Source organism: Lactiplantibacillus paraxiangfangensis, assembly GCF_036246185.1.
Classification (GTDB): domain Bacteria; phylum Bacillota; class Bacilli; order Lactobacillales; family Lactobacillaceae; genus Lactiplantibacillus; species Lactiplantibacillus paraxiangfangensis.
The window spans coordinates 57,672-107,882 of record NZ_BTPW01000011.1 but is presented as its reverse complement, the minus strand read 5'-3'; the positions used below and the strand labels follow the sequence as shown (position 1 = coordinate 107,882).

The 50,211-nt window shown below is 44.2% G+C and carries 66 protein-coding genes, 2 tRNA genes, 1 other RNA gene and 1 pseudogene (1 of these 70 cut by a window edge); 11 read left to right on the top strand and 59 right to left on the bottom strand.

All coding sequences use genetic code 11. The features are described 5' to 3' along the window. Nucleotides 1-425: transposase (locus AAA939_RS07795; protein ID WP_338225911.1), on the top strand; the 425-nt coding region annotated here is incomplete at its 5' end. Between the two features lie 199 nt (nucleotides 426-624). Here AAA939_RS07795 and AAA939_RS07790 read toward each other — a convergent pair. The 7 genes from AAA939_RS07790 to AAA939_RS07760 form a co-directional block, all read right to left on the bottom strand. After that, complete coding sequence (locus AAA939_RS07790) at nucleotides 625-876, bottom strand: YaaL family protein (RefSeq protein WP_057706884.1); 252 nt, start codon at nucleotides 874-876, stop codon at nucleotides 625-627. Nucleotides 877-891: 15 nt separating this feature from the next. After that, entirely contained in the window at nucleotides 892-1,491 is a 600-nt protein-coding gene (recR, locus tag AAA939_RS07785; RefSeq protein ID WP_125070581.1) for a recombination mediator RecR, read from the bottom strand. Nucleotides 1,492-1,513: 22 nt separating this feature from the next. Next, entirely contained in the window at nucleotides 1,514-1,822 is a 309-nt protein-coding gene (locus AAA939_RS07780) for a YbaB/EbfC family nucleoid-associated protein (RefSeq protein ID WP_338210315.1), read from the bottom strand. A gap of 52 nt (nucleotides 1,823-1,874) precedes the next feature. Next, nucleotides 1,875-3,563 (bottom strand): DNA polymerase III subunit gamma/tau, encoded by a 1,689-nt coding sequence (gene dnaX, locus AAA939_RS07775; RefSeq protein WP_338210313.1) that lies wholly within the window; start codon nucleotides 3,561-3,563, stop codon nucleotides 1,875-1,877. Between the two features lie 103 nt (nucleotides 3,564-3,666). After that, an RNA gene (gene ffs / locus AAA939_RS07770) (signal recognition particle sRNA small type) lies at nucleotides 3,667-3,753 on the bottom strand. A 48-nt stretch (nucleotides 3,754-3,801) separates the two neighbouring features. Then, on the bottom strand, nucleotides 3,802-4,314 hold the full coding sequence (gene tadA, locus AAA939_RS07765; RefSeq protein ID WP_338210310.1) for a tRNA adenosine(34) deaminase TadA: 513 nt from the start codon (nucleotides 4,312-4,314) through the stop codon (nucleotides 3,802-3,804). A 1-nt stretch (nucleotide 4,315) separates the two neighbouring features. Then, nucleotides 4,316-4,924, bottom strand: a complete 609-nt coding sequence (locus AAA939_RS07760) for a class I SAM-dependent methyltransferase (protein ID WP_338210308.1) — start codon at nucleotides 4,922-4,924, stop codon at nucleotides 4,316-4,318. A gap of 223 nt (nucleotides 4,925-5,147) precedes the next feature. Between AAA939_RS07760 and AAA939_RS07755 the strand changes: the two genes are divergently transcribed. The 4 genes from AAA939_RS07755 (at nucleotide 5,148) to AAA939_RS07740 (ending at nucleotide 9,402) form a co-directional block, all read left to right on the top strand. Beyond that, a complete protein-coding gene (locus AAA939_RS07755; RefSeq protein ID WP_057706889.1) occupies nucleotides 5,148-5,378 on the top strand; it encodes a redoxin NrdH in 231 nt (76 codons plus the stop codon). 145 nt (nucleotides 5,379-5,523) lie between these two features. After that, nucleotides 5,524-7,689, top strand: a complete 2,166-nt coding sequence (nrdE, locus tag AAA939_RS07750) for a class 1b ribonucleoside-diphosphate reductase subunit alpha (protein WP_338210305.1) — start codon at nucleotides 5,524-5,526, stop codon at nucleotides 7,687-7,689. 36 nt (nucleotides 7,690-7,725) lie between these two features. Continuing rightward, the gene (gene nrdF / locus AAA939_RS07745) at nucleotides 7,726-8,751 is read left to right on the top strand and encodes a class 1b ribonucleoside-diphosphate reductase subunit beta (protein WP_338210303.1); all 1,026 of its coding nucleotides are present in this window, start codon (nucleotides 7,726-7,728) and stop codon (nucleotides 8,749-8,751) included. Between the two features lie 75 nt (nucleotides 8,752-8,826). Beyond that, on the top strand, nucleotides 8,827-9,402 hold the full coding sequence (locus AAA939_RS07740) for an LOG family protein (RefSeq protein WP_338210301.1): 576 nt from the start codon (nucleotides 8,827-8,829) through the stop codon (nucleotides 9,400-9,402). A 62-nt stretch (nucleotides 9,403-9,464) separates the two neighbouring features. On the opposite strand, the gene mprF is transcribed toward AAA939_RS07740, so the two are convergent. Next, nucleotides 9,465-12,086, bottom strand: a complete 2,622-nt coding sequence (gene mprF / locus AAA939_RS07735; protein WP_338210299.1) for a bifunctional lysylphosphatidylglycerol flippase/synthetase MprF — start codon at nucleotides 12,084-12,086, stop codon at nucleotides 9,465-9,467. 224 nt (nucleotides 12,087-12,310) lie between these two features. On the opposite strand from mprF, the gene AAA939_RS07730 reads away from it, so the two are divergent. The 4 genes from AAA939_RS07730 to AAA939_RS07715 all read left to right on the top strand — a co-directional run bounded on the left by AAA939_RS07730 (nucleotide 12,311) and on the right by AAA939_RS07715 (nucleotide 16,064). Continuing rightward, on the top strand, nucleotides 12,311-12,931 hold the full coding sequence (locus AAA939_RS07730; RefSeq protein WP_338225968.1) for a sunset domain-containing protein: 621 nt from the start codon (nucleotides 12,311-12,313) through the stop codon (nucleotides 12,929-12,931). A gap of 14 nt (nucleotides 12,932-12,945) precedes the next feature. Continuing rightward, complete coding sequence (locus AAA939_RS07725) at nucleotides 12,946-13,923, top strand: DNA/RNA non-specific endonuclease (protein WP_338210297.1); 978 nt, start codon at nucleotides 12,946-12,948, stop codon at nucleotides 13,921-13,923. A 152-nt stretch (nucleotides 13,924-14,075) separates the two neighbouring features. Beyond that, nucleotides 14,076-14,858, top strand: a complete 783-nt coding sequence (locus AAA939_RS07720; protein ID WP_338210295.1) for an aminoglycoside adenylyltransferase domain-containing protein — start codon at nucleotides 14,076-14,078, stop codon at nucleotides 14,856-14,858. A 300-nt stretch (nucleotides 14,859-15,158) separates the two neighbouring features. Next, nucleotides 15,159-16,064, top strand: a complete 906-nt coding sequence (locus tag AAA939_RS07715) for a phosphatase PAP2 family protein (protein ID WP_338210293.1) — start codon at nucleotides 15,159-15,161, stop codon at nucleotides 16,062-16,064. 521 nt (nucleotides 16,065-16,585) lie between these two features. On the opposite strand, the gene AAA939_RS07710 is transcribed toward AAA939_RS07715, so the two are convergent. The 51 genes and pseudogenes from AAA939_RS07710 to AAA939_RS07460 form a co-directional block, all read right to left on the bottom strand. Further along, nucleotides 16,586-17,629 carry a GH25 family lysozyme gene (locus tag AAA939_RS07710; protein WP_338230757.1) on the bottom strand — a complete coding sequence of 348 codons (1,044 nt, stop codon included), beginning with the start codon at nucleotides 17,627-17,629 and terminating at the stop codon, nucleotides 16,586-16,588. Next, nucleotides 17,629-17,913, bottom strand: a complete 285-nt coding sequence (locus AAA939_RS07705; protein WP_338230756.1) for a holin — start codon at nucleotides 17,911-17,913, stop codon at nucleotides 17,629-17,631. The genes AAA939_RS07710 and AAA939_RS07705 overlap by 1 nt, the downstream gene beginning before the upstream one ends. Next, nucleotides 17,910-18,122, bottom strand: a complete 213-nt coding sequence (locus AAA939_RS07700; RefSeq protein ID WP_338230755.1) for a hypothetical protein — start codon at nucleotides 18,120-18,122, stop codon at nucleotides 17,910-17,912. Before AAA939_RS07700 ends, AAA939_RS07705 begins: the two co-directional genes overlap by 4 nt. A gap of 5 nt (nucleotides 18,123-18,127) precedes the next feature. Next, nucleotides 18,128-18,508 carry a hypothetical protein gene (locus AAA939_RS07695; protein ID WP_338230754.1) on the bottom strand — a complete coding sequence of 127 codons (381 nt, stop codon included), beginning with the start codon at nucleotides 18,506-18,508 and terminating at the stop codon, nucleotides 18,128-18,130. 11 nt (nucleotides 18,509-18,519) lie between these two features. Then, nucleotides 18,520-19,209, bottom strand: a complete 690-nt coding sequence (locus AAA939_RS07690; RefSeq protein ID WP_338230753.1) for a hypothetical protein — start codon at nucleotides 19,207-19,209, stop codon at nucleotides 18,520-18,522. A 113-nt stretch (nucleotides 19,210-19,322) separates the two neighbouring features. Continuing rightward, the gene (locus AAA939_RS07685) at nucleotides 19,323-19,691 is read right to left on the bottom strand and encodes a BppU family phage baseplate upper protein (protein WP_338230752.1); all 369 of its coding nucleotides are present in this window, start codon (nucleotides 19,689-19,691) and stop codon (nucleotides 19,323-19,325) included. A 14-nt stretch (nucleotides 19,692-19,705) separates the two neighbouring features. Beyond that, nucleotides 19,706-21,334 carry a BppU family phage baseplate upper protein gene (locus tag AAA939_RS07680; protein ID WP_338230751.1) on the bottom strand — a complete coding sequence of 543 codons (1,629 nt, stop codon included), beginning with the start codon at nucleotides 21,332-21,334 and terminating at the stop codon, nucleotides 19,706-19,708. After that, a complete protein-coding gene (locus tag AAA939_RS07675) occupies nucleotides 21,327-23,519 on the bottom strand; it encodes a phage tail protein (protein ID WP_338230750.1) in 2,193 nt (730 codons plus the stop codon). The genes AAA939_RS07680 and AAA939_RS07675 overlap by 8 nt, the downstream gene beginning before the upstream one ends. 12 nt (nucleotides 23,520-23,531) lie before the next feature. Then, nucleotides 23,532-24,353, bottom strand: a complete 822-nt coding sequence (locus AAA939_RS07670; protein WP_338230749.1) for a phage tail domain-containing protein — start codon at nucleotides 24,351-24,353, stop codon at nucleotides 23,532-23,534. Nucleotides 24,354-24,356: 3 nt separating this feature from the next. Next, nucleotides 24,357-28,466 (bottom strand): phage tail tape measure protein, encoded by a 4,110-nt coding sequence (locus AAA939_RS07665; protein WP_338230748.1) that lies wholly within the window; start codon nucleotides 28,464-28,466, stop codon nucleotides 24,357-24,359. Continuing rightward, nucleotides 28,466-28,738, bottom strand: coding sequence for a hypothetical protein (locus tag AAA939_RS07660; RefSeq protein WP_338230747.1), 273 nt, complete (start codon nucleotides 28,736-28,738; stop codon nucleotides 28,466-28,468). Before AAA939_RS07660 ends, AAA939_RS07665 begins: the two co-directional genes overlap by 1 nt. A gap of 38 nt (nucleotides 28,739-28,776) precedes the next feature. Then, nucleotides 28,777-29,211, bottom strand: a complete 435-nt coding sequence (locus AAA939_RS07655; RefSeq protein WP_338230746.1) for a tail assembly chaperone — start codon at nucleotides 29,209-29,211, stop codon at nucleotides 28,777-28,779. Between the two features lie 75 nt (nucleotides 29,212-29,286). Beyond that, a complete protein-coding gene (locus AAA939_RS07650; RefSeq protein ID WP_338230745.1) occupies nucleotides 29,287-29,925 on the bottom strand; it encodes a phage major tail protein, TP901-1 family in 639 nt (212 codons plus the stop codon). 17 nt (nucleotides 29,926-29,942) lie between these two features. Further along, on the bottom strand, nucleotides 29,943-30,296 hold the full coding sequence (locus AAA939_RS07645; RefSeq protein ID WP_338230744.1) for a hypothetical protein: 354 nt from the start codon (nucleotides 30,294-30,296) through the stop codon (nucleotides 29,943-29,945). Continuing rightward, nucleotides 30,293-30,670: an HK97-gp10 family putative phage morphogenesis protein gene (locus AAA939_RS07640; protein ID WP_338230743.1), complete on the bottom strand. Its 378-nt coding sequence runs from the start codon at nucleotides 30,668-30,670 to the stop codon at nucleotides 30,293-30,295. Before AAA939_RS07640 ends, AAA939_RS07645 begins: the two co-directional genes overlap by 4 nt. Next, complete coding sequence (locus tag AAA939_RS07635; RefSeq protein ID WP_338230742.1) at nucleotides 30,670-30,966, bottom strand: hypothetical protein; 297 nt, start codon at nucleotides 30,964-30,966, stop codon at nucleotides 30,670-30,672. The genes AAA939_RS07640 and AAA939_RS07635 overlap by 1 nt, the downstream gene beginning before the upstream one ends. After that, on the bottom strand, nucleotides 30,963-31,325 hold the full coding sequence (locus tag AAA939_RS07630; RefSeq protein WP_338230741.1) for a phage head-tail connector protein: 363 nt from the start codon (nucleotides 31,323-31,325) through the stop codon (nucleotides 30,963-30,965). The genes AAA939_RS07635 and AAA939_RS07630 overlap by 4 nt, the downstream gene beginning before the upstream one ends. 4 nt (nucleotides 31,326-31,329) lie before the next feature. After that, nucleotides 31,330-31,446 (bottom strand): annotated as a pseudogene (locus AAA939_RS07625) (HeH/LEM domain-containing protein); the annotation flags it as partial. 20 nt (nucleotides 31,447-31,466) lie between these two features. Continuing rightward, nucleotides 31,467-32,339 (bottom strand): phage capsid protein, encoded by an 873-nt coding sequence (locus tag AAA939_RS07620; protein ID WP_338230740.1) that lies wholly within the window; start codon nucleotides 32,337-32,339, stop codon nucleotides 31,467-31,469. Between the two features lie 14 nt (nucleotides 32,340-32,353). Then, a complete protein-coding gene (locus AAA939_RS07615) occupies nucleotides 32,354-32,929 on the bottom strand; it encodes a DUF4355 domain-containing protein (RefSeq protein ID WP_338230739.1) in 576 nt (191 codons plus the stop codon). A 142-nt stretch (nucleotides 32,930-33,071) separates the two neighbouring features. Beyond that, entirely contained in the window at nucleotides 33,072-33,296 is a 225-nt protein-coding gene (locus tag AAA939_RS07610) for a hypothetical protein (protein WP_338230738.1), read from the bottom strand. A gap of 10 nt (nucleotides 33,297-33,306) precedes the next feature. Then, complete coding sequence (locus tag AAA939_RS07605; protein WP_338230737.1) at nucleotides 33,307-34,122, bottom strand: minor capsid protein; 816 nt, start codon at nucleotides 34,120-34,122, stop codon at nucleotides 33,307-33,309. Further along, nucleotides 34,037-35,581, bottom strand: coding sequence for a phage portal protein (locus tag AAA939_RS07600; protein WP_338230736.1), 1,545 nt, complete (start codon nucleotides 35,579-35,581; stop codon nucleotides 34,037-34,039). The genes AAA939_RS07605 and AAA939_RS07600 overlap by 86 nt, the downstream gene beginning before the upstream one ends. Nucleotides 35,582-35,596: 15 nt before the next feature. After that, the gene (locus AAA939_RS07595; protein WP_420915233.1) at nucleotides 35,597-36,886 is read right to left on the bottom strand and encodes a PBSX family phage terminase large subunit; all 1,290 of its coding nucleotides are present in this window, start codon (nucleotides 36,884-36,886) and stop codon (nucleotides 35,597-35,599) included. Next, nucleotides 36,873-37,340 (bottom strand): helix-turn-helix domain-containing protein, encoded by a 468-nt coding sequence (locus tag AAA939_RS07590; RefSeq protein WP_338230733.1) that lies wholly within the window; start codon nucleotides 37,338-37,340, stop codon nucleotides 36,873-36,875. The genes AAA939_RS07595 and AAA939_RS07590 overlap by 14 nt, the downstream gene beginning before the upstream one ends. Before the next feature lie 66 nt (nucleotides 37,341-37,406). Then, nucleotides 37,407-37,607, bottom strand: a complete 201-nt coding sequence (locus tag AAA939_RS07585; protein ID WP_338230731.1) for a hypothetical protein — start codon at nucleotides 37,605-37,607, stop codon at nucleotides 37,407-37,409. Between the two features lie 107 nt (nucleotides 37,608-37,714). Beyond that, nucleotides 37,715-38,431 carry a Mom family adenine methylcarbamoylation protein gene (locus AAA939_RS07580; protein ID WP_338230729.1) on the bottom strand — a complete coding sequence of 239 codons (717 nt, stop codon included), beginning with the start codon at nucleotides 38,429-38,431 and terminating at the stop codon, nucleotides 37,715-37,717. After that, nucleotides 38,410-38,991, bottom strand: a complete 582-nt coding sequence (locus tag AAA939_RS07575; RefSeq protein ID WP_338230727.1) for a ParB N-terminal domain-containing protein — start codon at nucleotides 38,989-38,991, stop codon at nucleotides 38,410-38,412. Before AAA939_RS07575 ends, AAA939_RS07580 begins: the two co-directional genes overlap by 22 nt. 14 nt (nucleotides 38,992-39,005) lie before the next feature. Next, complete coding sequence (locus tag AAA939_RS07570; RefSeq protein WP_338230725.1) at nucleotides 39,006-39,269, bottom strand: DUF6275 family protein; 264 nt, start codon at nucleotides 39,267-39,269, stop codon at nucleotides 39,006-39,008. 14 nt (nucleotides 39,270-39,283) lie between these two features. Beyond that, complete coding sequence (locus tag AAA939_RS07565) at nucleotides 39,284-39,475, bottom strand: crAss001_48 related protein (RefSeq protein WP_338230723.1); 192 nt, start codon at nucleotides 39,473-39,475, stop codon at nucleotides 39,284-39,286. A gap of 417 nt (nucleotides 39,476-39,892) precedes the next feature. Next, nucleotides 39,893-39,977 (bottom strand) — tRNA-Ser (locus AAA939_RS07560). A gap of 70 nt (nucleotides 39,978-40,047) precedes the next feature. Beyond that, a tRNA-Tyr gene (locus AAA939_RS07555) sits at nucleotides 40,048-40,130 on the bottom strand. Between the two features lie 132 nt (nucleotides 40,131-40,262). Continuing rightward, a complete protein-coding gene (locus tag AAA939_RS07550; protein WP_338230721.1) occupies nucleotides 40,263-40,748 on the bottom strand; it encodes a hypothetical protein in 486 nt (161 codons plus the stop codon). Nucleotides 40,749-40,828: 80 nt separating this feature from the next. Next, complete coding sequence (locus tag AAA939_RS07545) at nucleotides 40,829-41,098, bottom strand: hypothetical protein (protein ID WP_338230718.1); 270 nt, start codon at nucleotides 41,096-41,098, stop codon at nucleotides 40,829-40,831. After that, entirely contained in the window at nucleotides 41,095-41,604 is a 510-nt protein-coding gene (locus tag AAA939_RS07540) for a hypothetical protein (protein WP_338230716.1), read from the bottom strand. Before AAA939_RS07540 ends, AAA939_RS07545 begins: the two co-directional genes overlap by 4 nt. Nucleotides 41,605-41,606: 2 nt before the next feature. After that, a complete protein-coding gene (locus AAA939_RS07535; protein WP_338230714.1) occupies nucleotides 41,607-41,873 on the bottom strand; it encodes a hypothetical protein in 267 nt (88 codons plus the stop codon). 63 nt (nucleotides 41,874-41,936) lie between these two features. After that, a complete protein-coding gene (locus AAA939_RS07530; RefSeq protein WP_338230712.1) occupies nucleotides 41,937-43,001 on the bottom strand; it encodes a DNA cytosine methyltransferase in 1,065 nt (354 codons plus the stop codon). Between the two features lie 126 nt (nucleotides 43,002-43,127). Further along, nucleotides 43,128-43,274 carry a hypothetical protein gene (locus AAA939_RS07525; protein ID WP_338230710.1) on the bottom strand — a complete coding sequence of 49 codons (147 nt, stop codon included), beginning with the start codon at nucleotides 43,272-43,274 and terminating at the stop codon, nucleotides 43,128-43,130. A 3-nt stretch (nucleotides 43,275-43,277) separates the two neighbouring features. Next, nucleotides 43,278-43,508: a hypothetical protein gene (locus tag AAA939_RS07520; RefSeq protein WP_338230708.1), complete on the bottom strand. Its 231-nt coding sequence runs from the start codon at nucleotides 43,506-43,508 to the stop codon at nucleotides 43,278-43,280. Then, entirely contained in the window at nucleotides 43,501-43,935 is a 435-nt protein-coding gene (locus tag AAA939_RS07515; RefSeq protein WP_338230706.1) for a RusA family crossover junction endodeoxyribonuclease, read from the bottom strand. The genes AAA939_RS07520 and AAA939_RS07515 overlap by 8 nt, the downstream gene beginning before the upstream one ends. After that, the gene (locus AAA939_RS07510) at nucleotides 43,925-44,167 is read right to left on the bottom strand and encodes a LexA family protein (RefSeq protein ID WP_338230705.1); all 243 of its coding nucleotides are present in this window, start codon (nucleotides 44,165-44,167) and stop codon (nucleotides 43,925-43,927) included. The genes AAA939_RS07515 and AAA939_RS07510 overlap by 11 nt, the downstream gene beginning before the upstream one ends. A gap of 2 nt (nucleotides 44,168-44,169) precedes the next feature. Then, nucleotides 44,170-44,688 (bottom strand): hypothetical protein, encoded by a 519-nt coding sequence (locus tag AAA939_RS07505; protein WP_338230703.1) that lies wholly within the window; start codon nucleotides 44,686-44,688, stop codon nucleotides 44,170-44,172. A 21-nt stretch (nucleotides 44,689-44,709) separates the two neighbouring features. After that, the gene (locus tag AAA939_RS07500) at nucleotides 44,710-45,633 is read right to left on the bottom strand and encodes a DUF4373 domain-containing protein (protein ID WP_338230701.1); all 924 of its coding nucleotides are present in this window, start codon (nucleotides 45,631-45,633) and stop codon (nucleotides 44,710-44,712) included. Between the two features lie 75 nt (nucleotides 45,634-45,708). Continuing rightward, a complete protein-coding gene (locus AAA939_RS07495; RefSeq protein ID WP_338230699.1) occupies nucleotides 45,709-46,638 on the bottom strand; it encodes a recombinase RecT in 930 nt (309 codons plus the stop codon). Between the two features lie 3 nt (nucleotides 46,639-46,641). Next, entirely contained in the window at nucleotides 46,642-47,529 is an 888-nt protein-coding gene (locus AAA939_RS07490; protein ID WP_338230697.1) for a YqaJ viral recombinase family nuclease, read from the bottom strand. Then, the gene (locus AAA939_RS07485) at nucleotides 47,529-47,849 is read right to left on the bottom strand and encodes a hypothetical protein (RefSeq protein WP_338230694.1); all 321 of its coding nucleotides are present in this window, start codon (nucleotides 47,847-47,849) and stop codon (nucleotides 47,529-47,531) included. Before AAA939_RS07485 ends, AAA939_RS07490 begins: the two co-directional genes overlap by 1 nt. 147 nt (nucleotides 47,850-47,996) lie before the next feature. Continuing rightward, nucleotides 47,997-48,125, bottom strand: coding sequence for a hypothetical protein (locus AAA939_RS07480; protein WP_338230692.1), 129 nt, complete (start codon nucleotides 48,123-48,125; stop codon nucleotides 47,997-47,999). 11 nt (nucleotides 48,126-48,136) lie between these two features. Then, nucleotides 48,137-48,424, bottom strand: coding sequence for a DNA-binding protein (locus tag AAA939_RS07475; protein WP_338230690.1), 288 nt, complete (start codon nucleotides 48,422-48,424; stop codon nucleotides 48,137-48,139). Nucleotides 48,425-48,430: 6 nt separating this feature from the next. Further along, nucleotides 48,431-48,955: a hypothetical protein gene (locus AAA939_RS07470; protein WP_338230688.1), complete on the bottom strand. Its 525-nt coding sequence runs from the start codon at nucleotides 48,953-48,955 to the stop codon at nucleotides 48,431-48,433. A gap of 56 nt (nucleotides 48,956-49,011) precedes the next feature. Continuing rightward, the gene (locus AAA939_RS07465; protein ID WP_338230686.1) at nucleotides 49,012-49,200 is read right to left on the bottom strand and encodes a hypothetical protein; all 189 of its coding nucleotides are present in this window, start codon (nucleotides 49,198-49,200) and stop codon (nucleotides 49,012-49,014) included. Between the two features lie 43 nt (nucleotides 49,201-49,243). Then, nucleotides 49,244-49,459: a helix-turn-helix domain-containing protein gene (locus AAA939_RS07460; RefSeq protein ID WP_338230683.1), complete on the bottom strand. Its 216-nt coding sequence runs from the start codon at nucleotides 49,457-49,459 to the stop codon at nucleotides 49,244-49,246. Between the two features lie 148 nt (nucleotides 49,460-49,607). On the opposite strand from AAA939_RS07460, the gene AAA939_RS07455 reads away from it, so the two are divergent. After that, nucleotides 49,608-49,970 carry a helix-turn-helix domain-containing protein gene (locus AAA939_RS07455; protein ID WP_338230681.1) on the top strand — a complete coding sequence of 121 codons (363 nt, stop codon included), beginning with the start codon at nucleotides 49,608-49,610 and terminating at the stop codon, nucleotides 49,968-49,970. A gap of 6 nt (nucleotides 49,971-49,976) precedes the next feature. After that, on the top strand, nucleotides 49,977-50,211 hold the 5' portion of the coding sequence (locus tag AAA939_RS07450; RefSeq protein WP_338230679.1) for a hypothetical protein. 167 nt of this gene lie beyond the right edge of the window; only the first 235 of its 402 coding nucleotides appear in the window; the start codon lies at nucleotides 49,977-49,979; the stop codon falls past the right edge of the window.

The window sequence follows — 50,211 nt, the reverse complement described above, 5'->3', positions numbered from 1 at the left end:
ATTCAAATCTAGAAACACGTAAACCACAATGGTTTACGCATCTAAAAGACTGGTTTACTCAAGAACAGTTAATCTTAAAGGGCTTAGAACTGGATCCAATTTTTCAACATACTTACTTTACAGCGCATGCCTTAGTGGATGCGTTAAGAACCAGAGATTACCAACGTTTTATCGAAGCTTTAAGTAGAACTGACAAAGTCAGTTCACAGCTTGAAATAACCATGAAAACCTATCGTAAACATCTGTCTCTAATTAAGAACATGATGGCAAGTACCTACTCCAATGGTCCTTTAGAGGGCGTTAATCGAAAAATAAAGCAAATCAAACGGACGGCGTACGGGTACAAAAATTGGTCGCGTTTTTACACACGAATTCGGATTGAATTTACAATTCAGAACAAAAAAAGAAAACCAATTCGAAAATGAATTGGTTTCCTCATAAAGTTACTCATCAACAGCCGTTGACAAAGAGCCAAAATAATCCACTCGAAACACATAATTGTTAAACCGTTTCTATTAAACTGACGCAATGGGCTTTGCTACCACAAAAAAAGTAAAAAACTTCAGATAAAAAAATGAGCAATCTAGAATTATCCTAGATTACTCATCACTTTACAATAGCGTTTTAGTTATCAATCACCGAGCGCTGGATCGTCTGTCCATGCACTTGGCGGCGCCGGGCTTCCCGGTATAAGTACAAGTACTTTGCCCGGGCAAGCGCCGTCTGCGTCACTAACTCACTCGTATTATTATCGTAAATCGCTTGTTCATTTTCCTTAGCGCGGTCCCAATCGACCTTGGCCGCGTTTAAGGTATTTAACAACTGTTGGTCAAAAACTGCCTTGGGTTGCTTGATCTTCTTGTTTCTTCCAAACATCTCTTATGCCCCCAATTACATCTCTTGGCGTCCTTCAACTGCTTTGAACAGCGTCATTTCATCAGCGTACTGAATATCGCTCCCAACCGATAACCCGTGTGCCAAACGCGTTACTTTGATACCAGCCGGTTTGACCAACCGTGAAATATACATGGCGGTCGCTTCCCCTTCCGGCGTGGCGTTAGTCGCAATAATGACTTCTTTAATCGCATCATTTTGCTGAAGCCGTTTTAATAAACTGGCAATGTTGATGTCTTCCGGGCCCTTACCGTCAACCGGTGAAAGTACCCCGTGTAAGACGTGATACAGACCGTTATATTCCTTGATCTTTTCCATCGCCATCACGTCCTTGGCCTCTTCCACGACCAGCACCGTGCTTTGATCACGGGACTTATCGCGACAAACGACGCAAGGGTCGTCTTCGGTGATGTTGCCACAAATACTGCAAAAGTGTAGATCACGCTTTGCGGCTACGAGCGACTTGGCAAACTCGGTCACGTCGTCGCCGTCCATATCAATCGTGTAAAAGGCCAGGCGGGTCGCAGTCTTACCACCAATGCCGGGGAGCTTCATATAACTATCAATCAACTTAGCAATTGGTTCTGGATACTGCATGTGTTTACCTCACTCTACTTGCTTACTTTAAACCTTGGGTGTACTTGCCCATCGTACTTTGAGTTTGTGCTTCAATCTTCCCTAAAGCGTCGTTAACGGCAGCGACCACCAAGTCTTGTAACATGTCGACGTCGTCTGGATCAACGGCATCAGGATTGATGGTGATGTCTTTCATCTTTTTGTCACCCGTAAAAGTGACTTTGACCATGTCATCTGGTGCAGTGCCTTCAAAGGTTTGTTCGTTCAAAGCTTCTTGTTCCGCAGACATTTGTGCCTGCATCTTTTTCATTTGTTTCATCATGTTTTGCATATTACCCATGCCACGCATCATAATTATCAGTTCCTTTCGGGATTAAATGATTTTTTACTACTATAATATTAGCTTAGTCTGGTTTAACTTCAACTAAATCGCCAAACATGTCCTTAGCTTGATCCACCACGGGCACCTTCTCTGGCGCTTTCTCAGCGGCTTTGCCACCGGGTTGGTGCGTTGCCAAGTAATCTTTCCGAATCTGCGGCCACTGGTCCTTCGGCACGCATACGATCTTCGGTGACTGCCCCATCAAACGGTCCAAACCGTTGCTAAGTGCGTCGATCAACGTCTGATCATCGGTCGCCTTTTGATAAATAAAGGCGTAGTCAAACGCGACAACTAGGCCATTATCACTGGCCGCAACCGGCTGTGCGACATGCATTAAAGCGCGTTGCGTCACACTGAGGATGTTCATTAAATCGCCCCAGACGTCCCGAATCTTCAACAAGTCGTTCTTCTTGGCCGTATCCAGAATTGGATAAATCTGGCTAACGTTAACCTTTTTAACGACCGGTCCGTTCTTAGGCGTCTGCTTAACCCGGTTGGCTTGCGGCGCCCCACCGGTACTCTTGATATTTTTCAGCTCACTTTGGAGTTGTTCCACCTGATGCGCCAACTTTTGAACGGTCGGATCACCAGGATTAACAGCTGCCGGCGTTGCGGCTTGTGCGGGCTGACCATCGAGTTGCGCCAATTTGACCGTTAACACTTCCAGATAGACGTCCGGATGCGTCGTGAACCGCATTTGTTGTTGAATATCATTGAGCGTTTTGATCATTTGATATAGCACTTCAGCGTCAATACTCTTGGCAAAGTCTTCAAAGCGTTTGTCGTCTTCACCCATCGCAACACTGTCGACCATTTCTGGTGCTTGTTGATAGAGTAACACGTCACGCGTATAGCTGATCAAATCTTCGATGAAACGGTTCGCATCTTTACCTTCTTGTAAGATTTCCCGCATCGTTTCTAGCGCCGGCTTCGTCACGTGGTTCGTCACTTCTTCAACGTAATCGGCAATCAGCTTCTTAGTCACACTTCCCGTGACCATCAGCGCGTCGTCTAACGTTACGGTGTTATCCCCAAACGAAATGACCTGATCCAAAATACTGAGGGCGTCACGCATCCCGCCTTCCGCGGCCTGTGCAATGACCCGTAAAGCTTTTTCGTCGTAAGTGACGTCTTTTTGTTTCAGGATGTAGACCATCCGTTCGTAACTATCCTTGGCCGTGATCCGGCGAAAATCGAACCGTTGCGTCCGCGAAATAATCGTCAATGGAATCTTATGCGGTTCGGTCGTCGCTAAAATGAAGATCACGTTTGCCGGCGGTTCTTCCAACGTTTTTAGTAACGCGTTGAACGCTCCAGTCGATAACATATGAACTTCATCAATAATGTAGACTTTGTAGTCAGCTTCGGTCGGCGCATACTTGGCCTTATCCCGAATGTCCCGAATTTCTTCGACCCCGTTATTAGAAGCCGCATCAATTTCGATCACATCATTTAGCTGACCCTTAGTAATGGCCTTACAAGTGTCGCATTCGTTACAAGGTTCGCCGTCAACCAGATGGTGACAGTTAATCGCCTTGGCAAAAATTTTGGCAGCGGACGTTTTCCCCGTCCCCCGTGGCCCAGTAAATAAATACGCATGACTCGTCTGATGGGTCATGATCGCATTTTTCAACGTCTGGGTAATCATCTGTTGACCGACGATTTCATCAAAACGTTGGGGTCGCCAAACCCGATATAATGCCCGATACATGCGAATCTTCCTTTCTCACTAGCCCACTGGCTGCACGTTAATTAAACAATTGATTTTAAATAAAAAGCTCTCAACCGAATGGCTAAGAGCTGTTACATTTCATAAAAACTTAAGGCACAAGATGAAGCAAACTTAGTGCTGCTTCCTTCCGGACCTGACACGATTCGTAAATCCACCCTTGCCTTAAGGCCTTGCGGCAAATACTATAATACATGATTTAAACTAAGATTACCAGCCATCAGTTTAACTTTTTTTCAGCTGCGGCCCGGCGCGCCTTCTTCTCAGCCTTCTTACGTTTACGAATGCTTCGGAAAAAGTTTTCCAGTAATTCACCCGCTGGCCGTGCCAAGACCCGTTCGTGGACCGCCACTTGGTGATTAAGGCGCGTATCATCCATCACCTGATACAGGCTCCGAACGGCCCCGGCCTTAGGATCGCGTGCGCCGTAAAACATCTCTGGAATCCGGGCATTTATAATGGCCCCACTACACATCAGACACGGCTCTAACGTAACGTACAGCTGACAATCTTCCAAACGCCAGCTCCGTAAATACTCACAAGCCTCCTGGATTGCAATAATCTCTGCGTGCATGGTCGCATCCTGACCATGTTCCCGCAAGTTATGGCCACGACCAATGATTTCACCATCGTGCACGATCACGGCACCAATCGGAACTTCGCCGATCACGTACGCCATCCGTGCTTCGTGGAGGGCTTCTTGCATCCAGTCTTCCGCCGTTTTAGTACTCACGCTATCCCTCCTTTACACTTTGTAAGATGTAATAACCCTTATCCTTCTTAATAATCTGACAATTACCAAAAGTTGCCTGCATTAACTTCTTGGCTGACGGCGCCCCCTGTTTTTTCTGGAGAACGACCGTCAACGTCCCACCGGTCATTAAGCGTGATACCGCGCCCGTTAGCATGGCATCAATCACGTCTTTTCCAGCACGTACAGGTGGATTCGTGACAATGGCGGCGTAGTCCGTCTTGGTCACTTGCTCGTAAACGTCAGACGTAAAGATATTGACGTTAGTAATCTGATTCAGCGCCGTATTCTTACGGGCTAAACTCAACGCCAACTCGTTGACATCGACCATATCAACCGTCCGTTCGGGCGACTGGTAGGCTAATGCCATGCCGATTGGGCCGTAACCGGTCCCTAAATCTAAGATTGCGCCAGCCGGCAACTGGCTAGGGTCAAACGCCGCAAGCAAGGTCCGGGAACCGTAATCCACGGTCCGCTTAGAAAAGACACCGTTATCGGTCGTAAATTTAAAGTCGTGCTGAAAAATTTCAAAATTCCACTGCTTTTCGTCATGCACAACTTCTGGATTGTGTGTATAATAATAGTTGGTCATATTTATTTTCCTCTGATTTATGGTCTAGTTCTATGATAACTGATTTATAGAAGGAACAACAATAAAATAAAAAATTTTCAAGCAATGGTTAAAGACCGTTATTAACACAATATCTAGTGGTTAGAGCTCGTTTTGAGCCACTAGATGTTGTGTTTTTTGATTGTTTTTTCCCCCGTATGTTGTATACTGGGTTTATCGATAAAACGAAATAAGGGTGATTTAAATGAAAAAAGTAACGGTTTTTACTAAGAACAACTGCATGCAATGCAAAATGACTAAGAAATTCCTCGTGGCCCATAACGTCGCCTTCGAAGAAAAGAACATTAACACCAATCCAGAATACGTTGATTACTTAAAGAACCAAGGTTTCCAAGCGGTTCCCGTGGTTGAAATCACTGGTGAAGATAGCATTGCCGGGTTCCGCCCAGATGCTTTGAAGCAATTAGCTGTTTAGTCCACTGCGCTTTTTTGCGTGGTTACATAGCTGGTTTTAACGGATAGATTTGATAAGCGACCCACAATCAATAGTCACTACTGATTGTGGGTCGTCCACTTTATAACCAGCACCAACTCACATTGTTATAGAAAGAGGATTCCTTATGAGCTTAAAAGACTTAAAAGACGTCACGTATTATGATCTGAACAATGAAATCAATATTCCCATCAATAATCAGATTCCATTGAACAAGGATAAAGAAGCCCTAGCCGCATTCTTGGAACAAAACGTTAAACCTAACACGAAAAAGTTTGCTAGCTTACGGGACCGGTTTGACTACCTCGAGACCCACGATTACTTAGAAATGGACGCCATCAATAAGTTCGACTTTAGCTTCATTGAAAAGTTATACGACTACTTAAAATCGCAAGACTTCCACTTCAAGACTTTCATGGCCGCTTATAAATTTTACGCCCAATACGCGTTAAAGACCGATGACGGCGACTATTACTTGGAAAACTTCATTGACCGCGTGGCGATGAACGCCATCTACTTTGCGGACGGCAACGAAGACCTCGCAATGGCATTAGCAGATGAAATCATTCACCAACGTTACCAACCAGCAACGCCTAGCTTCCTAAACGCGGGCCGGGCTCGGCGTGGCGAACTCATCTCCTGCTTCTTGATCCAGTCGACCGACGACATGAACTCGATTGGCCGCACGATCAATTCCGCCTTACAGCTTTCCCGGATCGGTGGCGGGGTTGGGATCAACCTCAGCAACTTACGGGGCGCTGGGGATCCCATCAAGCATATCGACGGCGCTGCCAGTGGCGTTGTGCCCGTTATGAAGTTACTCGAAGACAGTTTCTCATACTCTAACCAATTAGGACAACGTCAAGGTGCCGGGGTCGTTTACCTCAACGTCTTCCACCCAGACATTATCGCCTTCCTCTCTGCTAAGAAGGAAAACGCGGATGAAAAGATTCGTTTAAAGACATTGTCCCTTGGTGTCACCGTACCTGATAAGTTTTACGAATTAGTCAAGGCCAACGCTGACATGTACCTCTTCAGTCCTTACGGGGTTGAACGGGAATACGGCGTGCCGTTCTCCTACGTCGATATTTCTAAGGAATACGACAACATGGTCAAGAACCCCAACATCCGGAAGACCAAGCTCAAGGCGCGTGACCTAGAAAACGAAATCAGTAAACTGCAACAAGAATCGGGCTACCCTTACATCATCAATATCGACACGGCTAACCGGGCCAACCCGATCGACGGTAAGATCGTTATGAGTAACCTCTGTTCCGAAGTGATGCAGGTCCAAACACCATCCCTCATCGACGATCAACAACAATACGAAAAGTTAGGGACAGACATCAGTTGTAACCTGGGATCAACCAACATCGTCAACTTGATGACTTCCCCTAACTTTGGGCACTCCGTTGAAGCAATGGTCCGGGCATTAACCTTTGTAACCGACCATTCTAACGTTGACGTGGTTCCTTCGATTCAAAAGGGTAACCACCAAGCACACACCATTGGTTTAGGTGCCATGGGATTGCACGCCTTCTTTGCCAAGAACCAAATGGCTTACGGTAGTAAGGAAGCCGTTGATTTCACCAACATCTACTTCCTACTATTGAACTATTGGACGTTAAAGGCTTCAAATGAAATCGCCCGCGAACGGCACGAAACCTTCGTTAACTTTGAAAAATCGAAGTACGCCGACGGTTCTTACTTCGATAAATATATTAATGAAGACTGGCAACCACAATATGCAAAAACAGCCGACCTTTTCAAAGGAATTTTCATTCCTTCAAAGGCGGACTGGGAAGCCCTTAAAGATGCCGTTATGCAAGACGGGTTATACCACCAAAACCGCATGGCTGTAGCGCCCAACGGTTCAATTTCTTACATTAATGATACGACTGCCAGCTTGCATCCAATCATTAACCGGGTAGAAGAACGCCAAGAAAAGAAAATTGGTAAGATTTATTATCCCGCTCCATACCTATCTAATGATACAATTGATTACTATAAGTCAGCGTACGATACTGACATGCGTAAAGTTATTGATGTTTATGCCGCCGCACAACAACACGTTGACCAAGGGATGAGCTTAACCCTCTTCATGCGTTCAACGATTCCTGCTGGCTTATACGAATGGAAAGACGGCCGCACGAACAAGATGACGACCCGTGACTTAAACATTCTTCGCAACTATGCTTACCGCAAAGGAATCAAGTCGATTTACTATATTCGTACCTTTACGGACGATGATGGTGAAGTCGGGGTTAATGAATGTGAAAGCTGCGTAATCTAGTAATTTATACCTTAGATCATTAGGAGGATATCAACGATGGCAACAGATTTGGCTTATTACCAAAAATTGCTCAGTAATGGCAACTATAAATCGATTAACTGGGATCAAGTTTCAGACGCAATCGATAAAAGCACTTGGGAAAAACTAACGGAACAGTTCTGGTTAGACACCCGGATTCCAGTTTCAAACGATATGTCCGACTGGCGGGCCTTGGACGACGATCACCGCTGGGTGGTTGGACACGTCTTCGGTGGCTTAACGCTACTGGACACCTTACAATCACAAGACGGGTTACAATCCCTTCGCCGCCACGTCATAACACCCCATGAAACGGCCGTTTTAAATAACATCCAATTCATGGAATCGGTCCACGCCAAGAGTTATTCAACGATTTTTGAAACGCTTAATACACCGGACGAAATCAATGAAATCTTTGACTGGAGTGACAGCGAAGAATATTTACAAAATAAAGCACAATGGATTTACAAGTTATATGATAACTTGGATGAAGATCCTTTGAAGCAAAAGGTTGCCAACGTCTTCCTCGAAACGTTCTTGTTCTACTCTGGTTTCTACACACCACTTTACTACTTGGGCCATAACCAATTACCAAACGTTGCCGAAATCATCAAACTGATTTTGCGGGACGAAAGTGTCCATGGCACTTACATTGGTTACAAGTTCCAACTTGGCTTTAAGGAACGCTCCGAAAAGCAACAAGCTGAATTCAAAGACTGGATGTTCGACTTCCTTTACAAGCTCTATGAAAACGAAGAAAATTACATCCACTTGGTTTACGATCAACTTGGTTGGTCCGACGAAGTTTTGACCTTCAGCCGTTACAATGCCAACAAAGCATTGATGAACTTAGGTCAAGACGCCCTCTTCCCAGATACCGCGGAAGACGTCAACCCAGTCGTCATGAACGGGATTTCAACCGGGACTTCTAACCACGACTTCTTCTCACAAGTTGGGAATGGTTACCGGTTAGGTCAAGTTGAAGCCATGCAGGATACCGATTACGATATTGGCGAACCTGATGACGAACGTACTCGTGACTAATGATTAAACTAAAAATGCGGCCCACTCGTGGTGCCGCATTTTTGCTAGGTGATTTAATATTGGAGGAATAATTTGATGGCAATTCATAACATTTGTGTTTTTTGTGGCTCGAATTCCGGTTTAGATCCTAAATTTGCAGATAAAACCACCGAACTTGGCAAGTACTTAGCCGACAACGACTACCAACTGGTCTACGGTGGCGGTAACCACGGATTGATGGGTAAAGTCGCCACCGCGACCCTCGAAAATAACGGCCGCGTGATTGGTATTATTCCACACTTCTTAATCGAACGCGGATTGGCACTCACCGACGTCACGACCTTTATCGAAACTAAAACGATGACCGAACGCAAAGAGAAAATGCTTCACTTAGCGGACGCGTTCATCGTGCTCCCCGGCGGCTTTGGCACGTTTGAAGAATTTCTTCAAATGCTTTCCTGGAGTCAAATGGACATCCACCAAAAGCCAATCGCACTGTATAATATCGACGGTTTCTACGATGACCTGGTCGCGATGCTCAAGAAGAGTACCACGCTGGGCTTCGCACCAACAGAAAACATGGACTTGTTTATTGATGGTCATAACCTCGACGATATTTTCACCGGTTTCCGCGATTTCAAGCACGTCTTACCACCTAAATACACGAATTAAGCGCATATACATTAAAATCCACCCATTCTTCAAACGTCAATTTGAAGAATGGGTGGATTTTTTTAATGCCGTGAATTACTTTGTAACCGTTTCGGAACTAACAGTGTCCGGTGATGACCACCGTGTTTGTTGACCCGCGTATTCACAACTTGTAGCAATTGTAAAATTGTAAAAATCAAAGAATTTCGTTTTCGGTAAGCAATGTACTTCGGTTCCCACTCCGTGACGTACTTTTCTTTGTACGACCGTAGTCCCTGAAAACCGTACAACTGATACCCATATTCATAAATCAGATGGGCAATCTTCTCTTGAATGAAGCTATAGCGTGAAACGCCCACGCCGGACAGCGGTGCCATCCCCATATTGAAGTATTGATAGCCTTGGTCACGCGCCTGTTCAAACAAGTGTACGAAGACCGTATCCATGATGCCAGACGGGGCGTCCGTACTAGAACGCATCAAGTCAATCGAAGTCGACTGTTCATTTCCTTGGGGCATGATGTTGGCAAACGCCACGATTTGATGCTCCGGACTATAGACCACCGCAATCGGTGCCTGATTTAAATAGGTTTCACTAAAGAAGCCTAGTGAGAAGCCCTTCTCAGTTTCCCCTTTTAACCAGCTATCCGAAACCGCTTTGAGCTCCGCCATGACTTCTTTAGAGAACGGTGGTTGTAGCACTTCAAACTGATAGTTATCCCGCGTAAACTTGTTCATTAGCGCACGCTCGCCCCGCAGTCGTTTACCAGCGAGACTGAAGTCCGCTAACTTCACGTGGCCTTCTTCACCAGTCTTGATAAAGTCAAAGCCCATCTCATGCAAATGCATCGTCAAGTTTTCACTAATTTCATAGAAGACTAGTGAGCAACCATCGCTATCCGCATCGTCCATCAGCTGTTCTAAAGCGGCCTGCAACTGTTCTTGATTACCAAATGGTTCACCCATAATAATCAGTTTATCGGCCTTTTTCTGGTACAAGAAGATCAGTTGATCTTCCCCATCGACCTGATAGTAGTAGGCCAATTTATCATTTAAGTACGCCAAATGTGAAATCTCATTTCCACCATACGTCGTAATGACCTGCTTGACCCGTTGCGCATCCATGGCCTGCCCAATCCGGGAATTATGACCAGTCGCAAAGTACCGGTACATCAGGACCAAAATCATCGCCGCTAAGACTAAGCCAATGACCCCAAAGACCCACAGCTTTTGTGACGGAAAGAATAGTGCCTCTGGAACCGCGTGCCGATGGTGAATTTGTGGGGCGTTATAGACCCCCACTATCGTGTACAGGACAAACGTTACGACATAGACACAAGCGACCCATAGCGTTTGGCCCCATGAAAATGATAGATGATCCCGGTAGTAAGCGTGTTTGGATAAGACGACCACGCCTAAAATAATCACCAAGAAGATAATGAACTTCATCGAAATGGCGTCGTATACCACTAGCCAGCGAATCGTATTTAAAATGGCGACAAATAAGACGACCACCGTGGGCCAAAACGCCTTCTTAACCCGCCCAGCAGTTCCAAGGGCGACCCCAATTAATAGGAACGCCATCACGATACTGGTCGCCTGATTAATGAAGAAGAACGTATACGGATAAAACTGTAGGAACAGTTTATTATTATAAGCAAAGTTTGGCACTGTCGACATTAGTAACATCAACAGCCCTGACGCATACAGGAAGACGGTCAGTGCGAGTTGTGCGAACCGTTGAAGGGCAATCTTTGGAATCCCCTCTAAGCGTTCATTAAACCGGTGTCCCGTGTCGTGCACGAACAAGACGAGGCCAATCGCAAACGGAATGATGTAGTAAAACAACCGGTAGAATAGCAGCCACGCGACCGCGTCTGGCCGTGAGACGCCAACTGCGCCTAAACCAAAGATCATGAAAACGTCAAACGACCCGATTCCACCGGGCACCATCGAAACTTCCCCAACGACCGAGGCAATGACGAATAACGGCACGACCGCCGCAAAGTCGATTGGTAGGTGCATGAAGTTCCCAATCAATAAGAAAAACAGGACACATCCCGTCCATTCACCGAACGACCCACTCAATAAGCGAACGACGTTGCCCAGTGTCAAGCCGTCAAAGAACTCGGAATCGTTGACCCGTGTAAAGATGAAGATGGCGGGGAAGTAAATGGCCCCACCGACTAGCCAGATCCAATAACTCCCGTACATACTCCCGATGCCAAAGCCATAGACTAGGACTAGCGAGATCATACAATACAGTGATAAACCTGAAACTAAGAATAGTGCAATTTTTGAAATGGCGAAGACAATCTGTTTTTTCGTCGCCGCCTTATTATAAAAATTAGCTCGTAGCGAAGCCCCCAGGACGCCACCGAAACCGCCAATGTTTGTAAACGTATTTGTGATCCACCCGGCTTTAAAAATGTAGCCCAGTGAATAGTGATTCGGCAAAAACTTCGTAATCATGACGTCGTACGTTAACATCGGCATCACCGCAACAATCCCAATCACAACCATACTTAGGAGATGCCACCAACTTTGCGATGCCAGTGCGTTGGCTAATTGTTCGCCACTAACTTCTTTCGCAATCTTGCCGACTTCCGTGATCACAAACAATAGGACGGAGAAAACGAAGAGCGCCTTAATAATGCCCATTCGTTTATTCAGTACCGCACCCATTTTCTGTAACGCTGCCTTCAAAGCTAATTCCCCCAATAGTTTTAATTGTTCCTATTATCGCAATCTTATCTGATTTATACAACTGTTGACGGGTGTTTTAAGCAGAGCTTAACACGGCTAGTACACTGATTTTAATTAATTAAAGTTATAAGCGCTTCATTCTATAATTACGTCAAGCAGTTCTTTACCCCACTTTTTCCTTCTTGTATAATTAAAACTAATCACATACATAGGGGGAATTTATGATGCATGCTCGAAAAAAAGCACTGACGGTGTTATTAGGGTTGGTGCTATTGTCCGGTTGTAGTGCGACAACTAGTCAAAAATCATCAGCCAAAGATACCAGCGTCAAAACGACTTACGTTTCCAAAAGGACTAAGGGGAATCAGAAAGCCTGGGCGACCGCCAAAGCGGAGAGCCAGGCCTTAGCCGAATCTGCTAAGAAGCTCAGTGAATCAGAAAGTACACTAAAAAAAGCGGACGAGCAAGCGAGTTCACAAGCGGCTTCATTGAGTAGCTCGCACGCTGAATCGGTAGAAGCTGTCAAAGCCGCCTCTTCATCAGCGGCAGCCGTCGCGGCGGAACAAGCTGAAGCTGCCTCAAAATCAGCTTCAAAATCCGCAGCCAGCGCAGCCGAAGCCCAGTCAAAAGAAGCGACGCAAAGCAGTTCAACCAAACCGTCACGCGCCAATAACTTTTCTGGGAACACGGATACCGCGCAACAGGGACAGATCATCGGTAACAGCCGTTCTAAAATCTATCATGTTGAGACCGGCCACAATTACCGCATGTCCGGTAAAAACGTCGTGCACTTCAATACGGAAGCCCAGGCACAAGCTGCTGGCTACCGTAAGTCACTGCGTTAAGGGGGAACTTTGAAATGGAAATCATGATGCTACTTGCACTGATCAGTGCGTTAATCTGGATCGTTTGGCATACTTCTTTACCTTCTCAGCGGCACCGTAAGTTCTGGTTATTAGCGAGTCTTTTATTAGTAACCGTTGCGACGCTTGGTGGTTGTGGCAGTCCGAGTTCTAGCGCTACCGAACCTGAAATCAAGACTGAGACCAAAACGCAGTGGGTCACGGCAACCAACGACAAGAAATTGGCCGCGTTACAGTCAGCTAATTCCAGCTCGGCTAGCAGTTTAAAAACGGTTGCCGCCAGCCTCAATAAAGAAGAAAAAAAGGTCACTAAGCAAAAAGACAAGAATCAAGCCGGCGGTGCCACCAAGGCCACTGCCGCAACGACAGTGAAAACTGGCAACAACCCTAGTAACGAAAAGTTAGCCGATAAAACTTTTGCTGGCCAACAGACCATTACTGTTAATCACAACGCCCCCGCTTTTAGTGCGCGTGACTTATCCACGAGTCAGGGTGCTTGGCAGAAATATACAGCACTCGATAATTTGAACCGGGTGAGCGCGGCTAACGCCCTCTTGAACCAGTCCTTAATGCCTAAAGCGAAACGTGAAGCGTTACACGTGAATCCGACTGGCTGGCATAACAAACGGATCAACAGCGGTTGGTTATACAACCGGAGTCATTTAATCGGCTACCAGTTGACTGGCCAAAATAACAACTGGAAAAACTTGATGACCGGGACGCGCACACTGAACGATCCGGAAATGACCACCTATGAAAATCAAGTGGCCGCTTACCTCAAAGCGAGTCCAAAACACTACGTTCGTTACGAAGTAAAACCAATTTTCAAAGGTAACGAATTGCTGGCGCGCGGGGTTCAAATGCGTGGGCAGTCCGTTGGCGACAATAGTGTTAGCTTCAACGTTTACATTTTCAACGTCCAACCGGGCGTGACCTTGAACTATCAGACGGGGACTAGTCGGGTCGGAAAATAACAGCTTTATTTTCAAAATTAAGACGATCAGTACAGGCATGCTTCTTGAGGCCTGTACTGATCGTTTTTTTATTGTAATGATGAAAGCTAATTGCCCTTGCCAGACAGCTGTGTCATAATTTCTTTGAGTTTTCACCAAAAGGAGGGATCAAATTGCCAAAAAGAACCCATGAGTTACTAATCAAGTTAAAGGTCAAATACACGGAAATATTAGGCAAAAACTTGGTTGGAATCTACCTTCACGGATCTTACGCTCTGAATTCGTATAACGAACAAGTCAGTGACCTAGACTATATCGTGGTCGTCAAACACCCCTTGTGCTTCACGGAAAAGCAAGCCTTAATGAAGGCGACCCTCACAGACTTATGGCCATTGGCACCAGCCAAAGGATTGGAGTTTCACGTCCTATTATTGACGGATACTTTACACTTTAAAGCCCCATTACCGTTCGATCTTCACTTTTCCAAAATGCATTATTCAGCGTATTTAGCTAACCCCAAACATTATATTGAAACTATGGTTGGTACTGATCCCGATTTAGCAGCACATCTGACGATTTTAACTAAGGCTGGTAAAGTGTTGACTGGCACCCCGATTGTCGCCGTCTTCGGACCTGTTCCCGTAAAAGATTATTGGGACAGTATTCTTTTTGATGTGGCTAATGCACCCCAAACCATTACCAAACAACCGACATATACCGTGTTAAACCTCTGTCGGGTGCTCGCCTTTCGTCGTAGTGGTCAAGTGCTGTCCAAAGATGCCGGCGGGCAATGGGGCCTGAAACATCTGCCAAGCAATGATCACGCATTGATTAAGACGGCTCTGATTGCTTACCGTGGACCTGCATCACGGCCAATAATCCAATCTTCCGATGCAGATTTAATTGCTTTTGCGACACGGATGCTGGTCCAAATCAAACCAGAATTACCATACTAGCTCAAATGGTTAGCTTATTTTTCTATACCTGTTCACTATTTTACGCAAGTAACCTATTGTTTCACGCTGATTTTATTACAATTATTAGAAACGACAGTTAACAAATAACTCCCAATCAGTTTTCTTCTCAAATCTCACTTTTACAATTAAAGGTGAGTCCCCCTCTGAATTACCAGCGTTTCCATGCCTAAAATTTCAGTTCACTTTCATAGCCTTTACAAAATATACAAAACAACGGCTATATCTAAACCATTTCTTTACAATAACCTCCTATGATGACACACAAAGGAGGAATCACTTATGTCAAAAAGTACCAAGAATCGACTTTTTCTAGCAGCGTTTTTAATTGGGGGCGGTCTGCTAGTCGTTGCACTATTCGCCGATTTATCAATTAGTAACGCGGTCATCAACTACAACAGTATCTTTGGCACGCTTTTTCAGACCTTTGGCTTATTTGCCGCCTACCTGGTCTTTGTATTAGCGGGACAAATCGGGATGGCCTACGCGCTACGCCACACTGACGAACCATTATTTGCGGGGCTACTTTTCTTAGGAGGCTTGGGCTTATCTGCTTGGCAACTCAAGCAATACCTTAACGAAGTCGCCAACTACGGCTTGTCTGCGCTACATAACATTCAAGTCGACAAGCCCATGGGCCTAGCTAACAGCGATAAGGCCGCCGTTAAACTTCCAGTGGGACAATCCCTTATTTTATGGATCGTGGTTTACCTGCTACTCACCATCTTGATCCAATATTGGCTTCATAAAAAAGACGACCAGTTGCTTAAAAAGTACCTGATTGTCGCCGTCTTCGCTTCCCTAACGCTCTGGTTTGCTGGGCAAGTGAACGGCGCCTTAAAGACCTTCTGGGGCCGTTTCCGTCCTTATGAACTCAACCATGCTCAGACCAACTTCACGAGCTGGGTTCATCCTAACGGGCCCAACGGTCACATGTCCTTCCCATCTGGACACGCGATGGCCGGAACGGTCAGCATCCTCTTCTCGTGGTTTGCCGTCAATCCTAAGACTAAGAAAATTCTTTGGATTTCAGGCGTAGTCTTCGCAATTCTCATGGCAATCAGCCGGGTCATTATCGGGGCGCACTTCTTATCAGACGTCACCTTCTCATTCCTGATCACAGCAGCCATCATCTACGTCATGGAAGAATGCTACCACCGCTTGGTCCCAGACGACCTGCAATTATAACAAACAAGCAGGAACTGGGTCGTTGGGGCTAGATAAGCGTCACGACCAGCGGCCCACCATGTTACTAACAGAGCGTTGCCTAGTTGAATCGTTTTCCAACAGGATTGAAACGGACAACCGTGCAATCCTTGTATAATTACCGGTACCAACAGTCCGTTTCCGTCCTACGCGGCTACGTTTCGGTTGGTGTAACGCCTGCTAATAGCACAAAAAAACGCACCCACAATTGTGAGTGCGTTTTTCGATGTCGTTCCTTTAAGTAGATGACTACTTAAGGGTAACAGTCCGCTTTACTTTAATATCAGTAGTTAAGGTTACGTCGTACCCGAATTGTACCCGAATACGACATTTGAACCTTAAAAAGCTGACAAATTAAAATAAATTGCATGCACTCTGCGAATATATTAAGTGTTAGGGTATCTCGCACCCTAACCCATTGTTAGCACGGATAACCCCTCTACAGTTGTTGTCCGTTTGTCCAAAAGTCCCGTGCCAGTTTCGCCAACTGACATGGGACTTTTTTATTTAACAATTACCTTATCACCCGGATGGATCACATGATTCTGGCTAATTCCATTTAATGAGCACAATTTAGCAACGGTTGTGGCGTAGCGTTGAGCGATTGCCCACAGACTATCACCCGAAACGACCGTGTAATACGTGTGAGCAACACCACTTTTGACGTAAGCCAGCGTATCACCGACTGGACCAGTCGCCATGTAACCATACCCGGTAGATCGTGGCTGTCGTGCCCATCGGTAGCCGCCTTTAATGATGGCGCGGTCAGTCTTGACTGTTTGCCCCGCTGCCAGTGTACCGATAACTTTGGCTGACGTTGATGCACCCGTTCGGAGCTTAACCGCCGTTTTAAGCGTATAGGTTTTCTTTTCCTTTACCCAACTTGGCGCGCTAGTATTCGGCTTTGGCTCAGCCTCAGAAACTACTTTAGACGTATTAGCGTACTGGTCCCAATCAGATTTACTGCCGTAAAACACATCAAGATCCAAGTTACCTGTCCAACCTGGTAGCCGACCAACACTGGCATATTGAAAAATGGCTGCGGACTTCCAATGCTTCAATGATCCATATAAAGAACGAGGATTGAAGCCCTTGACTGGATTGTAATTATTGTATTGAGCTACCCACAGGCCATAGTTAGCTTTAACGACCGGCGACCAATCTAATCGGTTTTCATCAGCAAGCCCCATGTAGATTACAGGACGAACGCCAGTCTCAGCATAAACGTAATCTAACCACGCTTTAGCCCAGCCAACACCTTGCGCAACAGCGGGGCCTTCAAAATCAAGTACAAGCATGACCTTCCCAACATAATTGCCAGCTTTCTTTAAAAAGTATTCCGCTTGCTTTTTAGCATCGCCCACACTGGCAAAATGGTAAACACCCAGTTTCTTATCCGCTGCTAATGTTTGCTTAGCATGACCGCTATAAGCCGGATTCACGTAGTTCGTTCCCTCTGTCGCCTTAACGATCACAAAGTCACCGGCAATATCGCCCACGTCCATACCCGTTTGATAACTTGCAATATCGATTCCTTGTAATGCCATTATTTTGCACCTCCGCTAACCATCGTCCCCAATGATTTGAAAAGCTCGTTACCGCCAACGCTGACGGCTCCCGCAATAATTCCATCTACTACACCAGCAACCGGCGTAACGTCACCATTAGCAATACCGATTGCCAACCCCACAACTGCACCAATCCCAATCGCCACAATGGGCAAGTACTTGTTGTTAAACCGCGTCTGCTTAACGCCCCAAACCACCACATACGTGACTACCGCAATAGCAGCGATTGTCGTGCCATTAATGAACTGAATTAATTCCATCATTTCTTAACCCTCTTTCGATAATAGTCGATTATTTCCTGCTTTTCGTTGTTTTCTTTTTTAAGTGCCCCATTCTCCTTCTCTAACTTAGTGAGTGAATCGCCAGTGGCCTTAGCCTTACTACCATTCCAGACTGGTGCAATTTGCGTGATCAGCGCAACCACGATAGACGCTCCCGCACTAATGAGGGCCACAATAACGACATCGCTCACGGCGATCAACCCCCAATAATAATTTTGTGCATCATTGATGCTAAAACGAAAAAGGCATACATTGATTCAAAGCTAATGATCTGCCCCGTTTGAACATCATGAACGACAAACGCAATCATAAAAAAAGCCCACACGAATGTGAGCGCCCCAGTCATGACAGGTTTATAGTACGGGACATTGATATCCCATAGTGAATAGACGACCGCTAACGTCGCAACAATCGCTAAGACAAAGATTGCCGGCGGGTCATCCATAATATCTAGAATCGTTGGCCTCGGCGGTACAAAGGCAAACGTATTTTGCTTGATAAGGAAATAGACTCCCAAGCCATATGTTTCCATCGCTTTCCAAAACCAATCTTGATTTTTATTCAAGTGATCTAACATGTTATCAACTCCTATGCATCCAGCCACCCTGACCAGTGACTATCATTCCAATGCCCTCTTATCATTTTATCTGTCGTAGTTCCTGGGGAGATCGTCCATCCGAAAGCCGACGACTCTTTATAGGTCAGTGCATTTCGTGCAAGGTTTTCATCTCGAACCATTGATAGTCCGGACGGAACAGCTGTTGACATCACAAACACTCCAAAGTCCGTTCCAGTAGGACAAGTAGCCAGCTTCCCATAGCCCCCGGTAAACCGCTTTTGAGTATTTACTACACTTTCATTTGCCGTCACAACATCATTTACCTGAATATTTCTGTTTCCATCAGTCGCAACTGAGCGCTGCCAACCAGAATCAGTCGTTGTTGTAAATCGTCGCGATACAAAATCCCCGGCGGATGAGCCAATGCCGTATGCGTACCACCAATTGCCTTCTGATATCACGGTACAGTCAATCACGCCAATTTGATTGCCATCAGTTGACTTAACGATATTTCCTTCACGAATATAATAAACACCTGGAGTAGTAAACTTAGACGTTACAAATTCCCGGAAGTCTTCACCTACTTTAGTAGATGCAATCTTATAATCATTGGGCGCAAACATGGCTTGTTTCTGCCAATCATTAGTATCAACCTGTTTTACAAAGCGATTATCGCTATCGGTTTTGTTGTAGAATTGTCCCTTATTGTAGGCATCCACTACTGTTCCGATACTCGTACCTAAATCATCGATTTTTGCTTGTAGATCACGTAAAGTCCCGTCAACAATCGTTACATAATCATCGGCCGCGGGTTGACTGAGATCGACATTTTTTAGAATAACAAACCGTAAGTTAAAGGTGGCCGCCGTACCGTTGTCATCAGATAAATTAAAATACGCAGTAGTGATTTTGCCCCCCCCCCCCGAAAATTCCAGAGATTATTAGGAACATTGTACGTGAATTGACCATTTGGTGCATCTGTTATCTTAAAGTTATCCGTGTCTGCAATAACATGTTTCCCATCAGGGGCGTTAGCCATAAACATCGTCGTCTTTCCAACCAACGAAACTGGAGCACCATTGTCTGCCAAAGTTGCATTGATTGCGACCGCACCCGTTTTATCCCCGGCCCGGCCTGTAATCGGCTCGGGCATCATTGTATTATGGCTATCCAATAAAATATCATAAGTTCGTATTGCCATTGATTTTTCCTCCTCTATGCCTGAACAATTACAGTTATCGTAAACGGCAACCACGTTCCGGCAGGGCAATCTTGAGCGCCAAAAGAAGTTTGATTGCGATATCTTTGAAAGTTAATTGCGTTTCGCGTGACTGTTAGCTGCCATTCACTAGTACTTCCGGATCCCTGCTGTAAAGAAGAAAATGTCGTAACAGGGACTCCCAAATTGGGTAGCCAATCAGCAATTTTAACTGGTTCTGGGCTTGCTGGTAAAGTCGTTGCAGGTGTAATAATTCCCCAGACTGTCACAATATTTCCATATTTATTCCAACCAATTACACCACTTCGATCACTTGTGTTATGTCCATAAAAACTAGATGCACAATCCATCGTCCCTCTAACCCAGCCGCCACTAACGACTGGCTTGGTCCATGGCGATGGGTGGTCTTCACGAGCAACCTTTACCTCTGTATAGTAGACACGCGCAACTAGTCCATCAATTGTTCCATTATTATCAATTCTGAACTGTACTGAACTTTTACCAGCAGGAACCACAAATGTCCCTGAGTAAGTGTTTATTGATGTAGGAGAAAAATTAACATTAGTTAGTACAGGCTCAATGTCATCATCAAAAATTAAATACACGTCCGAGTTTACGACATTGGCACCTGCAAACGCTTTGACTGACCATGAAACAGTTTCCCCAGCCGTAACATATTTTTTTGAACCTGTAGCAGTTATTTGGTCTGAGTTAACGTTATTCAATATGAATAAATTATCAGTCCCGTTATGATAAAAGCCATGTGTTGCAACTTGCAAACCACTACCAGCGGTATTTCCAGCCACAGACCACTGTTCTGTGCCATTTGGATAGCCTGAATTCATAACCAAATTTTCAGCCCCATACCCCGAATCAGTATGGATTACCTTAGCATCATCAGCTTTAGTTGTTAGACCAATGTCAGTGTACTTGTTGGCTTGGCTAGCTGCACTGGCGACCTCACTCTTGCTGGCAAACTGATTACCGGCAGCTAAAGAATTCGACAAGTCAGCGTTACTTTGCGCCAGCGCCCCCATGCTATCAGCCTGTGACTTTACACCAGTCAGCGTATCATCAGTTTGTTTTTTGGCGTAGGCAACAGAGCTATCGGCCGTACTTGTGGCATAACTTGCAGTACTTTCAACCACCGTACCAGCACTTGTCGTAAAGTCACTGACATCGGTTGTCAGCTTGCTTTTAGCTGCATCAAAATCAGCCTGCAGCTGTTGAACCAAACGATCATATTCAGCAATATACGGCTTAGCTTCATCGGCACTCATATCAACATCGTTGAAAACTTCAAGTCGAATGTTGGCAGTCGATGTTACGTTTCCGCCCTTCTTAAAGGTAAAGTAGGCCCGCTCATATTTTCCTGCAACGCTAGCAGCTGTATTTGGCATTGTCCAAGTGATTTCATTTTTATTTACGGTAACGTGGCTATCAACCACTAAATTTCCAGCGGCGTTCATCCCTCGGAACTCCACGGTGTAGCCCGTCAAATCCATTAACTCACCATTATCCGTGATGACTGCATGAATGGTATCAACACCGCCATCACCAACGCGCAATAGTACGACGGGGTTCAGCTGATTCTGCTTACTCGTATCAAGCGCTAGATTAATCATTGTCTTCACTCCCTTCATCAATTGGTTCCGTATTCTGTTCGCCGGGCACAACATGTTTTTTTAATTCATTGTAGGTAATATCATCCTTAACTAACCGATCACTTTCATACCCGCGTCGCTTGGCTTTTATCTCCCATACAAACGGCGTATTGGGTTGATCACTTTCAACAACAAAAAAGGCTTCATCGCGTGATGAAACCCAAACGTGTGCTGAACTATACGACTGCAAAAAAACCTGATAGGAAACTGCAGTATTTACTGTATCACCAAACAATTCTTCAATCGGAACTTTGACTGACATTGTATCGTCTGTCTTTGATTCACCAATATCGCCAAAATAACTTTCTGCCGTTTCATACGCGGATACGGCTCGAACACCATCACGAGTTGCCACAATGGCATTTTTAGTTCCAATCGTATTGAAGTCACCATATACGATAAGCTTTTTCCCAACATCTAACTTTCCAGCCATGTCAACGTTACCGGCTATATCGGTGTTTGAAAAAAGCGCATTTAGTTTTGAAGTGTCTGAAAATGAATTTCCTATTGAAATCTTGTCTCCCGTGATCTGCATACCATCTTCCTGAATCATGTTAATAGACGGTTTACTGCTATCTGTACTAGCATCATAGGCACTAAGCATTAGTGCACCATGACTACTTAATCCCAAACCAAGATTGTTTTCTAAAAATGGTACTAGTGTACCAATGATAGTATCACCTTTTTCAAACATGAAAATACCTTGGTATATTTTAAATCCGTACCCGCTTGTATTTTTACTTTCCAAATAACTCTGGTCCATATCAAATCTGATAAGGCCGTCATTGCCCACTATTTTCCCGCGCCGAAACACTACGTCGCCTGTATCTAAATCAATTGATAAGTTATTTCCTTTAATCGTACCAGCCACAATGTTAATCGCATTGATGTTAGTGATGTTGATGTTATCACCATCAATGGCATCGGCGGTAATCGCCGTCTTAAACGTCTGCCCGCCATCAAGCGACACGCCTAATCCGCTGCTATTGAGTAAAACAACTTTGTTTGCGTCTGACTTATCAGTGGCAATGATGCCGGCGTCTGTAAATTGCAACTCCGTCCGGGCGCTAAGCAAGTCATTGGTGGCAACTTGAACCTGCTGCGTTAGCCATGAGTTAGGAACCGACGTCTTGCCCGCCGCTACGTTAGCAAGCGTTGCCTGCGATGTTTTTTGTTTATCCGCAAACGACAAACTACCACAAGTAACCTGCGTATTAATTCGGTCACCTTCACCGTTATAGTCACTAACCACTTTCACAATTCGGACCACTTCACTGAAAGCAAGCTTCTCATCAATGACCGTGATTGAATCGCCAGCAGTAGCCATCGCATAATCATAACCAGCCGTCTGTAAATCGACTAGTGACAAGGTTAGTGAAACGGACCAACTCTTATCGACCCGCTCCTTGACCGCTGCTAACAAGTTACTGGTGATTGTATACCGTTCATCAACTACTGGTTGGGCTTCAATAGCACCGAACTTAGGATAGTAATAGTCATAAAGTGGTGACTTATATGCGACTGACAACCGTTGCGAGGTTACATCGTCTGGATTGCTATACGCACCAAACCCACGGCCGTAAGTGGCAAATGAACTGTTATCTGTTTGAATTTCGGCATCAGCAAGGTTGAACCCTTTGCGTACAACCGTGGCTAAATCGGTCCCAATTTTCGGCTTAATATAAACCACTTTGCCCTTTACATAGAACTCCACACCCGCTTGATCGATAATGTCGTTGAAAAGTGTGAGCCGATCCTTCATTCCCCAGCTTTGCTTTTCAAATGCCGCAACCGTTGCCGAGTTAATGTAGTTGTACCCAGTATCCTTAAATAAAGCATTGAGATAAGTCACAAATGTATGTGACCCGTCCCACGTTTCACCAAAACCAGTTTTACTGAATTTGTAGAAGAACTCCTGCACCGCGGTAAAAGCAACCGTATTATCGCTATCGTTGTGTTTAATCGTCACTACTACATACTCGTCGCCATCAAACGACAAGGACCAGCCCTTGTCCATGCTGTCCTTGACCTCTTGACCAAAATAGATGATACCAGTCAGTGATTTTTCACCGTTGACACCATCAGTTTTAGATAAAGTGGCTTGCGCTTGGTGCCCATTATTTTGCACATCTTGAAATGTAATCAATTAGCACCCTCCTTAAGCAAATAAATTCTGAAAGTTTAAAATCTTAATATTCCCTGTAAGCGACGTGGTTACCTTGTTTTGAACTTCTGGTTGGAGAACAAAATAGGCCTTATTGGTCGCATTGACCACACTCACGCCGTTTCTTAGGTAGCTGAAACCACCCAACTTAAACACGTCGCCATTGGCAACTGCGCCCGTGTAAGTGAACTCGGTACCATTCAACTTAATGGATAAATTAGTGCCCGCCTGTGTAGTCGTAAATTGAAAGATGAACCCTTGCTCCAATTGACTACACGGGACGGTCCCACTATAGGGAACAACACCGCTAGGAACAGGTACATCCCGCGCAATACTTTCCCCATAAGGCAGTTTGACCGTACTAAAATCAACTGAAAGTTTATATAACAACGTACCGTTGATATTTCCCTCAAGTTCAACCTTCGGTGCCTGCGTATAAACGAAAAAACGTTTGTTACTGGGGTAATTTTCAAGCTGATCGTAGTAATCGCCATCGTTCTCACCCGGTCGCTCAAATGAAGGCATAGAATCAGTCTTAAACTGGGTAATATAATACCCGCGAACGTCTGAGAACAAAGAAAAAAGACGATTTCTAATCGTCTCCTCTTCGTCCATATCATCCGCACGGTAATATCCCGTCACGCTAATTGATTTACTGTCATGCCACGCACCAAAGTCAATCGAACCGTTGCGATACTCAAGCTGTGTTTGGTTCCGCGTCACATTCGGCGCAGACTCCTCAAAATCGGTTATCAGCACTTTATACTGACTTAGGAGATAGCGCCGTCCATCAATCCTTTCAACTAATAAATCCATGCTCTAACCTCCATATTCCCGAAAGTAGCTTTGCTTGACCGCAGACTGTTGGTCGCCTTCCTTAACAATCGTTTGGATTTTGTCACCCACAAGCTCGTTATGAACCGTGAAAGTTGGCGTGATACGATCACTATCATCAATTGATTGAGTCAGGTCACCAGCTTCGTAGCTAGCCGCCGACATTTGCAAATCGCCATCATGAATTGAATCCACAGCGTTCGCGACTGAATCCGCAAGGCCATCAGCCATACCAGCAACATTCTTTTGAACGACGGAATACTTGGCTTGTAACCCTTCGTTAAATCCATTCATGATTGCGTTACCGGCAGGAATCAAAAGTTTAGCATCATAACTGATTGGTCCCTTGTGATCACGAATCCAGCCAGCAATACCACTGACAAAGCTCTTGACGCTATTAAAGGCATTTTCTAACCCCTGAAGGAAGCTATTAATAATTTTATAACCAGCGTCATATAAACTAAACCAGCTTAAACTACTAAACGTATTCTTAATACCGTTAACAACTGATGATACAACCCATGTAAAACCACTCCACGCTGATTTTGCCGAGCTGACCATACCTGTAGCAGCACTATGAACAACTGATTTAATGCCATTCCACGCACTCGACGTTAACGAATTCAAGCTACTCCAAATACTACTTGCGGCAGATTTCAAACCATTCCATGCTGACTTAGCAGCACTAGCTGCGCCACGAGCAAGACTTGAAATAGTAGACTTAATACTATTCCATGCACTTGATACGCCCGATTTAATACCCGACCATAATCCTGACATGAACGATTTCAAGCCGCTCCACACACTTTTAGCGATGCTGACTGTACTACTGATTGCATGACCAATAGCCGATTTAATACCATTCCACACACTCGTGGCCAGAGATTTGATACCATTCCATAGACCTGAAATAAATGACTTAAAACCATTCCAAACACTCTTGCCTGCTGAAATAATCGTATTCCATACTGTTGTCAGAACACCTTTAATTGCATTCCAGACAGATGAAGCAGCACTTTTAATCGAATTCCATAATCCACTGAAAAACGAGAGTAGCCCATTCCAGATTGATTTGGCATTATTTACAATGTCAGTCCATAACATTTTCAAATCGGCACCCATTTGCGTCCAATCAGCAGTTAACGCATCTAGGACTAACAAGATTGGCCCCATAATGGCATCTTTAATCATTCCCCATAATCCAGAAGCGATACTTACAATTCCATGCCATGCTTCTGTAAGTCCGCCGCTGATTGTAGCCCAGACAGCCGTAAACGCATCACTGACTCCTTGCCAAAGTTCGGCAAAGAATGATGCTAGGCCATTCCAAATGCCTTTTGCAGTCTCAATAATTGCTGTCCAAACTTCTTGGATTGTAGCTGAAAACGCTGTCCACATTTCGCTTGCTGTTGTAGTAATTCCAGTCCATAAGTCACTAAAATATGTTTTAACCCCATCCCAAGCTGCACTGATACCAGCTGTGACGGACAACCATAGTCCAGTAAAGAACGATATAATCGAGTTCCATTTGACCTTAACGGCCTCTACAACTCCACCTATCATTTCACTAATTGGTGCCCATGCTTCACTTACTCCAGATGTTATTGATAACCATAATTCAGCAAACCACTCGACTAATCCGCCCCATAAGTCTTTGATGGACGTTACCGGATTGAGTAGTGAAGTTACAAAGTTTGCAATATCAGTAACTCCGTCTGCGAGAACTTTAACAACTAATCCGATTGCTTGGCCTAATAGATTGAATAGGTCTTGGACAGGTTTAAGTTCTAAGAATGCACTAACAACTTTAACAACAGCACCGATTACCGCACCTAAAATAATGACAACATCTTCAATTATTGTCCAAGCCGCTTTTACAACCGCCACAATTGCGTCCCAAGACGTACTGGCAGCACCTGCCTTCACAAATCCTGAGATAAATGAATTTATGGACTGACCAATTGAATTGTAATAGTCAAGTACTGTCTTAACTACTGAAACAATTGCATTCCAAACTGTATTAGCAGCTGTTCCGCTTTGCTGTGTTTGATCAATAAACCTTCCAATAGCACTAACCACTTCAGCAATGATGCCAACAATTAGGCCAATGGATTTACCTATATTTCCCCATATATTTGATGTGCCACCGGTCTTTGCCATTTTTTCAATAAATGAACTAATACCTGCTATAACGTCTTTAATAATATTAACAACACTATTAATAGCTGTACTAATGATTGTCCATACAGACTTAGTCCCGCCGACAGAATTAAATCCACTAATGACCTGACCAATGATATCGATTACGTTTTTAATAATCGACCACACATTTTTAATTACGCTTTTAACAGTATCCCACACCGTATTGGCTGTGCTTACCGCATCAGTACTAGTCACGACATTTGTAATAGCTGTAATAACCTTACCAATGACATCGGCAACCGTACCGATTACGTTCTTGGCAGTTGTGAATACGCCTACCCAGTCGACTGATTTAAGTGCAGTTCCTAGGGTGTCACCAATCGTTTTAGCAAGGCTATCAACTCCATTTTTAGCACCAGCAACTGGTTCAGTTAATCCCTTCCAGAAATCAGAAATGACTTTGATCACTGATTGAATGGCTGGGCCAAAAACGCTCGTGAACGCACTGCCGACTTCCCCAATAGCATCTCTGAAAGTCTCGGATTGCTGGTAGGCTTTTACAAGCATTGCCACAAAGCCAATGATGGCAGCTAATCCCAAAGTCCATGGATTAACAATTGCACCACCTAAAGTACCAAAAACTCCTTTTAGATTGGTGGTCATTGTGTAAAGACCATTCGAAGCTGAAATAAATCCTCCCATGGCCGTAACACCGGCACCAATAACCGGGGTTAGCCCTACGAAGCTACGGATCGCAGATGCACCCGCCCCCTTTGAAGACTGCGCCCATTCAAGTGTTTGGTTAATTAAGTCAACTAAACTGCCGTTAATTCCCGAAGTTGCCGCCATTGCAGTGTTCCGCAGTGACTCCCAGTTACCGCCAACCTGTTCAATTTTTGAACCAAGGTTCTGTTGCATCTCATCAGCCTGATTCTTGAGGAATGCGGTTGATTCAGCAGTTGAACCACTGACTTTATCTAGTGCCGCAGCATAAGCTGCCCAACTGGTAGTTGTGCTACCACTGGTGTCGCCAATGCTCTTGATTAGTGGAAGCATTGCCTGCATACCTGCCGTATTGAACATAGTCTTTAAAGCTGCCGTCTTTTGCGAAGATGACATGTTATCAGTCGCCGCAGCTACTTCTTTAAGAATCTGTGGGAATGGTTTCATCTTTCCGGACGAATCAGTAAATGATAACCCTAAAGCACTCATTTCTTTACGAGCAGCCTTAGAAGGTGCTTGCATTTGTAGAATGGCATGGTTGAGATCCATTGAGGCTTGCGCCGCACTGAACCCTTTGTTAGTCATTAAACCGATAGCTTCTGACATTTCTGCCATACCAAATCCGGCATTTGAAGCAGTCCCACCAACCGTGGCAAGTGCTTGTTGCATATCTTCAATGGAAGCGTTAGATACGTTAGCCGTTTCAGTAAGAATTGCGGCTGCTTGAGCTGGTGATTTAAGCGAGTCTCCCCAGATGTTCATTGCCTGCTGAACAACCGAAGCGGTTGTTTGCAGGTCGGCACCGGTGGCAGTAGCGGCTTCCGCAATCGCCGGGAATTCTTTAGTAATTGTTTTAATCGACGCACCGTCTTGGGCCATTGATACCATGGCGTCCGCTGCGTCTTGAGCACTTAGGGGAAGTTCCGCCCCCATTCGGTTCGCCATGTCAGCCAATTGTCCAATGTCTTTTGATGTCCCACCAGCAATAACTGCCGCCTTATTTAGGCTTTGCTGGAAGGAACCATACGACTTGAGGGAAGCAACGCCCATTGCAGTCATAGCAGTTCCTGCAGCCAACGCAGTTTTGCTAACTGTAGACATAGCATCATGCGTCCGCTGTGCCATTTGACTAGTTGACTTCACAGCATCATTGACACCGTTTTTTATTTTCCCCATCGCGGACTGAAACGGGGAAATATCAGCGGAGAATGTCGCAACAACTTGAGCCATTAGCTACCACCTCCAAACACCTTGTTCAGTCGTTGGATCATCTTGACGTTAGGCTTATCCGATCGAGCACTCGTTAATTTGTAAACCACTTTGTTTTCAGCGGTATCTAATGTTTTGAAACCAGCCTTAGCAGCCTTACGTGGTTTCTTAGAATTCTGAATGTTCGCAATATTGATGGCTTGTTCAGTCAAGTAGCGCCGCTGGTCGATATCTCGCAAGCGGGCACCGTCCATCAAGGCCTTTGCTTCCCACAGATACAAAGAAAAAGGCATGTCAGGATTATCCGACATGCCTAATCTAGCGAAATCTATTAAGAGAGACTCTTCTTCATTGCGGCCAGCATATCCGCCACGGCTTCCGTTCGTTTTTTTTCGGCTGCCGTTTGGTCCTTGGTTGGATTTGTTTGACCGTACTTGTCGATCTGATCCACCATGTTCTGAGCCGCTTTGTGGAAAAAACCTGATGCCTTCAATTCCGCTGTTAAGTCGTCAACAAACTCGTCGTACTTGCCTGCATCCATATAATCATCTAAGGCATCCTTCACTTGATCGTCCTTGTAAGATTTTGGTAACAGAATGCAAAGTGCGTTGTATGGTGCCATAACATCGCCAGTAACGAATTGAAGCCACAGCTGTGCAGCACCGTCTTGACCGCCGTTTTGTGACAACTCTTTATTGGCTTTAAAAAAAGCCTTGAAATCAAATTTCACTTCAACATCTTTACCTGCAATTTTTACTTTTAACATTTTATATTCCTCCATTTATCGTCTCAGCTCGGCCGCGGCCTACTCGTCTCTGTATCAATCAGTTAATAGTTACTACTAGGCTTGGCTTTCAGGAGTCGTAGTGTCATCAGTGGCAGTTGCGTCAGTGAATTCGCCTTCTGTTTCACCAGGACGTTCTGCAGCATAAAGCTGGTTCAAAGCGTCTACTTGTTCATCACTTAATGGGAAAGTTGCTGGCTTGCCGTCTTTGTCAGTATCTGCCAGCTTGCCAATAATATTGATGGTGTAATCCGCTTCCGAGAATGAATCTTCATCAGAAATATCAAGGCTATCAACAACCCCATAGCCAAACATTGACGGATATGCCTTGTGATCACCTTCAACTACTGCCAGCCGTGGATCAACAATTACCCGCCATACTTTGACTTGGCGCCCATTGTGCTTTGCATCGAGGATAATATCAACTGCTTTGTCACCGGGAACCATGTAAGTCGTTAATTCAATGGAATCTTCATTAGTCGAAGGCGCAATGATACGGCCCATCTTCGTAGTTTCATCTAGAGAATCACCTTCGATATTGGTATCACCGGATTCTTGATGTGCTGGTAGAATCGCTGGGGAACCGACTGGCGCTACTTTGGGGTCAGTTGATTGAATAAAATACCAGACGTCCTTACCACGATAAGGCGTGTCTTTTACCAACTCAATTCCGTTATTAATTGGTGTATCTGCCATTATTGTTTCCTCCTAATCTAAATCGTTACCGTAATTAAAAGCATCGCCCGTCTTAAATCACGGCCGATGCTGTCATCAATACTTGTTTGCGTTGTTAAGCTGTTCCATCGTTTAACCTTACTGATGGACCATTTGACCTTTTGAACATAATTTTCAAAGTCAAACGGTGCCATGGTGCCCTCACAGTAAATATCAATCTGTTGCTCAACTTGGTTCAGCGTATCAAACTTAGTCGAAGCATCAGAATCAGTGTGAACATTGACATGTACCAACGGTAAGGTGTCCTTGGCCTGTGGTTGGTTAAACTTTACCTTGATACCGTCAGCATTTAGCCTGGTATTAAGTGCTTCGTACCATTCACCCATCGTCATTTGATTTCACCAGCTTTACGAAGTGCTTCTTCAAAACTTTGGTAAAAAAAAGGCGTGGCAGCTGAAACCGCCGGACGCATGAAAGGTTTAGAACTCATTTTAAAAGTCCCATACTCATTGAAACTAGAGTATTCAGCTTCTGAAATTAACGTACCTACAATGGCCTTACCACTACCGGTTACTGGCTTAGGATTAATGTTGTTCCGCATAAATCCCGTGCGATACCGGGCTAATGACTTGGCCGTGCGCTGTGCCTTAGCAACAACCCCTTTCATGGCCTCTTTGCCGTACTTATCAGCATTAGCTTGGCTCAAGTCAAGCTGATTTACTAAATCGTCCACACCCGACCACTTCACAGTTGCTCTAATCGCCATTAGCTACCACCTTCCGAAATAATCAGGACGGTTGACTTGCGGTTAAGGAACATCTTATTGACCGTAAACTGCGGGCTATCAGCACTAAATTGAATTCGTTCGGGCTCTGCCACAGCGCCTTTGAGATGAATCTCATAAGCATGCGTGTTAACTAAGCCATAAACCGCCAGTTCATTTGCGCTAGTAATAGGAATGGTTAGACAGTTAGCTGCTACTTGGTCGTAGCCACCGCCACCGTGCAATTCGTCAACCGGCTTGGATTCATAAAGCAGAATAACCCGATCGTTATACCTCATATAAACCACATCCCTGGCCGACGCCGCATGCTAGACTTGCGATAAGGATCAAGTGCATCCGCATACTGTGACAAATCGATGTCTGCCCAAGTATTAGACACGTTACCTTCACCACTGGCAGTCTTACCCTCGTCACCGATACGATTGAACATCTTTACTGTAACGTCCTTAATGACCCAGATAACGGCAGTCGGCAACTCACTGGCTACTTTGCCATCTTGGTTCACATAAGCCAGTACACGATCGGTCGCATCCTTAATCAGGTCGTTCAGCAGATTATCTTGCGTGTCATCATCGATACCGATTCGCAATTTACAGCTTTTTAATACTGTAGCCAGTTCTTCATCAGTCATTGTCATTGAATCACCCCACTAGTGCAAGCAAATCAGGCTTTAGCGCCGTTGACGGGTAGCTGATACCTTTTGCATCTAAATATGCTTTGATGTCGGCCACCGTGTTATCGCTGGTTGGTTTTAGCGGCTCAGCGATTGAAGCCGCTGCTATTCCCCCGTTGAAGCAGGCCCAGCGGTAAAGATAGCCTTCTTGTTGTCGTCAGAGATAAATTGACCAGCTTTACCAGCACCTTGCAACGCGACACCATCGAAGCCTTCTGTTTCAATTGTTCGAGTTGTTACGATCCCAGTAAACGCACGCCCAATGTTGTCAGGGGTAAAGATTACCTGCTTACCGGCCATATATTGCGTTGGCACCTTGGTTACTGTAATGTCGCGGAATGTCGTAATTCCGTTAGAGTCGATATTAACCGCTGAACCCTTGGCACTAGTAACAAGTTGATGGTCAATGATTGCATTGTAAACGTCAGCAGTCACATAAGCACGAATAGGCACAACAACTTCAAGGTCAGTATAAGTCTTGACAGCCTTTTCGAATAAGGCGTTAACATCATCAGTAGTGCCCAAGTCAGATGCAGCACTTGCTACCAAGAATGCGCCTAATTTCTTATTAAACATCCGTGTTTTAGTTTCCGCTTGTAAGGCTAAACGATCAGCGACTGCCGCATTTAAATCATTGTTGACAGTGTAACGGTCTAAGCCTTCATTAAACGCCCATTTGAATGCGTAAGGAACATCTTCATCAGTGTAAATAACTTCTTTCATTTCACCGAATCGGCTTGAATTGCCCGTTCCTGTGCCCATTGCAGTATTAGCGTCGGTGCTATATTCGCCAACGGTTACTGGCATGTCATTAGTCTTTACGCTAAATGCCGTTGCGTTGTTTTGAACGCCGTCCAAGGTTTGAAGTGCACCAAAGGTAGGTGCGAATTGAGACTGAACTCCAAAAACAGTTTGAAGTAATTGTGCAAATTGCTTCTGATAAACTCGAACCGGTTGGTTATTATTTGCGTTTGCCATTAGTAATGGCCTCCTTATTTTTTAGTGTACGAACTTAGTTTCTTTGCAAATGGATCATCGGAACCGTTTAAAGCCGAAGAACCGTTTTGAGGTGGTATCGTTTGGAGCGACTCGTTGACCCGCTTATTGACTTCCTCACTAATTGCCTTATCCAAACCGTCAACCGCCGTCTTGATCGCATCAGCGTCGCCTAACTTGATCAGTTGGTCAGCCAATGACGTTGGTAGCTTTTTGTCAGCCAGTAAAGCCACCGTACTGGTACTTAACTCACGTTGATTTAATTCTGCTTCACGCTTATCAAGTGCCGATTGCCGTGCTTCATCTTCGGCCTTAGCCTTTTCAGCAGCGGACATCTTGGCTAGCTTTGCGCCTTGATTCTTTGCGTCCTCGATTGCCTTGGCTTGGTCAGCTGCCCATTTAGCCTTAGCAGTTTCAACCGCCTTAGCCGCTCGCTTGTCAGCCTCTGAATCAAGTTTTGATTGAAGCTCTGCCGGTGTTAAGGTAACTGATTCTTCTGGATCACTTGCTGGTGGCGTTTGACCACCGTTTGGGTTTGGTTCGGCATTTGGATTTACGTTTTCTTCGCTCATGATAGTTCCTCCTGATTAGCCCAAAACAAAAAGACGTGTTAACCGATCCCAGCCACACCCGAAGGCCCAGCCACGATCACACGTCTTACTGCTTCACGCTATGTAATTTTTGAGCAGTTTAATGACTTACTTAGGTCAAATATTAATGTTGAACAGTAATGCCGATGGTATCGCCAGTCTCTAAAACCGCCATGCCATCACGTACTTCGGTTTCACCCTCAATAGTGATTTGAACAGTCTTATGCTTATCCTTGGCAAGGCTCACAATTTTAATTTTATCGACATCGCTTAGCTTGATTTGTGGCACCCACTCTTTAAGAACACTTAGTAAGTCTTGATTTGTTATTTCTAATCCACTCTTAGCCATGGTATTCCTCCTAATCAACTGCCGCCCAAGTGCACAAGCAATTTGGGTGGTATGGTATCAATCCTTCTGCTTCTTGCAGAGTAAATATTTCGCCCTCGTGATCTAAGCAATGGCGACACGCGCCACTGTTGGCAATCCAAACAACTTTTTTGTAACCGGCCGCTTCCACCATCTCCAACGCTCGTTGATTCATCACTCGTGAGCTTTCGGTGCGTAGGATTCGGCGTGCTTGATAGTCGGCAACGCTAAATTGTTTCCGCAATTTGGCCGTTTCGGTCACTGGGTTATCATGCGTAAGCAGTGCTCGTTTCATCGAAGCCGTTAACTCTGATCGTAACTGGTCTTGATTGGCCCAAATACGATCAGACCAAGTAGCACCGTTCATCAAACGATTAACGATTTCAGCGTCATCTACAACCTTATGGGACTCGTTGCCACCACTGTATAGTTTCCGTCCAAACTGAGCCGTTTTTTTGGACGTTTTGAATAATTGCCCGCTAACTTGCTTAATCAGCTTAGACGCCAAAATAGACGCATAAACATAAGCAGCGTATTGAAGTAGTTCGTCATTGTTGCTTGCCTTCTTCTTCTGTACGTCATTTTTTTTGGCGTCCTCGTCCACTTGATGTTTAAGCCGCTTGTCAGCCAACCGAGAATCATCCGCATGGCTGTAATCGTCATTTTTTTCAACAAACGCATACCAGAAAGCAAGGAACAACGCCATCGTGGCCGCTATATCCTTACGAATCAGCTTGTTGCTTTGGGTTTGTTTGTCTAGTTTGTCGGCGTACGCTTTGGCCTGTTGCTGAACCGTCTGTTTGGGCATTCTTGTCACCGCCATTCAATTGGTAATCACTATCGTCCTTGGCCTGCTCATCCAACATTTGTTTGATTTCGTCAGGATCGTTAATGCCCGGCAAGAAGTTGTAGAAATATGCCTGTGGAAGCGTGGCCCCAGCATCAACAACAGCTTTTATTTGAGTGATGTCGTCCGTTGGCAAGTTGTCACGGAAGGTGAATTTCATTTTATCAACGTCAGTATTCCATCCGCTAGACGCCTTGGTTTCAAGTGCGGCAATAATTTTGTAGCGATTATATAAGCCACGTTCAAACATTCGCCGCTTAGTTGAGGCCAGTTCAACCGTTCCAAGCACCTTGTACTGCATGGCGACACCGCTGGCATTGCTTGCGAAGTTCTCGTCAGTTAGGTCCGGCGTGTGACTAAACTTGTGAATGTCGTTAGCTAGCCGCTGTTTGTAGGCTTCGGCGCCCTGCACGTCGTATTCTTTGTGAATATATTTGGCGTCAGTAGTCGTTTGAGTTCCAGTAGTCGTAAATCCTGACTTGATAAGCAACATGTTGGCGTCTTTCATTTCTTTCAGCAACTCCAACTTCTTACGTGCCAAATCAAGCGCAGCGTCCTTATCAGTTGGGTCTATCCCATCGTTTAGGTTAGCTCCCTCAAGCAATGTATCAATGTCACCTTGGATCACAAGCATGGCTTCATTTAAATCCGTCATATAGTTGGCAGTGTCAGATTGGGCACCGTCATAGGCATCAATTGCGGGAATGACAGTTTCAAAATCACCTAAGCGGAAATTGCTGTTCTTAAACTCAGTGACTGGAAATGCAAAAACATTTTCCTCACTCTCTTGTTTCATCTCGCCGCCCATTTCAGTTGGCATAAAAGTAATATGATTGGCAACCGTCCAGTACTCGGGAACAAATTTAATTGTGGCTTTGTCTTGGTCGTCAATTGACTCGATTTGATGGTAGCGGACGGCGACAATTGGCTGCGGGTCTACGTCTTGAGAGTAAATCACGAACGTATCTAACGGATCCAACCGAACTAGGTGCTCGGTGTTATCCTTGCCGCGGTAAACCAACTCATAGGCACGCCCATACCGTGTCATATCAAGAAATAGGTCGTAGTTTTCGGCATCAGTGTCGTTGGCGTCAACCATCTTATCAAATACCGCATCATCATTTTCAGTCTTGACGTTGATAGGATTGCCAACAGAATAACTGGTTTGAAAGTCAGCGATGTACTTGCCGAACGAATGCGTGATTCGATGGTCTGACTTGCCTTTCTCATGGCGCCGGCTGTCTTGATCCAGAATGCCGGGGTTAAACCCTTTGTAGTAGCGGTCTAACTTCACCAATCGCGGTCGCTGATAGTCATAATGATGCTTAATGAACTTCATCAAGCGGTCTGGTGTCAGACTATCTAAACTTTCCTGATAGACCATATTCGCTTGATCATAATTCTCATAATACTTAACCATGCTTTACCTCCTCCCTTATAATCCTAGGTTCTTAACCGCTTTAACTCGGTCTTGATAGTTCATATAGTGGCCAGCACGCATAAACATGAACGGCTCCATGCTGTAACGTAACGCGTCGACCGCATGGTTGTTTTCATCCTTCGGCTTATTTAACCAGTTGCCGAATTTATCCTGATCATAAACATAGGTATTGAATTCCTCTAAAAGGCCATGCACGCGGGGGTGCACGATATAGTGATACGATTGCATGAACTGGACGCCTTGCATCACACTATCGCTACCCTTGCCAGCGGCTCTGATGTTCGGTACACCATGAACGCGCGATAGTTCCGTAATCATTCGACCCTCGGCACTATCGGCAATAATCGGAATACCGTATGCCTTATGCTGGCCTAACTCCTGCGCTATCTGTTGAGTTAGCAAGTGCTGCTTATAAAACTCATCGTAGATGTAAACAATCCGGTTTGCCTGATCAATCGCCATAAATTCCCCGGCGGTTGGGTCATGCTTGAAACCGAAGTCTAAACCAACCGATTTAGGTAACTTGGCAATTGATTCCATCGTGAAGTCCTTCTGCTCGAATAAGCCCTCAAATACTAATCCTTCCGCAACGCCCCACTCACCGGCGACTGCAACGCGGGCACGATTAGGGTTAGTGATTAGCATATCCTCAAGGCTTTCAATATAATCCTTATCCAAGTGATTGTTATCTTTGTAAGTCGTCGTCAGCGCCAGTGTCCGTTTCTTGCGTGTCTTCTTATCGAAGAACTTGGCCTTTAGCCAACTCTTATCAGACCACGGGTTAAACGTCAGAATTGATTGATAGAAACCATTATCCGGCAAGATACCACGAAGCGATTCTTCAACCGTTTCAAATCCAGATTCAGACTTCAACTCATAGGCTTCTTCATACCAGACACGGCATAAATTGCCGACAGTCGTTTGAATTGAAGTAATCTTTAAAGGATCATCCATACCACGGAAAAACACCTTTTGTCCTGTCGGCTTGTAGGTAATCTCTAACGGGCTAGTTGTGAATTTAAAAAGGTCGCCCACCCCTAACGAGTAAGCAACCTTCTTGATTGTAGCAAACGTTGAATCTTTATGCGTTCCAAAGAACTGCCGGACAACCAGCCAATTGACATAAGGGTGAATCACAATATCAACGATGACTTTTTCAGCGGCTGAGTATGACTTGGCGGAACCACGCGATCCTTTATACGCAATATACCGTTTTCTACTAGTAAATAGCGGATAATAAGCCGGCGATACCATCTTTCGAACATCTAAGTTAATCTCCGGCATCATCATCACCTCCTGTTGACGGTGGTGGGTCAGGCATTGTCACGTTAACGATTACTTGGCCATTAGAATCAGAATTAATATCTTTGGCTTTAGCATCCGCAATATCCGCCTCCGCTTTAACGCGTCGAATCTGTTGTTTAAGCAGTTCAGGATCAGTGACGTTTTCACTATACTTATCCGGATAGTTGTTTTTAAGCCAGAAAATCATGGCGGTATTGTCACCCTTTAACGCCTTTTTAAGCAGTGCGTTTTCTACCGCATAGTTTGCTTCTTCTTTTCCCTTTTTTAAGGCCCGACAAATCTGACTATGACTTTTTTTCCATCGTTCAAGGGTACGAGGTGAAACCCCAATGTTAGCGGCGATTTGCTCGTCAGTTAAGCCATTCATTTTCCAACCACGTAGAAGTGCCAGATTGTCGTTTTCCAGCCATTTTTGGTATCTTCCAGTAGCCATTACATCAAGCACCACCTATCCTTCCAATGCAAAATAAAAGCGCCCCTAAAGGCGTTATGTTGGCTATTAACAATACATTTCGAATACTACCGCTTGCTTGTCCTGATCAATGTACGTGTGGTCGTATGGAACTGCCAAATACATGTTGCAGAATACTAATAACGAATGTAAGTCTTTGACGTCATCCGCTTCGACAACATCTCCCCACGCGCCAACCTTCTTACCAACCAATGTTTTTGCAAATTTTAATGTCCATGTCGTTTTCATAATGCGATACCTCCGAGGCTTTAATGTGTTCTATAACTCCTTCAACAGCTCAGAAGATACCACTGAGATTCTCTTAAAACGAGCTCAAAATACTCTTTTAAGGTAACTTATCGCTCAATATATTCGCCTTTATACATGCCGATATCAAGCTCGCCAATCTTACTAAATGGAATTTCTTCAACCTTTAGTCGTTTACGATAACGTTTGTCGATAAAGTAAATATAGCGTAGCTGATATCCCTTCATTACATTAGCATTGGCTGCGGCTAAATACTTTTTAAAATCATACTTGCCCCCTGTGACATCGTAATAGCTTCGCCCTCCTAATTCCTTACGCGGGGTTGTTGGGTTGCTTTCCAATGTCATTTTATGAATCTTTTCACCACTAGGTAATTGAGCAAGATTATAATTAGCTTTTATTTCAGTCAAAACAAAATTTGATGCTCGATAAATCGTTCCATCACCACACGAGACGGCATCAGCAAAGCTAACAATCCATTTAATTTGTGGGGCATGCTTTTTAATGAGCTTAATTGATAACGATATACAACGGCTTTCACTGTTCCGAGGTAATGCCTCATCAAATGCCATCCGATTGAGTTCAAGCATTTCATTCCAGCCAGTCCCATTAACCAATCCCAGAATTTTACTTTTATCCAGCGGCGGCCCATACGACATAACTCCATGTAGCTCACCATCTAAAAACGCTCCAAAGTGTAAATTGCTGTTGTTTACTACTTTCCCAGAGTAATGATGCTTTTTAATAAATGGAATTGCAATTTTTGATGGAATCACCTTTAAAACTACATCTTTCGCTCTGCCCATTCTTTCACCACCTTAAAAAGAGAGTTACCCATTTTATTAGTATTGCCAAACGTCTCAATACCTTCTTGGTCAACATCCGACAAAGTATTCTTAATCAAATCAATCTGCTCATTGGATAGCGTGAATGTAATCTGACCTACATTAGGCTTATCGCCATCCGGAAGACTAAAATCATCATCAAAATCGTCGTCACTGATTGGTTCATCAAAGCCGAAATCTGCTAAGTCTAAATCGTTAATCTCAGCCATTTCAGCGCCCAAAACATTAAAGTCCCAGTCTGCTAATTCGCCGGTCTTATTGTCAGCTAAGCGATAGGCTTTAACTTGTTCATCAGAAAGGCTGCCAGCAATAACTACCGGTACTTTATCCAGCTTTAACTTCTTAGCGGCCCTCAAACGTGTATGACCAACAATGATCACCCCGCCTCTATCCACTACAATTGGTTGTTGCCAGCCAAACTCCTTAATGGAGTTGGCCGTAGCATCAACCGCACCGTCATTATTCCGAGGGTTATTGTCGTATGGCTTAACCTTATCAATTGACCATTCTTCAACTTTCAAGTTAGGCTGCCTCCTTACAGGTTAATCTCAACGTTCTCAAATTTCTTGTAAGCATCCAAGTAAATCTGGCTTTTATCGCCATTGTACGTGGCTTCATAATACATGCCGTCACTTAACGTCGTACTTAGCAGTGCCTTACTGTTCTGTAGTGCCTTAACCTGCCAAACAATGTAAACATCAGCAGTGGTGATCCTGTTGCCGTCCGTCTTATCCAAATGCTTGTTGGTATAGTCAGCAACTGATTCCTTACACATATTCACAAATTCAATATCGTTCATTTTTATTACCGTCCTTACTTTTCGAGTAAATGAATCCGAATTGCTAATACTTGTGCGTATGTTTCCATCGCATTTGCTTGGATACCAATGAGCTGTCGTTGCTCATCCGGAATATTTGAATTACCTGCAGCAGACCAAGCTTTAGCATCCTTATCCATCAAGTCATCATATTCAGCTTGTAATTTTTCCAATAATTCTTTGTTCATAGTAATTACCATCCTTTTTTTCTAAATTAAAAGCGTCCGATTTAATACGCTTTTTCGGACGCTTTTCAGACGCTTTCGGCCAATTACGCAGGTCATGATCTATCTTCCTGTCAATCGGCCACTGTAATCCCTCTGGAGTTCGTTTAATCAAAATGATCCCACCTAATCCATAGCTCACCTGCACAAAATAGTGCTGTTCCAGTAGCCCATATAATGCTTTCCGGTCGTTTCTTAATGACACCTAGCACTATCAAGAAGATGCATACTAATAAGCAAACAATCATAAAACTTCTATCCTTCATCTCATCACCTAATTTTCTGTATCAAAAAAACCCAGCATTCGAAGACTGGGCTTTACACGAAGACTAACGCCAACGACCGAGAGGAGCACGTCATCTCCATTTAAATCGTTGGCAACAGAGTGAGCTGGACTTGAACCAGCAACTCAACTAGTGAGTAACGACTTAGCAAGCCGCTGCAGTACCGTTATGCTTACCACTCCTTAATAGGCAGGCAATCGTATCAATTAATATATCCATTTGGAGGAACAGAACATTTTGATACCTGCCTAATGGCGGCGGTAGGATTCGAACCTACTCACCCAATGGGACCGGATTTACAGTCCGGCACAGCTCACCATCTCTGACGCACCGCCATGAATGCAGGTAATGAAAGCCCGGGGTGGCTTACCTACAATTCGATAATACTAATATAGACCCCTTTTTTGCTAGAATGTTCCGGATACCGTCCGGATTCAGTCCGAAAAGCGTCCGGATTGTGTCCGGATTTATTTTTTGCCATCATCGCCCTTCTTAACTCGCAGTTCATGCGGATAGAACATGGGAAATTTGAACATAGCTTCCTTCCGATACTCATAAAAGGTTGTTTTAGACAAATCTACGCCATACTTCTGCATGTAGTGGTAACAGCAGTCCTCAACCTTGTGGAACTCAACAAATTGCAACTGAAGGACGGTGGCCAACTGGTCAGAATGTTCATCAACTTGCCCCATCAACTTAATGGCGTTAGTGATCATGGCCATTTTGAACTCATTTTTTTCTTGCAAATGTAATCGTGTAATTTCTTTTTCTTCCTCGTGATTAACGTTAGTTGCACTAAGCAGCGTCCCATCATAAACCTGCCCGGCTAAATGATAAGCTCGCAATTGTTGCTCCTTAATCACCAGACCCTTATACCCTTTCAATTCGTGCACTACATTTTTAATTGTTGCATCATCGTCATAATCATCACTCTTAAAAATTGGTTCGATCAACGCCGCCACCCCTTAACTTGACTGTGATATAATTAATTTTGTAGGAATTAATCGTAGCGCAGCCTTTAGGGCTGCGCTTTTTATTTACTGTTTTCCACATACTCCGCAATATACTTGTCAGCTGGCAAAACGAATTTATGTTTATCATCAGTTTTGGCAATATAGTTTATTCCATTCATACTCAGCTGAATTTTTGTGACTTTAGGTTCTTTATCGTTATCCGGTCCATATGGATTACCGTAAAACGGAAATCCAACACGAACCTGTAACTGAGTCGGAACTAGTCCACCAGTGCTTCCGTCCTGTAAAAAATCGCCTAGTCCGACACTTTGTAATGCAATAATTTTCATTTTTTCATCTCCACTTGGTAGCCATCAAGCCACGCACGGGCAAATATTTCTTGACTGTCATGCTGTCTAAAGAAATTACTATACTCACGGATCTTAGATTGACTAATGATATTATTTTTAACTAACTGCTTCGGTGTAGTATTCAATACCCAATAAATACCATGTTTGTGAATATTGGCATACCTAATTACATCAATTACTATCTGCGGAATTGTCGGATATTCAATATACTGTTGCTTAAAATCTTTATCCGCCAACACTTTAATCTCGTCTGATTCTTTGACAACCCAATAGCCAATCTCAAAAACTATTTCTATATCGTCAACTGGCAAATCATCATCAGGCTCTGGTTCATCATCATTAATAAATATTGAATAGTAAACGGGTGCTCTTTTATCTACATCCATTATGCTGCTTGGAATAATACGATATCCAAACATCTTTTTTTGACTACCATCGAACTGTTCGGCCTTAATCGTGGCCGTCTTCCGATAAATTTTAATCATTCCTACTCCTTCGGCGGGAATGCTGCCCGCAACTCATCACCATGTTTTTCCAGCAGATCCGTGCCAGCTAGGCTAATTCCTACGCAATCATACCCAAGTATGGCTTTAAGGCCGCCTTTATCCATGCAACAGATCTTCTTGAACTTGCCAACAAAGACGCCGTATTTGTAGTTATTTACCCAAATTAGTAAAGTGTTGCCTTCCCACGTATAGTCCTCAATATATGGGTTACGAATGAACCTGATAAAATCTAAATTTAATTTACTCATGTTTAATCCTCCCCAAATAGTTCAAACGCTTGCTTACGTTCCTCTGCTGTTGGTTCCTTAACTTCAATCAATAATCTTCATCCTTTCAGCAATAACTTTGATGACAGGCACCGTCACGCTATTACCAGCCTGCTTATATAACTGACTATCACTTAGTCCGGCTTCTTTCGCTCGATTAAATGCCCAGTCTGGGAAGCCTTGTAGTCGCCAACATTCACGTGGAGTCAACTTGCGAACTTTAATCCCATTATTCACAAACGTATTGTCACTAAACGACCCAGCAGTTACAGTAGGTGAAATATCTTTAATCCCACCGTGGTTAAATCCATGAGGGTTAACGATAATCTTTGGTTCACGCCCACCACCCTGCATTGTGCTAAGTGTTGGAGAAATCCCCTGCGGATCATAGACACGCCCAGTCTGAGGATTGCCACTGAAGTAATCCACGTCCATGACGTTTCCAACCTGCTCTACGCTCTTCGATTTACCTTCAACAACATACGATCCGACTCCTTGTGAGTCACTGTATCGCGTGGTAAGGGTGTTAGCGACCGGTCCATCTTGCTTATTAGCTTCTCGGTAAGCTTCTGTGATAGGAAATACTTTGCTGGTACGTCGTCCTCTAAGATGTCCGATAATGAATATACGTTCCCTGTGCTGAGGCACGACTTCTGCTGAATCGAGAACGTCCCATTCACAGTCGTACCCGATTTCGTCCAATTCAATTTGAAGTTTGAGGAAGTCAAACCCGCCGTTAATACTAAGTAAGTTTTTAACGTTCTCAATGAGTAAATAGCTGGGGCGATCTTCTTCTTTGAGGTCTCTAATAAGCCCTGTAACTGTAAAAAATAAAGAACTACGTTTTCCGGCAGTGATTCCTTTTTGCTTTCCAGCAACACTGATGTCTTGGCAGGGGAAGCCGAAGCACCAGCAGTCTGCTCGGGGTAACTCATCAGCTCTAACTGCTCGTATGTCACTAGCGTTCCACACTCCTTTCACATCATAAATAGCTTGATAGCTTTTTCTAGCAAAATTATCCCACTCAACCCAGCCAACACATTTGTGACCGGCTTGCTCCATTCCCAAATGAAATCCACCAATACCAGCAAACAGGTCTAAAAATTTCATCAGATCACCACCATCCAAGCGTGAACAACTAGCCATACCACAAGGCCAAGGAGAACAACGATGTAAGCTATGCACAGCCCAATGGCGCCGATGCTTCCAAATATTTCTAGCACATCATCAATTGCATCAGTAATCCGTTTCATTCGCCACACCTACTTTACTTTCGTGCTTGGCTCGCGGGCGCTCCACGCCGTGTTGTGCTGCGTGTAACCTCATGCGCCGCCGCTTCTTCTTAATCGTTGACCGCTTTGCATGCTTTCGTTGTTTAGCCATTGCTTATTCTCCTTTCTCGTTTGGATCAACTTCGAACCAGCCCTTGGCACACATCAGTTTCCACTTGTAGTCATCAGACTTAATTACATGGTTCAAATGTTCACAGCGATTAAATGCATCACCGTACCGCTTGTAAATCTTGGGGTAGTTCTTCATAATTTCGCCATCAAAGGTCAGTACGACCATATAGGCCACTACCGTCTTACGTCCCATCTTTAGTGCTAAATCAGTCATTTTTAGTCTCCTCAACTTTAATTTCAATTCTCGGCTGCCGGCCATACCGCTTACTTGCGGTCAAATCAGTTATTAGCGCGTCATCTTGCCAGTAAATGCCGTGAAGCGCGTCCAAAAACGATTTCACGTAGTTATCTAGGTCCGGCTTGACTACCGGCAAGTGCACACCCTTGATTCGTCGCTGTTTTTCGACTTTAGACAGGCTTTGTTGTACTGACCGGTAAAACACTACGCTTACCGCCAAGCTACCTGTCAGGGGCTGTCCACGGTATGTCAGCGTGGCCTCCTCGGCAACGGCCTTTTTAAATAGTCGAACCTTTGGCGGATCGTAAACGATGATCTTGCGACTTCCACGCCCACGTCCTATTGACGACTTTGGTCGCTGCTGTTGAATTGGTTCCAACATAAACACATGTTCAATCCGCATACCCAACTGCCTCGCGTCCCATCGATGTAATGGTCATCGTCCGCGGGCTATCTGGCACCCGCGTAATTAGTTTTGACTTCTCTAGGTCCTTCAACCGGCTAAACACCGTGCTGGTTGATCCAATCCCGGCCAACGTGCCCAACTCTCTGATGGTCGGTGCATAGCCATGCGCGCCAATGTACTGGTAAATACATGTTAAAAGATGCATATCATTTTCTGTTTTTGGCCTCATTTTCAATCACTCCGTTCTGCGTTTACACTTGCCTTGAATTCGTAGTACTTGCAAATCTTGAACCCGTTGACTAGTTGCCCATTTCTAGACGCATTTCTAACTAGATACGGGGCTCTGCCTAACTTGTGCGCCATTTCTGTGGCAGTCTCAGCATCAACAATCTGATTGCCTTTTTTACCCTGCCAATGAGTCCATCGTAATTTGTACTTACGGGTCAAACTTACAACACGGCTTCTGGGCAAGCACAAGCGGTGGGCAATCATATCAAAACTGGTCACCCCCTGATGCATAGCATCAAGGATAAAACGAGCCTGATGTTGTTCATCCGCATTTATCGGTGTGACGGTCATGCCGCGATAGTACTCGTCATCGGTTAATAACCGTGCATCATCACGAACAATCCTAACTGGTCCCGTCCACTTACCACCGGCACGCTTTAGCTTGACCAGCTTTGACAAATCCGCATGCGATCCTTGGGCCAGAATTCTGAATCCACTACGCTCCTCTATCAGAATCGGCATAGGCTTTCCTCCTTGCATTTTTTATTTATTCTCAGTGGCGCCTAGTCTAGCCACGCGTTCAGCTAGCTCCTGGCGTTGTTCCTCAGTCAGCTCTTTACCTTTAGCCTTAGAACCCGTCTGTGAAGCACCTTTTTGCGCCCATTTTGGAACGATTTCTTTTCTGCCACTTGATCCTTTAGGTTTAGGTGGTGTCATGTCGTATACATCAAGCCAGCACCGACCACCCAGCCAATTTTCTAGACTTTTGGTATATTGTTCAGAGGTCTGATTCAACTTCAAATAGGCCTTATATTCCTCGATTTTTGTGATAATGGTATCCAGAGAAACTCCTTCAAGCTTGGCAGTATAGTAAGCGTCATAAGCTTTTTGAAAGTCACGTTTCTTGGGGTAAATCATCCAAACCTTTTCAGTGAACTCCTCATGGATAGCATCACGCGGATCGGGTCTAGTGTTATTTACTTTGTTATTATCTGATTTACTCTGGTCTGATATACTATGGGGATTTTCAACGTTGTTTACTTCGTTTCCATCATTGGAAACCCCATTATCATCATTGGAAACTCTTGGCAACCGATATTTAACCTCAATTGAGCTATCTTTCTTTTGCTTGGCAGCCAATTTGTAATTTTCTTGAATACGCTTAGAAGTAAGAATTTTATATTCATCAAATAATGACTTATCGAAGAACCCAACTGCGCAAGCGCGTTTAACCACATCCTGTACTGCACTTTCCTTGGCATCGACATCATCGGCCACCAAGAACCGTATATCTTCATCCCACCGCGTGTAATACCCTTCATCTTGATAAATATTACAGAGCAGGCAGATTAGTATAGAAATTGACTGGTTACCACAAGCACGTAAGATTTTTCGAATCTTTATATCATGAAAAAAGTCCACATCTAAGTTAAAATAATCGATTCCTTTCTTAATGGGACGGGCCATTTCGCACCTCCTGTCCTTCAATATGGGCCTTTCACCCGCTCGGTGGATTCAGCCACTGCTGCATTCAAGCCAATTCTATTTTTTACTACTATTCACCGCATCAAAGATATCTTGTTGCTGTTGCTTAGTTAATTCAGAATCATGTTTATCTGACTTTGTACCTGACTTATCTTCGTCTGCCTCATCATGCGGACTGTCATAGCTAGTAGCATCATCCGTAATATCTAGCCGGTCATCTACCAATTGACCGTCATCAGTCAATTCCTGCGGTTGTTCGTCCTTGCTGACAGCATTCTGCATCTCAATAGATAAAATACCCCAACGTCCTAACATGCTACGAAGCACGGTCTTGGTAGCCATAGCATCATAGTTATCTCGCCACACACCAGTTAATGCACGCTTGTCTTTAGCCTTATTGTTGGCAATCCGATGTGCTTCAACCTGATCACGTGTCCAATAGACGGTCTTAGTAAAACCGTTGAGCAGTTCAAAGTAACCGGCATATCCCACTGCTGTATCAGAAGTAGCCTTGCTAAAATCATACTTAAGCTCCTCAGCCAATGGATTCCATGAAATAAACGCACCTTCTGGAATCGGCGCCACGTTTAATTTACGGTACTGGCCTGATCGTTGAGCTAGTTGGATATACCCTTTGTACCCAATGATTAGTTGGGCTTTTTTCTCCCACCGATTCGTTTCCTTATTCTTACCGTTAAAAGGAACGATGTAGGCATATCCGAGATTAGGATCAATGGGTAAATCTAAAGTTGCCGCTACCATGGCGCTAGTCATGATAGACATTGGCTGAGCGTCTGCTAGATAGCCATTAGTGTTGACAACGTTAAGTACAGAGCTCACGAAACCTGACGATTTATCTTTTAAGACGTTTTGAAACTTCGCTTGAATCGTAGGTGATTCGAGCAAAACTTTAATTGAAGCGTTCTTTGCACTTACCTTTAGTGGTTGTTGGTTCAGTGCTTTATTCAAAGTATTATTAGTTGCCATTTTTTATTTCTCCTTAATCCGTAATACACGATTGCCCCGCTTAGTTAGACGATTAGTAACGACAAAGTGGTTCGACGTGCCAACTTCAGTAGTCAGCATTGCTTCTCTGACTTTATTTTCAGTTGTTTTAATGTCATTGGTATAAGTTTTAAGGCCTTCTTTTAGGCGTTCACGCTCAACCAGTAATTTATCTAAGTCGTCATTCAGGATAATAGGCTGACCTTCTGTCTTATGGTGCAATTGTTTTAAAGTATCAGTAGTAGAGTCTGAACCATCCACTTCCGGTGGAATATCCTGAATGATATGTTTCTCCCACCATTCAACAAGCTGCTGCCGCATCGTGGCAATTAATTCATCATCACGATCTACTCGTTTAGTGATAAAGCGATGTCCACCAATCAGAGTGGCAAAGTAACAATACGGTCGGTCAAGAACCATCATGTAATGCTGGACTTGTAACAAGTAGGCCGGTGGAATCTCATCATCAGTCCATTCAGAAGATTTGAATTCCATCGCTGTTTTAATTTCCAAGAATCCTGGTTCTCCAACAATGTCCCGGTCAATATCTGCCCGCAAAAAATCGTATTCTGGATCAACGAAGGTCTTGTTCTGTCTGTGAACCTTTTTACCTGTCTGCTGCTGAAATTCTTTGGCAAGGATAGGTTCCATAATATTTCCCCAATGTGTAAACTCATTTCCACTATCTTCAATGGGCAACCGGCCTGTTTTATCAGCCCACACTTCAAATGGTGACCGCCAACTATTAAATCCAAGAATTGCAGACACATCAGAACCGCCAATCCCTTTACGCCGATGTTCCAACCACTGATACCGGTTCATCTTATAGGTCATTTCAATTTTAGGTTGCACTCGTTCTGTAAATTCACTCATTATTGTGGCCTCCTAGCTTCGCGCTCCATAGCGCAACCATCAAAACAAACTAGAATTGCATGATAGTCATCTTGCAGCGTCCGTGAGCTACATTCATTAGCCTCATAGCCTTGATCGGTAAGGTAATCCGCAATTACATCAGGATCATCAACGATGTACTCATCTGAATAGCCATATCTAAACTTCCAATAATCTTCATTAGCCTCTACTTCGTCACCGTTAACATCCGTTGGAAAATACCTATCTGGTTCGTAGTCACCGGATATTAACTGCGCATCCTGTGCTGAATTTAGGCTGTCTAACATATTGATAAAGCTCATAATAGCCACCCCCAAACGCGTTTGACTTGTTGCATCAAGCTAGGTTTTGGAATAAGCTGGATACATAAATTGTTTTGGCATGTTTCTAACTTGGCTGTGTAAGCACTTGCGATGCTTGCATAGCTTTTTTTGTACTTATGAATCGCACTAGCGGGAACTTTTCTTACTTGCATGCAAATCTTCCTTTCCAACTCCGAATAACTTGTGTCGATTGAACCACAATGCGGCAACACCCCAAGTAATCAGCGGGTACGCAATAAAGTCAGGTATAATCATGGCAATTCCTCCTATGCATAAATCTGATTTTCGTCCATCCACTTTTCGATAGCTTTACGCGAGAACACCATGCGACTGCCCTTCATAAAATGTGGGAATCCCGGTTGATTGATGTAATAGTCATTCAACATGTCTTTACCGCAACCCAATACCTTTGCAGCACCAGCCTGATCTAATCCTTGGTCCGGTTCATGGTATTTTTTAACCATTGTTTCAAGTTCCGGCATCACCCTATCAGCCACTGCGTTAGCAACCGCCTCAATAAATTTCTGATCATCCATTTGCATCGAAGCCATCATGTTTAATCACTCCTTTACTCCATACTTATTGTTGAAACTATCAAATATCTGGAAAATACGATCCTGCGAATATCCAGCGTATTCAGCCTTAGTTATAAAATCAGTTTGTTCAGCTGCGAACTCTTCTGCGTAATTTTGAAGATAGTCATCAATTGCCTGTTGCTGGGCTGCTGTCCGCAATTCTGGCTTAATAATTACCGAGGATTCATAATCTGGTTCTAAACCCTGCCGTTCGCGTTCTTCCTGACGCTGCTTAATCGAAGTTTCATAAACATCATCTTGCAGCCGTGAATCAACCATCATAGTTGGAATTCGGTAATCCTTAGTTGCTGATGCAAAGCTTAGCCGCACATCCTTTAGCAAACGATTGACTGACACCCGCATAGACTTGCTTAGCGCCCGCTCACCATTGCGATAACGGCTTCCTGTCGCTTCTGTTACATAGATTGCGTGAGAAAACTCCTTGTTAGTCATTCCCCGACTTGCAACGGCATTTTTAACTAGCGAGCTAAAAGTAATTTTGTCTGGCATCATGTCACCTCCCTTCAAACGGCAATTTAACTAATGTTAATTTCCGTTTGCTTGCCTTAATCTAAGGTTATGGTTAATGATTGAGCTATCTTTAAATCAGCTTTACGTGCCAGTTCCTTCTTTGCGGTTTTATAAAGTGCATTGAGCCGCTTATTACCATCATCCGGAGTAGTTAACGCTTCAACTTCGGCGGGTGTACAACCGAACACCGTCATGATTACTTGTTGTTTAGTTGATTGGGTCATTTTTAGTGCTCCCTTCAGTTATATACACTCTTCGTGTAACTTTTTATTGTAAAAATACATTAACGCTAACATTCAAGGCATCAGCTGCCAAAAAAGCTTTCTCCAACGTGAAATTATTGGTCCCATATTCAATATTAGAAAGTGCTGCACTAGAACCTAAGTTCATCAAATGTGCGAGTTCCACAATAGTTAATCCGTTATCTTTTCTGATTTTTCGCAAAATGTTTTTTGCATCTTTACGAACCACCGGCACACTCATCAAATCGCCTCCCTACACGTAATGTTTAACTCTACACTCACTATAATACTACACAAATAGTGTAAGTCAACGCTTTTATTCACTTTTTGTGTAATTTTCTAAATAATTTGTTTAACTGTTATATAATCTACACAAAGAGGTGAACCGCATGTCCGAATTAAGTAATAGACTTACTTCTTTGCGCGACCGTAAAGGATGGACAAAAACTTATGTTGCAAAAAAACTAGGTATTTCAAATCTTGGTACTTATGCTAATTATGAGTATGGGATACGGGAACCAGATTTAGATACGTTAAAAAGAATAGCCGATATTTACGGTATCACAGTAGACTATTTATTAGGACGGAAAGTCGATCTTGGCGATACTCCCGTCGCAGCACATCTTCGTAATGGACTGTCCTTAGACGACCTCCCAGAAGACCGACGAAAAGCTGTTCTTGACTACATTGAATACCAAAAATCTGTTTATAAAAAGGAGCAGGAAGATAAAAATAAGGCCAAAAAGGAATGAGGTCTATTGACTAGGATTGAAAGATTAATGTCTCGATACCCCGCCCTTTCCTTTGTTTTTGACAAGAACATGCCGTCAGATATGGGCGGATTAACGGTAAACGACAAAATAAATATCAACGCAAACATTTCAGAAAGCGAACAATATCAGTGGTTAAATGAAGAATTAGGTCATTATGAGACTTCTGTAGGCGATATTAGCAACTATGCTCCCGCCGACAATTCCAAACAAGAAAACGTTG

What these genes read in the sequence shown, in the direction of transcription:
- AAA939_RS07760 (WP_338210308.1), bottom strand. Translation starts at nt 4,924, where the DNA reads ATGACCAACTATTATTATACACACAATCCAGAAGTTGTGCATGACGAA.
- AAA939_RS07545 (WP_338230718.1), bottom strand. Translation starts at nt 41,098, where the DNA reads ATGAAAATTATTGCATTACAAAGTGTCGGACTAGGCGATTTTTTACAG.
- AAA939_RS07480 (WP_338230692.1), bottom strand. Translation starts at nt 48,125, where the DNA reads ATGATTATACCTGACTTTATTGCGTACCCGCTGATTACTTGGGGTGTT.
- AAA939_RS07540 (WP_338230716.1), bottom strand. Translation starts at nt 41,604, where the DNA reads ATGATTAAAATTTATCGGAAGACGGCCACGATTAAGGCCGAACAGTTC.
- AAA939_RS07630 (WP_338230741.1), bottom strand. Translation starts at nt 31,325, where the DNA reads ATGACAATGACTGATGAAGAACTGGCTACAGTATTAAAAAGCTGTAAA.
- AAA939_RS07495 (WP_338230699.1), bottom strand. Translation starts at nt 46,638, where the DNA reads ATGGCAACTAATAATACTTTGAATAAAGCACTGAACCAACAACCACTA.
- AAA939_RS07635 (WP_338230742.1), bottom strand. Translation starts at nt 30,966, where the DNA reads ATGAGGTATAACGATCGGGTTATTCTGCTTTATGAATCCAAGCCGGTT.
- nrdE (WP_338210305.1), top strand. Translation starts at nt 5,524, where the DNA reads ATGAGCTTAAAAGACTTAAAAGACGTCACGTATTATGATCTGAACAAT.
- AAA939_RS07620 (WP_338230740.1), bottom strand. Translation starts at nt 32,339, where the DNA reads ATGGCAAACGCAAATAATAACCAACCGGTTCGAGTTTATCAGAAGCAA.
- AAA939_RS07640 (WP_338230743.1), bottom strand. Translation starts at nt 30,670, where the DNA reads ATGGCGATTAGAGCAACTGTGAAGTGGTCGGGTGTGGACGATTTAGTA.
- AAA939_RS07645 (WP_338230744.1), bottom strand. Translation starts at nt 30,296, where the DNA reads ATGACGATGGGTGAATGGTACGAAGCACTTAATACCAGGCTAAATGCT.
- AAA939_RS07685 (WP_338230752.1), bottom strand. Translation starts at nt 19,691, where the DNA reads ATGGCAATACGAACTTATGATATTTTATTGGATAGCCATAATACAATG.
- AAA939_RS07520 (WP_338230708.1), bottom strand. Translation starts at nt 43,508, where the DNA reads ATGACTGATTTAGCACTAAAGATGGGACGTAAGACGGTAGTGGCCTAT.
- AAA939_RS07590 (WP_338230733.1), bottom strand. Translation starts at nt 37,340, where the DNA reads ATGGCTACTGGAAGATACCAAAAATGGCTGGAAAACGACAATCTGGCA.
- AAA939_RS07490 (WP_338230697.1), bottom strand. Translation starts at nt 47,529, where the DNA reads ATGAGTGAATTTACAGAACGAGTGCAACCTAAAATTGAAATGACCTAT.
- AAA939_RS07530 (WP_338230712.1), bottom strand. Translation starts at nt 43,001, where the DNA reads ATGAAATTTTTAGACCTGTTTGCTGGTATTGGTGGATTTCATTTGGGA.
- AAA939_RS07505 (WP_338230703.1), bottom strand. Translation starts at nt 44,688, where the DNA reads ATGCCGATTCTGATAGAGGAGCGTAGTGGATTCAGAATTCTGGCCCAA.
- dnaX (WP_338210313.1), bottom strand. Translation starts at nt 3,563, where the DNA reads ATGTATCGGGCATTATATCGGGTTTGGCGACCCCAACGTTTTGATGAA.
- AAA939_RS07715 (WP_338210293.1), top strand. Translation starts at nt 15,159, where the DNA reads ATGTCAAAAAGTACCAAGAATCGACTTTTTCTAGCAGCGTTTTTAATT.
- AAA939_RS07780 (WP_338210315.1), bottom strand. Translation starts at nt 1,822, where the DNA reads ATGATGCGTGGCATGGGTAATATGCAAAACATGATGAAACAAATGAAA.
- AAA939_RS07485 (WP_338230694.1), bottom strand. Translation starts at nt 47,849, where the DNA reads ATGAGCTTTATCAATATGTTAGACAGCCTAAATTCAGCACAGGATGCG.
- AAA939_RS07610 (WP_338230738.1), bottom strand. Translation starts at nt 33,296, where the DNA reads ATGGCTAAGAGTGGATTAGAAATAACAAATCAAGACTTACTAAGTGTT.
- AAA939_RS07740 (WP_338210301.1), top strand. Translation starts at nt 8,827, where the DNA reads ATGGCAATTCATAACATTTGTGTTTTTTGTGGCTCGAATTCCGGTTTA.
- AAA939_RS07585 (WP_338230731.1), bottom strand. Translation starts at nt 37,607, where the DNA reads ATGAAAACGACATGGACATTAAAATTTGCAAAAACATTGGTTGGTAAG.
- AAA939_RS07680 (WP_338230751.1), bottom strand. Translation starts at nt 21,334, where the DNA reads ATGATTAATCTAGCGCTTGATACGAGTAAGCAGAATCAGCTGAACCCC.
- AAA939_RS07510 (WP_338230705.1), bottom strand. Translation starts at nt 44,167, where the DNA reads ATGAGGCCAAAAACAGAAAATGATATGCATCTTTTAACATGTATTTAC.
- AAA939_RS07665 (WP_338230748.1), bottom strand. Translation starts at nt 28,466, where the DNA reads ATGGCTCAAGTTGTTGCGACATTCTCCGCTGATATTTCCCCGTTTCAG.
- AAA939_RS07790 (WP_057706884.1), bottom strand. Translation starts at nt 876, where the DNA reads ATGTTTGGAAGAAACAAGAAGATCAAGCAACCCAAGGCAGTTTTTGAC.
- AAA939_RS07670 (WP_338230749.1), bottom strand. Translation starts at nt 24,353, where the DNA reads ATGGATTTATTAGTTGAAAGGATTGATGGACGGCGCTATCTCCTAAGT.
- AAA939_RS07705 (WP_338230756.1), bottom strand. Translation starts at nt 17,913, where the DNA reads ATGATGGAATTAATTCAGTTCATTAATGGCACGACAATCGCTGCTATT.
- AAA939_RS07470 (WP_338230688.1), bottom strand. Translation starts at nt 48,955, where the DNA reads ATGCCAGACAAAATTACTTTTAGCTCGCTAGTTAAAAATGCCGTTGCA.
- AAA939_RS07605 (WP_338230737.1), bottom strand. Translation starts at nt 34,122, where the DNA reads ATGCCCAAACAGACGGTTCAGCAACAGGCCAAAGCGTACGCCGACAAA.
- AAA939_RS07460 (WP_338230683.1), bottom strand. Translation starts at nt 49,459, where the DNA reads ATGAGTGTGCCGGTGGTTCGTAAAGATGCAAAAAACATTTTGCGAAAA.
- nrdF (WP_338210303.1), top strand. Translation starts at nt 7,726, where the DNA reads ATGGCAACAGATTTGGCTTATTACCAAAAATTGCTCAGTAATGGCAAC.
- AAA939_RS07660 (WP_338230747.1), bottom strand. Translation starts at nt 28,738, where the DNA reads ATGCCTTTTTCTTTGTATCTGTGGGAAGCAAAGGCCTTGATGGACGGT.
- AAA939_RS07650 (WP_338230745.1), bottom strand. Translation starts at nt 29,925, where the DNA reads ATGGCAGATACACCAATTAATAACGGAATTGAGTTGGTAAAAGACACG.
- AAA939_RS07725 (WP_338210297.1), top strand. Translation starts at nt 12,946, where the DNA reads ATGGAAATCATGATGCTACTTGCACTGATCAGTGCGTTAATCTGGATC.
- AAA939_RS07580 (WP_338230729.1), bottom strand. Translation starts at nt 38,431, where the DNA reads ATGGGCAGAGCGAAAGATGTAGTTTTAAAGGTGATTCCATCAAAAATT.
- AAA939_RS07595 (WP_420915233.1), bottom strand. Translation starts at nt 36,886, where the DNA reads ATGCCGGAGATTAACTTAGATGTTCGAAAGATGGTATCGCCGGCTTAT.
- AAA939_RS07570 (WP_338230725.1), bottom strand. Translation starts at nt 39,269, where the DNA reads ATGAACGATATTGAATTTGTGAATATGTGTAAGGAATCAGTTGCTGAC.
- AAA939_RS07465 (WP_338230686.1), bottom strand. Translation starts at nt 49,200, where the DNA reads ATGACCCAATCAACTAAACAACAAGTAATCATGACGGTGTTCGGTTGT.
- AAA939_RS07500 (WP_338230701.1), bottom strand. Translation starts at nt 45,633, where the DNA reads ATGGCCCGTCCCATTAAGAAAGGAATCGATTATTTTAACTTAGATGTG.
- AAA939_RS07730 (WP_338225968.1), top strand. Translation starts at nt 12,311, where the DNA reads ATGCATGCTCGAAAAAAAGCACTGACGGTGTTATTAGGGTTGGTGCTA.
- AAA939_RS07695 (WP_338230754.1), bottom strand. Translation starts at nt 18,508, where the DNA reads ATGTTAGATCACTTGAATAAAAATCAAGATTGGTTTTGGAAAGCGATG.
- AAA939_RS07615 (WP_338230739.1), bottom strand. Translation starts at nt 32,929, where the DNA reads ATGAGCGAAGAAAACGTAAATCCAAATGCCGAACCAAACCCAAACGGT.
- AAA939_RS07565 (WP_338230723.1), bottom strand. Translation starts at nt 39,475, where the DNA reads ATGAACAAAGAATTATTGGAAAAATTACAAGCTGAATATGATGACTTG.
- AAA939_RS07525 (WP_338230710.1), bottom strand. Translation starts at nt 43,274, where the DNA reads ATGGCTAAACAACGAAAGCATGCAAAGCGGTCAACGATTAAGAAGAAG.
- AAA939_RS07655 (WP_338230746.1), bottom strand. Translation starts at nt 29,211, where the DNA reads ATGTTAAAAGTAAAAATTGCAGGTAAAGATGTTGAAGTGAAATTTGAT.
- AAA939_RS07755 (WP_057706889.1), top strand. Translation starts at nt 5,148, where the DNA reads ATGAAAAAAGTAACGGTTTTTACTAAGAACAACTGCATGCAATGCAAA.
- recR (WP_125070581.1), bottom strand. Translation starts at nt 1,491, where the DNA reads ATGCAGTATCCAGAACCAATTGCTAAGTTGATTGATAGTTATATGAAG.
- AAA939_RS07710 (WP_338230757.1), bottom strand. Translation starts at nt 17,629, where the DNA reads ATGGCATTACAAGGAATCGATATTGCAAGTTATCAAACGGGTATGGAC.
- AAA939_RS07475 (WP_338230690.1), bottom strand. Translation starts at nt 48,424, where the DNA reads ATGATGGCTTCGATGCAAATGGATGATCAGAAATTTATTGAGGCGGTT.
- AAA939_RS07535 (WP_338230714.1), bottom strand. Translation starts at nt 41,873, where the DNA reads ATGAGTAAATTAAATTTAGATTTTATCAGGTTCATTCGTAACCCATAT.
- AAA939_RS07515 (WP_338230706.1), bottom strand. Translation starts at nt 43,935, where the DNA reads ATGCGGATTGAACATGTGTTTATGTTGGAACCAATTCAACAGCAGCGA.
- AAA939_RS07600 (WP_338230736.1), bottom strand. Translation starts at nt 35,581, where the DNA reads ATGGTTAAGTATTATGAGAATTATGATCAAGCGAATATGGTCTATCAG.
- AAA939_RS07455 (WP_338230681.1), top strand. Translation starts at nt 49,608, where the DNA reads ATGTCCGAATTAAGTAATAGACTTACTTCTTTGCGCGACCGTAAAGGA.